This is a genomic window from Pseudomonas sp. 58 R 12, assembly GCF_900005865.1.
Classification (GTDB): Bacteria; Pseudomonadota; Gammaproteobacteria; order Pseudomonadales; family Pseudomonadaceae; genus Aquipseudomonas; species Aquipseudomonas tritici.
The window spans coordinates 56,428-114,098 of the sequence record NZ_CVTP01000013.1 but is presented as its reverse complement, the minus strand read 5'-3'; the positions used below and the strand labels follow the sequence as shown (position 1 = coordinate 114,098).

General features: G+C 61.6%; 46 protein-coding genes and 1 pseudogene (2 of these 47 only partly in view). 13 read left to right on the top strand and 34 right to left on the bottom strand.

The window, feature by feature from the left end; genetic code table 11:
• Positions 1–2,291 carry the final stretch of an NEL-type E3 ubiquitin ligase domain-containing protein gene (locus tag BFP95_RS06890; protein WP_065909665.1) on the top strand. 4,720 nt of this gene lie to the left of the window's left edge, so only the last 2,291 of its 7,011 coding nucleotides appear in the window; its start codon lies off the left edge, out of view; the stop codon is at positions 2,289–2,291.
• A 100-nt stretch (positions 2,292–2,391) separates the two neighbouring features.
• Here BFP95_RS06890 and ureC read toward each other — a convergent pair whose 3' ends face one another.
• From ureC to urtA, 11 genes are all read right to left on the bottom strand, one after another.
• Complete coding sequence (gene ureC, locus BFP95_RS06885; protein ID WP_065874314.1) at positions 2,392–4,092, bottom strand: urease subunit alpha; 1,701 nt, start codon at positions 4,090–4,092, stop codon at positions 2,392–2,394.
• A 136-nt stretch (positions 4,093–4,228) separates the two neighbouring features.
• On the bottom strand, positions 4,229–4,534 hold the full coding sequence (locus BFP95_RS06880) for an urease subunit beta (protein WP_065874313.1): 306 nt from the start codon (positions 4,532–4,534) through the stop codon (positions 4,229–4,231).
• Positions 4,531–5,064: a GNAT family N-acetyltransferase gene (locus tag BFP95_RS06875; RefSeq protein ID WP_065874312.1), complete on the bottom strand. Its 534-nt coding sequence runs from the start codon at positions 5,062–5,064 to the stop codon at positions 4,531–4,533. Before BFP95_RS06875 ends, BFP95_RS06880 begins: the two co-directional genes overlap by 4 nt.
• A gap of 5 nt (positions 5,065–5,069) precedes the next feature.
• On the bottom strand, positions 5,070–5,582 hold the full coding sequence (locus BFP95_RS06870) for a GNAT family N-acetyltransferase (protein ID WP_065879923.1): 513 nt from the start codon (positions 5,580–5,582) through the stop codon (positions 5,070–5,072).
• 10 nt (positions 5,583–5,592) lie between these two features.
• Entirely contained in the window at positions 5,593–5,895 is a 303-nt protein-coding gene (gene ureA, locus BFP95_RS06865) for an urease subunit gamma (RefSeq protein WP_003171437.1), read from the bottom strand.
• Positions 5,896–5,954: 59 nt separating this feature from the next.
• Complete coding sequence (locus tag BFP95_RS06860) at positions 5,955–6,794, bottom strand: urease accessory protein UreD (RefSeq protein ID WP_065874310.1); 840 nt, start codon at positions 6,792–6,794, stop codon at positions 5,955–5,957.
• A 30-nt stretch (positions 6,795–6,824) separates the two neighbouring features.
• Positions 6,825–7,523 (bottom strand): urea ABC transporter ATP-binding subunit UrtE, encoded by a 699-nt coding sequence (gene urtE / locus BFP95_RS06855; protein ID WP_049710245.1) that lies wholly within the window; start codon positions 7,521–7,523, stop codon positions 6,825–6,827.
• Between the two features lie 12 nt (positions 7,524–7,535).
• Positions 7,536–8,369 carry an urea ABC transporter ATP-binding protein UrtD gene (gene urtD / locus BFP95_RS06850; RefSeq protein WP_162490584.1) on the bottom strand — a complete coding sequence of 278 codons (834 nt, stop codon included), beginning with the start codon at positions 8,367–8,369 and terminating at the stop codon, positions 7,536–7,538.
• Complete coding sequence (gene urtC / locus BFP95_RS06845; protein ID WP_065874309.1) at positions 8,366–9,433, bottom strand: urea ABC transporter permease subunit UrtC; 1,068 nt, start codon at positions 9,431–9,433, stop codon at positions 8,366–8,368. Before urtC ends, urtD begins: the two co-directional genes overlap by 4 nt.
• Positions 9,433–10,935, bottom strand: coding sequence for an urea ABC transporter permease subunit UrtB (gene urtB, locus BFP95_RS06840; RefSeq protein WP_065879924.1), 1,503 nt, complete (start codon positions 10,933–10,935; stop codon positions 9,433–9,435). The genes urtC and urtB overlap by 1 nt, the downstream gene beginning before the upstream one ends.
• Before the next feature lie 142 nt (positions 10,936–11,077).
• The gene (urtA, locus tag BFP95_RS06835; protein ID WP_065874307.1) at positions 11,078–12,343 is read right to left on the bottom strand and encodes an urea ABC transporter substrate-binding protein; all 1,266 of its coding nucleotides are present in this window, start codon (positions 12,341–12,343) and stop codon (positions 11,078–11,080) included.
• A gap of 316 nt (positions 12,344–12,659) precedes the next feature.
• On the opposite strand from urtA, the gene BFP95_RS06830 reads away from it, so the two are divergent.
• Positions 12,660–17,267, top strand: coding sequence for a DUF4329 domain-containing protein (locus BFP95_RS06830; protein ID WP_065909663.1), 4,608 nt, complete (start codon positions 12,660–12,662; stop codon positions 17,265–17,267).
• Positions 17,268–17,285: 18 nt separating this feature from the next.
• Here the strand turns inward: BFP95_RS06830 and BFP95_RS06825 are convergent, their stop codons facing one another.
• The 9 genes from BFP95_RS06825 to BFP95_RS06785 all read right to left on the bottom strand — a co-directional run bounded on the left by BFP95_RS06825 (position 17,286) and on the right by BFP95_RS06785 (position 25,335).
• The gene (locus BFP95_RS06825; RefSeq protein WP_065909662.1) at positions 17,286–18,668 is read right to left on the bottom strand and encodes a PepSY-associated TM helix domain-containing protein; all 1,383 of its coding nucleotides are present in this window, start codon (positions 18,666–18,668) and stop codon (positions 17,286–17,288) included.
• A 115-nt stretch (positions 18,669–18,783) separates the two neighbouring features.
• Entirely contained in the window at positions 18,784–20,853 is a 2,070-nt protein-coding gene (locus tag BFP95_RS06820; RefSeq protein ID WP_065909660.1) for a TonB-dependent copper receptor, read from the bottom strand.
• A 93-nt stretch (positions 20,854–20,946) separates the two neighbouring features.
• The gene (locus BFP95_RS06815) at positions 20,947–21,336 is read right to left on the bottom strand and encodes a DUF2946 domain-containing protein (RefSeq protein WP_065909658.1); all 390 of its coding nucleotides are present in this window, start codon (positions 21,334–21,336) and stop codon (positions 20,947–20,949) included.
• Between the two features lie 11 nt (positions 21,337–21,347).
• Positions 21,348–21,830 carry a copper chaperone PCu(A)C gene (locus BFP95_RS06810; RefSeq protein ID WP_049710236.1) on the bottom strand — a complete coding sequence of 161 codons (483 nt, stop codon included), beginning with the start codon at positions 21,828–21,830 and terminating at the stop codon, positions 21,348–21,350.
• 47 nt (positions 21,831–21,877) lie between these two features.
• Positions 21,878–22,273 (bottom strand): DUF2946 domain-containing protein, encoded by a 396-nt coding sequence (locus BFP95_RS06805; protein WP_065874302.1) that lies wholly within the window; start codon positions 22,271–22,273, stop codon positions 21,878–21,880.
• A gap of 416 nt (positions 22,274–22,689) precedes the next feature.
• Positions 22,690–23,013 carry a helix-turn-helix domain-containing transcriptional regulator gene (locus BFP95_RS06800; protein ID WP_049710234.1) on the bottom strand — a complete coding sequence of 108 codons (324 nt, stop codon included), beginning with the start codon at positions 23,011–23,013 and terminating at the stop codon, positions 22,690–22,692.
• A 5-nt stretch (positions 23,014–23,018) separates the two neighbouring features.
• Positions 23,019–23,351: a type II toxin-antitoxin system RelE/ParE family toxin gene (locus BFP95_RS06795; protein WP_058423566.1), complete on the bottom strand. Its 333-nt coding sequence runs from the start codon at positions 23,349–23,351 to the stop codon at positions 23,019–23,021.
• 56 nt (positions 23,352–23,407) lie between these two features.
• Complete coding sequence (locus BFP95_RS06790) at positions 23,408–24,133, bottom strand: cobalt-precorrin-6A reductase (protein WP_065909656.1); 726 nt, start codon at positions 24,131–24,133, stop codon at positions 23,408–23,410.
• Complete coding sequence (locus BFP95_RS06785; protein WP_065909654.1) at positions 24,130–25,335, bottom strand: bifunctional cobalt-precorrin-7 (C(5))-methyltransferase/cobalt-precorrin-6B (C(15))-methyltransferase; 1,206 nt, start codon at positions 25,333–25,335, stop codon at positions 24,130–24,132. Before BFP95_RS06785 ends, BFP95_RS06790 begins: the two co-directional genes overlap by 4 nt.
• A 38-nt stretch (positions 25,336–25,373) precedes the next feature.
• On the opposite strand from BFP95_RS06785, the gene cobG reads away from it, so the two are divergent.
• From cobG to BFP95_RS06760, 5 genes are all read left to right on the top strand, one after another.
• On the top strand, positions 25,374–26,720 hold the full coding sequence (gene cobG / locus BFP95_RS06780) for a precorrin-3B synthase (RefSeq protein WP_065909652.1): 1,347 nt from the start codon (positions 25,374–25,376) through the stop codon (positions 26,718–26,720).
• The gene (locus tag BFP95_RS06775; RefSeq protein WP_065874298.1) at positions 26,713–27,339 is read left to right on the top strand and encodes a precorrin-8X methylmutase; all 627 of its coding nucleotides are present in this window, start codon (positions 26,713–26,715) and stop codon (positions 27,337–27,339) included. The genes cobG and BFP95_RS06775 overlap by 8 nt, the downstream gene beginning before the upstream one ends.
• On the top strand, positions 27,339–28,070 hold the full coding sequence (locus BFP95_RS06770) for a precorrin-2 C(20)-methyltransferase (protein WP_065879930.1): 732 nt from the start codon (positions 27,339–27,341) through the stop codon (positions 28,068–28,070). Before BFP95_RS06775 ends, BFP95_RS06770 begins: the two co-directional genes overlap by 1 nt.
• Positions 28,070–29,707 (top strand): precorrin-3B C(17)-methyltransferase, encoded by a 1,638-nt coding sequence (gene cobJ, locus BFP95_RS06765; protein ID WP_065909650.1) that lies wholly within the window; start codon positions 28,070–28,072, stop codon positions 29,705–29,707. The genes BFP95_RS06770 and cobJ overlap by 1 nt, the downstream gene beginning before the upstream one ends.
• 236 nt (positions 29,708–29,943) lie before the next feature.
• Positions 29,944–30,723, top strand: coding sequence for a hypothetical protein (locus BFP95_RS06760; RefSeq protein ID WP_065909648.1), 780 nt, complete (start codon positions 29,944–29,946; stop codon positions 30,721–30,723).
• On the opposite strand, the gene BFP95_RS06755 is transcribed toward BFP95_RS06760, so the two are convergent.
• From BFP95_RS06755 to purD, 3 genes are all read right to left on the bottom strand, one after another.
• Positions 30,720–31,316 (bottom strand): MarC family protein, encoded by a 597-nt coding sequence (locus BFP95_RS06755; RefSeq protein ID WP_065874294.1) that lies wholly within the window; start codon positions 31,314–31,316, stop codon positions 30,720–30,722. The two genes, BFP95_RS06760 and BFP95_RS06755, sit on opposite strands and share 4 nt — an antisense overlap.
• A gap of 165 nt (positions 31,317–31,481) precedes the next feature.
• The gene (locus tag BFP95_RS06750; RefSeq protein WP_065874293.1) at positions 31,482–34,253 is read right to left on the bottom strand and encodes a hybrid sensor histidine kinase/response regulator; all 2,772 of its coding nucleotides are present in this window, start codon (positions 34,251–34,253) and stop codon (positions 31,482–31,484) included.
• A 114-nt stretch (positions 34,254–34,367) separates the two neighbouring features.
• Positions 34,368–35,660 carry a phosphoribosylamine--glycine ligase gene (gene purD, locus BFP95_RS06745; protein WP_065874292.1) on the bottom strand — a complete coding sequence of 431 codons (1,293 nt, stop codon included), beginning with the start codon at positions 35,658–35,660 and terminating at the stop codon, positions 34,368–34,370.
• 21 nt (positions 35,661–35,681) lie between these two features.
• On the opposite strand from purD, the pseudogene BFP95_RS29970 reads away from it, so the two are divergent.
• Positions 35,682–35,795: pseudogene (locus BFP95_RS29970) on the top strand (outer membrane lipoprotein carrier protein LolA); the annotation flags it as partial.
• Between the two features lie 14 nt (positions 35,796–35,809).
• Here the strand turns inward: BFP95_RS29970 and purH are convergent.
• From purH to BFP95_RS06695, 10 genes are all read right to left on the bottom strand, one after another.
• A complete protein-coding gene (gene purH / locus BFP95_RS06740) occupies positions 35,810–37,417 on the bottom strand; it encodes a bifunctional phosphoribosylaminoimidazolecarboxamide formyltransferase/IMP cyclohydrolase (protein ID WP_065909646.1) in 1,608 nt (535 codons plus the stop codon).
• Between the two features lie 81 nt (positions 37,418–37,498).
• Complete coding sequence (gene fis / locus BFP95_RS06735) at positions 37,499–37,819, bottom strand: DNA-binding transcriptional regulator Fis (protein ID WP_003221275.1); 321 nt, start codon at positions 37,817–37,819, stop codon at positions 37,499–37,501.
• Complete coding sequence (gene dusB, locus BFP95_RS06730) at positions 37,816–38,829, bottom strand: tRNA dihydrouridine synthase DusB (RefSeq protein WP_065879933.1); 1,014 nt, start codon at positions 38,827–38,829, stop codon at positions 37,816–37,818. The genes fis and dusB overlap by 4 nt, the downstream gene beginning before the upstream one ends.
• 175 nt (positions 38,830–39,004) lie before the next feature.
• A complete protein-coding gene (locus BFP95_RS06725) occupies positions 39,005–40,264 on the bottom strand; it encodes a DUF3426 domain-containing protein (RefSeq protein WP_065879934.1) in 1,260 nt (419 codons plus the stop codon).
• A gap of 30 nt (positions 40,265–40,294) precedes the next feature.
• Positions 40,295–41,173 carry a 50S ribosomal protein L11 methyltransferase gene (gene prmA / locus BFP95_RS06720; protein ID WP_065874288.1) on the bottom strand — a complete coding sequence of 293 codons (879 nt, stop codon included), beginning with the start codon at positions 41,171–41,173 and terminating at the stop codon, positions 40,295–40,297.
• A gap of 298 nt (positions 41,174–41,471) precedes the next feature.
• Positions 41,472–42,833 (bottom strand): acetyl-CoA carboxylase biotin carboxylase subunit, encoded by a 1,362-nt coding sequence (gene accC, locus BFP95_RS06715; RefSeq protein ID WP_003188188.1) that lies wholly within the window; start codon positions 42,831–42,833, stop codon positions 41,472–41,474.
• Between the two features lie 17 nt (positions 42,834–42,850).
• The gene (gene accB, locus BFP95_RS06710; protein WP_065889044.1) at positions 42,851–43,312 is read right to left on the bottom strand and encodes an acetyl-CoA carboxylase biotin carboxyl carrier protein; all 462 of its coding nucleotides are present in this window, start codon (positions 43,310–43,312) and stop codon (positions 42,851–42,853) included.
• A 24-nt stretch (positions 43,313–43,336) separates the two neighbouring features.
• On the bottom strand, positions 43,337–43,792 hold the full coding sequence (aroQ, locus tag BFP95_RS06705; protein ID WP_012721999.1) for a type II 3-dehydroquinate dehydratase: 456 nt from the start codon (positions 43,790–43,792) through the stop codon (positions 43,337–43,339).
• A 316-nt stretch (positions 43,793–44,108) separates the two neighbouring features.
• The gene (locus tag BFP95_RS06700; protein ID WP_065874286.1) at positions 44,109–46,070 is read right to left on the bottom strand and encodes a methyl-accepting chemotaxis protein; all 1,962 of its coding nucleotides are present in this window, start codon (positions 46,068–46,070) and stop codon (positions 44,109–44,111) included.
• Positions 46,071–46,123: 53 nt separating this feature from the next.
• Entirely contained in the window at positions 46,124–47,794 is a 1,671-nt protein-coding gene (locus BFP95_RS06695) for a response regulator (protein WP_065874285.1), read from the bottom strand.
• Between the two features lie 299 nt (positions 47,795–48,093).
• Between BFP95_RS06695 and BFP95_RS06690 the strand changes: the two genes are divergently transcribed.
• From BFP95_RS06690 to speA, 4 genes are all read left to right on the top strand, one after another.
• Positions 48,094–49,161 (top strand): DUF2333 family protein, encoded by a 1,068-nt coding sequence (locus BFP95_RS06690; RefSeq protein ID WP_065874284.1) that lies wholly within the window; start codon positions 48,094–48,096, stop codon positions 49,159–49,161.
• A 2-nt stretch (positions 49,162–49,163) separates the two neighbouring features.
• Positions 49,164–49,700: an NUDIX hydrolase gene (locus BFP95_RS06685; RefSeq protein WP_065879936.1), complete on the top strand. Its 537-nt coding sequence runs from the start codon at positions 49,164–49,166 to the stop codon at positions 49,698–49,700.
• Between the two features lie 89 nt (positions 49,701–49,789).
• Positions 49,790–50,161, top strand: a complete 372-nt coding sequence (locus tag BFP95_RS06680; RefSeq protein WP_017849660.1) for a translation initiation factor Sui1 — start codon at positions 49,790–49,792, stop codon at positions 50,159–50,161.
• A 142-nt stretch (positions 50,162–50,303) separates the two neighbouring features.
• Positions 50,304–52,217: an arginine decarboxylase gene (speA, locus tag BFP95_RS06675; RefSeq protein ID WP_065874282.1), complete on the top strand. Its 1,914-nt coding sequence runs from the start codon at positions 50,304–50,306 to the stop codon at positions 52,215–52,217.
• Between the two features lie 127 nt (positions 52,218–52,344).
• Here the strand turns inward: speA and BFP95_RS06670 are convergent, their stop codons facing one another.
• On the bottom strand, positions 52,345–53,688 hold the full coding sequence (locus BFP95_RS06670; protein ID WP_065909645.1) for an MATE family efflux transporter: 1,344 nt from the start codon (positions 53,686–53,688) through the stop codon (positions 52,345–52,347).
• A gap of 192 nt (positions 53,689–53,880) precedes the next feature.
• Between BFP95_RS06670 and BFP95_RS06665 the strand changes: the two genes are divergently transcribed.
• Positions 53,881–57,671, top strand: the 5' portion of a protein-coding gene (locus BFP95_RS06665) for an alpha-2-macroglobulin family protein (RefSeq protein ID WP_065909642.1). 1,108 nt of this gene lie beyond the right edge of the window; 3,791 of the gene's 4,899 nt are visible here — the first part of the coding sequence; its start codon is at positions 53,881–53,883; its stop codon lies off the right edge, out of view.

The following is a 57,671-nucleotide window of genomic DNA, read 5'->3' as shown; positions in this document are numbered from 1 at the left end:
TGAGTCTGGACGCTACCGGCATTGACACCTGGCCCACCGGCCTGGGGGCGCAACCGGCGCTGGATAAGATCAACCTGCGCAGTAATAGGCTCACCAACATTCCCGACTCGGTGATCGCGCCACCGGACGATCAGTTGGCGCAATCGGCACGCCTCAACAACATCACCAATGTCACCGATAACGCCTTCACTGCCGAGACGTTGGCGCGCGTGAACACCTATAGCGAGCGCCTGCGCGAGGCTGGGATCACGCAAGGTAGTGACATCAACTTATTGGTGATGACCGCCAGGACCTCGGGCGCAAGTTTCCGTATGGCGCCGACCGTGGATGCACGGATCCAGCGTTGGACCCGTGGGCTGTCCGCCGAGCAAATCGCGGCGCGCCAGCAGCAGTGGCTGGCGTTGCGCGAGCAAGAAGGTTCGGATGGATTTTTCCAGATGCTCGACGACCTGATCAGGCCCGAGGGTGACGGCGATGAGCTGCAACAGCGGGTGTGGGAGGTGATCGATACCATCACCGAGAACACGGCTGAATCCCATGCACTGCGCCAGGAGATGTTCGACTGGGCCGGGCGCGCTGCGTGTTGTGATCGTGCGGCCTTGTCGTTCAGCAACCTGGAAATCAGGGCCATGGTGTATCGGGCACGCGCCTTGGCGACCGATGAAACCCAGGGGGCGGCGCTGATCAAGTTGTCCAGGGGCCTGTTGCGCCTGGACGAAGTGGAAAAAACCGCCCTGGCCGATATCGAGGCACGCAAGGCGCGCATCAACAACGCAAAGGGCTTGTCCGCCAGCCAGAAGCAACGCCAGATCGACCTGCTCGAAGAGGTGGAAATTCGACTGGCCTATCGCATGGGGCTCAAGGGGCCGGAGGCGCCCGGCGCCAAGCAACTGGACCTGCCTGGCCAGCCGCACATCGCACGGTTTACCAACATGGTCGGGGTCAGCCAGGCGACGCTAGATGCCACCTACGACCGGATCATCCAGCTCAACGAGTCGCCGCAGGAATTCCAGGCCTTGATGTCGCGGGAGTTCTGGCAGGACTACGTGACCCACAAATACCGTACGCAATTCGGTGCCCAGAGCCTGCCATACCAGGAACGTTTAGCGCAGCTGCGTGACAGGGTCGATGCGGGCACGCTGTCCGAGGGCAACTACGAGGCCCGGGCCAAGGACATGCAGGCGCAACTGGCGATCGAGGAAGCGAGCTTGATGGAGCGCCTGAGTCGCCAGGAAATCGCCGAATACCTGATGCCCCATGGCGAGATTCAAACCTTGGCCGAACCCTCGCTGGTGTTGCGGCTTTCCGAGGCCGAGAAGATCGAGTACGAGGGCAAGCCTTACTTCATCGCCAGTCTGCCTGATGCCGGTGATGGGCTGCACTATGTGTTGCGCGTCCAGGACCCGAAGAATCCGTTTGTATTGGTCAGCGCCGGTATCGTCGCCAAGCCGGACATAGCCGGTGCCTGGAAGCGCAGGGGCTTGTCGGGGGGAATGAAAGCGGACGTTCCCGACGACGAGTTCGAATTGGCTTCGGAATCAATGCAGGTCAAACCCTACACCCGTGCCGAGTTGGATTTCATGCGGCATGAAACCCACTTCATCAACCTGGACAACCGCCTGGGCACGTATAACCGTGCCAATAACGGCAAGTACCCTTTAAGGGATTACCAGGGCCGGCCGATTCGCATTCGAGGCTTGGAGAGTCGGGTTACAACCGCTGAGGGCCATCGCTATAGCTCGGCGCAAATCAAACCCTACATCCAATTCGAAGGCTATGAGCGCGTCGCGGCGCTGTATGACGAAAAGCTGCAATTGCGCACCTTTACCGCCGAGGATGTGAAGGTGCCCGGTGAACGGGGGTTGATCGGCCAGTCCATGGTGGTGGCGAATCGGCGAATTGCAAAAGGTGAAATCCTCGGGGTTTACGGGGGGACGATGCTCCCTCGTGGGCTCGTTGCGGACGCAAGCAGCACCTTTGGCATGGTCGTTGGCCACACCAAGGCACCGGAAGTCGAGCCGATCACGCTGGTGGGTGACAACATTATTTCCAGGATGAACACCCACTTTGAATACGACGCCGACGGCAAACCCATACGCCAGGCAGAAGGGGGATATAACGTCGAAGTGGTGCCTTTCCGGGCCGAAGCGGTGTATGCAACCAGCCGCTCCGGTGCCCGCGAGGCGTTTTCGTTGAATGCCGCGTTTGCGACCGAAGACATTCCGGCGGGCGTCGAACTGCGCTGGGATTATCAGTACACCGACGGCATGATAAAAAACCAATTCTCCTGAGCAGATGATGGGCAACGGTGAGTGTCACTCGCACATGTACGCCCTCGGCGAGGGGCGCATCAACACCCTGTGCTCCGTTATCCACCCGCTCATGGGGGGCTCAGAACAGGAAGTAACGCTGCGCCATCGGCAGCACCTCGGCCGGTTCGCACCACAGCAGTACGCCGTCGGCCTTGACCTGATAGGTCTGCGGGTCGACCTCGATGTCAGGCAAGTAATCGTTGTGGATCAGGTCGGTTTTCTGCACCGAGCGGCAACCCTTGACCACGGCGATCTGCTTTTTCAGGCCCAGGGCTTCGGGCAATCCGGCGTCCTGGGCGGCCTGGCTGATAAAGGTCAGGCTGGTAGCGTGCAGGGAGCTGCCGAAGCTGGCGAACATCGGGCGGTAGTGCACCGGTTGTGGTGTCGGGATCGAGGCGTTGGCGTCGCCCATCAGGCTGGAGGCAATCGCGCCGCCCTTGAGGATCAGTGTCGGCTTGACCCCGAAAAAAGCTGGGCGCCACAGCACCAGGTCGGCCCATTTGCCGACTTCGATAGACCCGACGATATGGCTCACGCCGTGGGTGATCGCCGGGTTGATGGTGTACTTGGCGATGTAGCGCTTGATGCGGAAATTGTCGTTGCCCGGGCCATCGCCAGGCAGGGCGCCGCGCTGGCGTTTCATCTTGTCGGCGGTCTGCCAGGTGCGCGTGATCACCTCGCCGACACGGCCCATGGCCTGGCTGTCGGAGCTGATCATCGAGAACGCGCCGAGGTCGTGCAGGATGTCTTCGGCGGCGATGGTTTCGCGGCGGATGCGGCTTTCCGCGAAGGCTACGTCTTCGGCAATGCTCGGGTCCAGGTGATGGCAGACCATCAGCATGTCCAGGTGTTCGTCGATGGTATTGCGTGTGAACGGCCGCGTCGGGTTGGTGGAGCTGGGGAGCACGTTGGCGAAGCCGCAGGCCTTGATGATATCCGGCGCGTGCCCCCCACCGGCACCCTCGGTGTGGTAGGTGTGGATGGTGCGGCCCTTGAGCGCGGCCAGGGTGGTTTCAACGAAGCCGGATTCGTTGAGGGTGTCGCTGTGGATCGCTACCTGCACGTCGTATTGGTCGGCGACGCTCAGGCAGTTGTCGATGCTCGCGGGTGTGGTGCCCCAGTCTTCGTGCAGCTTCAAACCGATGGCGCCGGCCTTGACCTGTTCGATCAACGGCTCCGGCAGGCTGGCGTTGCCCTTGCCGGTAAAACCGATGTTCATCGGGAACGAATCGCTGGCCTGGAGCATGCGCGCCAAGTGCCAGGGGCCGGAGGTGCAGGTGGTGGCGTTTGTGCCCGTGGCCGGCCCCGTGCCGCCGCCGATCATGGTGGTGACGCCGCTGGTCAGCGCTTCTTCGATCTGCTGCGGGCAGATGAAATGCACGTGGCTGTCGATGCCGCCGGCGGTGAGGATCATGCCCTCACCGGCGATCACTTCGGTACTGGCGCCGATGGCCATGGTCACGCCGGGCTGGATGTCCGGGTTGCCGGCTTTGCCGATGGCGTGGATGCGCCCGTTCTTCAGGCCGACATCGGCCTTGACGATGCCCCAGTGGTCGATGATCAGCGCGTTGGTGATCAGCGTGTCGACGACTTCATGGGCGAGTAATTGGCTTTGACCCTGACCGTCGCGGATGACCTTGCCGCCGCCGAATTTGACTTCTTCGCCGTAGACGGTGAAGTCCTGTTCGACTTCGAGAAACAGGTCAGTGTCGGCCAGGCGGACTTTGTCACCGACGGTGGGGCCGTACATGTCGGCGTAGGCTTGTCTGGAGATCTTCATGTGTCTGCCCTGAAATATTTGTGTTGAATGTGAAATAGCTATCGCAGGCAAGCCAGCTCCCACATGGGACTGTGTTCACACATTTGGATTTGTGAATACAGTCCCATGTGGGAGCTGGCTTGCCTGCGATGAGGCCCTAGAGATCACCCATAATGCGTCCGGCAAAACCGAACACCCGCCGCCCACCGCTCAAATCCACCAACTCGACCTCACGACTCTGCCCCGGCTCAAACCGCACCGCTGTCCCCGCCGGAATATTCAAACGCATGCCACGGCTCGCCGCACGGTCAAACGTCAGCGCGTCATTCGTCTCGAAAAAATGATAATGCGAGCCCACCTGGATCGGCCGATCGCCGCTGTTGGCTACGCCAAGGGTGACGGTACGGCGGCCGACGTTGAGTTCGATCTCGCCAGGCTGGATCTGATATTCGCCAGGAATCATGCAGGTTGCCCCAGGGTCTTGAAGTAGATAGCGGTCGGGCTGTAGCGCCCGTCCGGGCTTTGGCAGTAGTCGGGCAGTTCGCCGACCTTGGTGTAGCGCAGCGACTGGTAGAAGGCTTCGGCGCCGGAGCCAGCCTCGGTGTCCAGGTACAGCAGGCCACGTTTGTGCTGGCGCGCGGCGAGTTCCAGGGCGTTCATCAATTGCTGGCCCAGGCCATGGCGCCGAGCGCGGCTGTGCACCAGCAGTTTTTGCACCTCGGCGCGGTTCAGGCCGTTGGCCTTCTGGCACAGCGCCAACTGCACGCTGGCGATCACCTCTTCGTCGCGCACCACCACCCACAGCAGCAGGCTGGCGTCTTCAATACTCGCCTGCACGCCGTTCAGATAAGCACGCGCTTGAGCCTCATCGAAATCGGCCATGAAACCCACTGAAGCGCCATGCTTGACCGCGTCCAGCAACAGCTCGATCAAGCCCAGGCGGTAGTGGGCAAAACTTTCAGCATGGACTCGACGCAGTTGAGCAGCGTTCATCGGTGTCACTCCTGGGGCGGTTCTGCGCCCGGATTCAAGGCAAGCTGCATAAAGGTGAGGTCGAGCCAGCGGCCAAACTTGATCCCCACTCGCGGCATCTGCCCGGTGGTGATGAACCCCAGGCGTTCATGCAGGCGGATAGAGGCCTGGTTGCCACTTTCGATGGCGGCGACCATCACGTGTTTGCCGCAGGCGCGCGCGCGTTCGATCAGCGCTTCCATCAAGCGCGGGCCCAGGCCCTTGCCGCGTTGGTCGTTGCGCACGTACACCGAGTGTTCGACGCTGTAGCGGAAGCCCTCGAACGGGCGCCAGTCGCCAAACGCGGCGTAGCCCGTGACTTCGCCGTTTTCCACCGCCACCAGGATCGGATACCCCAAAGCCTGGCGCGCGCTGAACCAGGCCTGACGGTTGGCCAGGTCCACCGGTTGTTCGTTCCAGATCGCCGTCGTGTTCAGCACCGCATCGTTGTAGATGTCGCGGATCGCAGGCAGGTCCTGCTCGGTTGCATCACGAATCATGGCCGGCCTCTTACGCAATGGGTTGGTGGACGGTGACCAGCTTGGTGCCGTCGGGGAAGGTGGCTTCTACCTGGATATCCGGGATCATTTCCGGGATACCTTCCATCACCTGCTCGCGGCTGAGCAGGGTGGTGCCGTAGTGCATCAGGTCGGCCACGGTGCGGCCGTCGCGGGCGCCTTCCATCAAGGCGGCGGAGATGTAGGCGATGGTTTCCGGGTAGTTGAGCTTCACCCCGCGCGCCAGGCGACGCTCGGCTACCAAACCGGCGGTGAAGATCAGCAGTTTGTCTTTTTCCCGTGGGGTCAGGTCCATGGTTCAAGGTCTCTCTTAGACAGCATTCTTATCAACAATGGAGATCCAGTGTGGGATCTTCATGTGCTCCAGATTCTCGGTGATACCGCTTCCCTGCCTAATACGGCCGGGCGCAACACGCGCCATAAATCAATCAACCACCCCCGTGCCAGCAGCGCTTCGCTGGCCAAACAACGGGCCACCAGCAAGCCGGGCAATTGGGTGAGATCGCCACGCACCGCGTGGGGCAGGGCGCGGCAGGTTTCCAGTAATTCAGGGTCAATATCAGCGGTCAGCAACAGCGTGGCAAACACCGGTTGTCCGTCCAGGCCGATAGGTGAATCGAGCAAACCGTCGGCGCCCACAATGCGCTGGCGCTCATGCCAGAGCAACTGGCCGTCGCGGCGGATATCCAGGTGCGACTGGAAGTGGCCCAGGTCAAAACGCTCGCCACTGGCCGGGCGACCGAGGGCGACCACGTCCCAGTAGAACAGTCGCGCATCGCCTTGCAGCTCAATGCGCGTGGTGAGTTCGGCCTGGGCGGCGCTGAATACAATGGTTTCCTGGGGTAGCCATTCCAGCGTCGCGCCGGCTTCGACCCTGAGGTCGAGCTGCTGAAACGCCGGCCCGTTGGCGCGGTACCACTTGGCCGCGCCGGGGCTGGTCAACTGTGCCCAGGCACCGGCACCGACGTGGGCGCTGATGTCCAGGCGATCGCCACCGGCAATCCCGCCCGGCGGGTGCACGATGATGTGCTGGCACACCTCGGGGCCTTCGGCATACAGGTGTTTTTGCACGCGCAGCGGGCCGAGGTGGCGACGCATCACCGGGCGCGTGGTGTCGCCGAAACGCGCGTAGCCGAGTTCCAGCTCGGCGTGCCAGCTGGGGGTGAACAGGGCGGAAGTAAGGGGCAGGTTCATGTTGTGTGCTTATCGTCAGGACGCTACAGGTTAGATCGTAACCAGGCCGCGTACACCCTCGCTTTCCATATTTTCACCACGGCCCTGCTGCACGATTTCACCCCGGGACATCACCAGGTATTGATCGGCCAGTTCCGCGGCAAAGTCGTAGAACTGCTCGACCAGCAGGATTGCCATATCGCCACGCTCAGCGAGTTTCTTGATCACCGCGCCGATCTCCTTGATCACCGACGGCTGGATGCCTTCGGTGGGCTCATCGAGGATCAACAGGCGCGGACGGCTGGCCAGGGCCCGGCCGATGGCGAGCTGTTGTTGCTGGCCGCCGGACAGGTCACCGCCACGGCGATGCTTCATTTGCAGCAACACCGGGAACAATTCGTAGATGAAGGCGGGCACTTCCTTGGCTTCTGAGCCCGGAAAACGCGAGAGCCCCATCAGCAGGTTTTCTTCCACGGTCAGCCGACCAAAAATCTCCCGGCCCTGGGGCACGTAGGCAATCCCGGCATGCACGCGCTGATGCGGCTTGAACCCGGTGATGGCCTTGCCTTCCCAATTCACCACGCCTTCCTTGGAGGGCAGCAGACCCATCAGGCATTTGAGCAGGGTGGTCTTGCCTACGCCGTTACGGCCGAGCAGGCAGGTGACTTCGCCGACTTTCACATCAAAGGACAGCCCGCGCAGGATGTGGCTACCGCCGTAATACTGGTGCAACTTATCGACTTGCAGCATATTCAACTCTCCTCAGCGACCGAGATAGACCTCGATCACCCGCTCATTTTCCTGCACCTGCTCCAGCGACCCTTCGGCCAGCACGCTGCCTTGGTGCAACACGGTCACGTGGTCGGCAATCGAGCCGACAAACCCCATGTCATGTTCCACCACCATCAGCGAGTGCTTGCCCGCCAGGCGCTTGAACAGTTCGGCGGTGAATTCGGTTTCGGCGTCGGTCATGCCCGCTACCGGCTCGTCCAACAGCAGCAGTTGCGGGTCTTGCATCAGGAGCATGCCGATCTCCAGGAACTGCTTCTGGCCGTGGGACAGCAAGCCGGCCGGGCGCTGTGCCGAAGCGGTGAGACGAATGGTGTCGAGCACTTCATCGATACGGTCCTTCTGCTCACCGCTCAGGCGTGCGCGCAGGCTGGCCCACACCGATTTATCGGTCTTCTGCGCCAGCTCCAGGTTTTCAAACACGCTCAGGGCTTCGAATACCGTGGGCTTCTGGAACTTGCGCCCAATGCCAGCCTGGGCGATCTGCACTTCGCTCATACCGGTGAGGTCGAGGTTTTCGCCAAACCAGGCGGTGCCATGGCTGGGGCGAGTCTTGCCGGTGATCACGTCCATCAGCGTGGTCTTGCCCGCGCCGTTGGGGCCGATGATGCAGCGCAATTCGCCGACGCCGATGTACAGGTTCAAATCGTTGAGTGCCTTGAAGCCATCGAAGCTGACGCTGATGTCTTCCAGGGTCAGGATGGTGCCGTGGCGGGTGTTCAGGCCCTTGCCGGCGGCCTGGCCAATGCCGATGGCATCGCGGCCGCTGCCTGCGTCGAAAATAGGTTCAAGCATGACGTTCCTCATTTCTTCAGCAGACCGATAACGCCCTTGGGCAGGTACAGGGTGACGATGATGAACAGCGCCCCGAGGAAGAACAGCCAATATTCCGGGAAGGCCACGGTGAACCAGCTCTTCATGCCATTCACCACCCCTGCGCCCAGCAGCGGGCCGATCAACGTCCCTCGCCCGCCCAAGGCCACCCACACCGCCGCTTCAATCGAGTTGGTCGGCGACATTTCACTGGGGTTGATGATGCCCACTTGTGGCACATACAGCGCCCCGGCCAACCCACACAACACCGCGCTCAACACCCACACGAACAGCTTGAAGCCACGTGGGTCGTAGCCGCAGAACATCAGGCGGTTCTCGGCGTCGCGCAAGGCGGTCAGCACCCGACCGAACTTGCTCTTGGCCAGGCGCCAGCCGATGTACAGGCTCGCCACCAGCAGCAGCACCGTTGCCACAAACAACACTGCCCGCGTGCCCGGCTCGGTAATCCCAAAGCCGAGAATGCTGCGGAAATTGGTGAAGCCGTTGTTGCCGCCAAAACCAGTCTCGTTGCGGAAAAACAGGAGCATCCCGGCGAAGGTCAGGGCCTGGGTCATGATCGAGAAATACACGCCCTTGATCCGCGAGCGGAAGGCGAAGAAACCAAAGACCAGTGCCAGCAGACCAGGCGCCAGCACCACCAGGCACATGGCCCAGAGGAAGTGCTCGGTGCCGACCCAGTACCAGGGCAATTCCGTCCACGAGAGGAAGGTCATGAACGCCGGCAACTCATCGCCGGACGCCTGGCGCATCAAGTACATGCCCATCGCATAGCCGCCCAGGGCAAAGAACAAACCGTGGCCGAGAGACAACATACCGGCATAGCCCCACACCAGGTCCAGCGCGAGGGCGACGATGGCGTAGCAGAGGATCTTGCCCACCAGCGTCAGGGTGTAGGCCGACACATGCAGCGGGTTTTCCGGTGACAGCAAGGAACACAACGGCAGCGCCAGCAGCAGGATCAGGATCACTGCGCCGACGGCAATCGTCACCTTGGGGCCGGCCTTTTGCGCGGCCGTAAGCATCAATGGCTGGTTCATCAGTCGATCACCCGTCCTTTCAGTGCGAAGAGTCCCTGCGGGCGTTTCTGGATAAACAGAATGATCAGCGCGAGGATCAGGATTTTGCCGAGCACGGCACCGATCTGTGGTTCCAGAATCTTGTTGGCGATGCCCAGCCCGAAGGCGGCCATGACACTCCCGGCCAACTGGCCGACGCCGCCGAGCACCACGACGAGGAACGAGTCGATGATGTAGCTCTGGCCCAGGTCCGGGCCGACGTTGCCGATCTGACTCAGCGCCACACCGCCCAACCCGGCAATGCCGGAACCCAGGCCAAACGCGAGCATGTCCACGCGGCCTGTCGGTACGCCGCAGCACGCGGCCATGTTGCGGTTCTGGGTCACGGCACGCACGTTGAGGCCCAGGCGAGTCTTGTTCAGCAGCAGCCAGGTCAGCACCACCACGCACAATGCGAAAGCGATGATCACAATGCGGTTGTACGGCAGCACGAGGTTGGGCAGCACTTGAATCCCGCCCGACAGCCATTCGGGGTTGGACACTTCGACGTTCTGCGCGCCGAACACCAGGCGCACCAACTGGATCAGCATCAGGCTGATGCCCCAGGTGGCCAGCAGGGTTTCCAGCGGCCGACCGTACAGGTGACGAATCACCGTGCGCTCCAGCGCCATGCCGATGGCAGCGGTGACAAAAAACGCCACCGGCAGCGCGATCAGCGGGTAGAACTCAATGGCTTGCGGCACGTAGCGCTGCATCAGCATTTGCACCACATACGTGGAGTAGGCGCCGAGCATCAGCATCTCGCCGTGGGCCATATTGATCACGCCGAGCAGGCCGAAGGTGATCGCCAGGCCCAGGGCCGCCAGCAACAGAATCGAGCCCAGGGACATGCCGCTGAAGGCCTGGCCGAGGAGCTCGCCGACCATCAACTTGCGTTTGACCTGGGCCAGGCTGGTTTCGGCGGCGGTGTGCACGGCGGCATCGGTTTCGACGCCTGGTGCCAGCAGCGCCTCAAGGCGGGTGCGGGCCAGTGGGTCGCCGGTGTTGCCGAGTAAGCGCACAGCGGCAAGGCGCACCACGGGATCAGGGTCGACCAGTTGCAGATTGGCCAACGCCAGGCTGAGTGCCGTGTGCACGTCCTCATCTGTTTCGGCGGCGACCTGCTGGTCGAGGAATTTCAGCTGCGCAGGTTGCGCGCTTTTTTGCAGGGTTTGCGCGGCGGCGAGGCGCACCTTGGGGTCGGCGGCGAGCAGTTGCTGGCTGGCCCGTACGTTGTCGATCAAGCCGCGCAGACGGTTGTTCAGGCGGACGGTTTTGGTCTCGCCGTTGACGGTGAGTTGGCCTTGTTGCAAGGCGTCCACCAACTCGATACGCGCCGGGTCAGGCTGCGCAGCCCAGTCCTGCAGGAGCTTGGCTTGTTGGGTCGGGTTGGCAGACAGGAAGTCTTCGGCGTCGCTGGCGTGTGCGGCGAAAGGCAGCAACAGCAGGGTAGCCAGGATGAAGCGGTAGAAGGCAGTGGGCATATTCGTGGGCCTTGCTCGAACTAATGTGGGAGCCTGGCTTGCCTGCGATAGCGGTACATCAGACAAACCGAGTCGTCTGCATCGCAGGCAAGCCAGCTCCCACAGGGTGTGTGTCTGCACTCAAGTGCCGACACCCCTCGGATCAGTTGCTCTTCACGGCATAATCCGGCTTCTTGTCATTCCCCGGAATGTACGGGCTCCACGGCTGCGCCCGGATCGGTTCCTGGGTCTGCCACACCACCGAGAACTGCCCGTCAGCCTGGATCTCGCCGATCATCACTGGCTTGTGCAGGTGATGGTTGGTCTTGTCCATGGTCAGGGTGAAGCCGGACGGCGCAGCAAAGGTCTGCCCGGCCAGTGCTTCACGCACTTTGTCGACGTCGGTGGACTTGGCTTTTTCAGCCGCCTGCGCCCACATATGGATGCCCACGTAGGTGGCTTCCATCGGGTCGTTGGTCACGGCTTTGTCGGCGCCCGGCAGGTTGTGTTTCTTCGCGTAGGCTTTCCAGTCGGCGACAAATTTCTTGTTGACCGGGTTCTCCACCGACTGGAAGTAGTTCCAGGCAGCGAGGTTGCCCACCAGCGGCTTGGTGTCGATGCCGCGCAGTTCTTCTTCACCCACCGAGAACGCCACCACGGGTACGTCGGTGGCTTTCAAACCCTGGTTGGCCAGTTCCTTATAGAACGGCACGTTGGAGTCGCCGTTTACGGTGGAGATCACAGCGGTCTTGCCGCCCGCCGAGAATTTTTTGATGTTGGCCACGATGGTTTGGTAATCGGCATGGCCGAACGGGGTGTAGACCTCTTCGATATCTTTATCCGCTACGCCTTTGGAATGCAGGAACGAGCGCAGGATTTTATTGGTGGTGCGTGGGTACACGTAGTCGGTGCCCAGCAGGAAGAAGCGTTTGGCGCTGCCGCCTTCTTCGCTCATTAGGTATTCCACTGCCGGAATCGCCTGCTGGTTCGGCGCCGCACCGGTATAGAACACGTTTGGCGACATCTCTTCGCCCTCGTATTGAACCGGGTAGAACAGCAGGCCGTTGAGCTCTTCGAACACCGGCAATACCGATTTACGCGACACCGAGGTCCAGCAACCGAACACCACGGCGACCTTGTCCTGGGTCAGCAACTGTCGGCCTTTCTCGGCGAACAGCGGCCAGTTCGACGCCGGGTCGACGACCACAGGTTCGAGCATCTTTCCGTTTACCCCACCCTTGGCGTTGATCTCGTCGATGGTCATCAATGCCATGTCTTTGAGCGACGTTTCGGAGATCGCCATGGTGCCGGACAGCGAATGCAGGATGCCGACCTTGATGGTCTCGGCAGCCTGGATCGTCCAGGTCATGCCCATGGCGGCGATGGATGCCGAAAGAGTGAAAGCCTTGATCAAGCTGCGACGCTTCATGGTGCGATCTCCGTGACCGATATTTTTATGGGTGGCAGATGAGGGACGTTGCAGAGGTGATAGCAAGGGGTGTGCCGAAGTCGCAAAAGCCTTGAACAGATGGCGTGGCGGGGTAGCGCAAGGTTGCTAGCGCACCAATGTGGCTCCCGGTTGCAGCGGGTGGGCACGGGTCTGTGCCGTAATGGTGCGTGCTGCCAACGCCGGACAACGGTGAGCGCTGATCCCGCAGGCTACTTATCTACCGATTGAAAGACGCGCCCCGCCCTAAGAATGAGGGGCCGGGCGCTATGCCCAGGCATTCTTTCAAGGAGTTGAAATGGCTATCAGATTGTCACGTGAAGAACGCGCTGCGAGTTCGAACCGGGGGGCGGCCAAGCTGCCGCCGCTGAGCCCTGCGTTTGTGAATGAAGCGGACGCCGCCTACTGGGCACACCAGGCAATCGGCGACCGGCGCGATGTCGAGTACGGTGGGGTGATTGTGCGCAGTTCCGCCGGTGACTATTTCGCGACCCAGCCGGTGGCGGGGGCGGGTATGCAGTTTGATCTGCGCGCGGTATTGGGCATCAGCGCCGATGGCTACTATCTTCAGCCAGCGGGCTATACCTGTGTCGCCAGCTACCACTCACACCCTGCGCAGCATGAGTTGATTCTCCAAAGAAACGCCAGTTTTGATGAGCGCATGGCCAAAGCGTTTCTGGGTTTTTTGTCTAGCACGGACTTTTACCGGGATGTGCATGATCGCGACTTTTTCCCATCGTCCTACTTGTCCGGGCCGGATGGCTCGCTGATCCGCCATACCCCCTCCGGTACGCCGGCAGAATTCAGTTTTGCCTTGTGGGTGCAGGCTGGGAAGCCGCCCAATAGCCCGGTGGGGGTGTATGGCGGGTTTGATGAGTTCGTCAAAAAAATAGCCACGTTCGGCTCCTTGAGCTTGATTGTGCCCACCGCGTTGTGGGGCGGCTCCGTTGGCCGAGTACCGGCCGATTGGGTGGTATTCGAACCTTTTTCGTCGTCAGCGCTGACCGAGCAGCCACTGTTCACTGCCGTCTTTGCCCAGGCGCCGTTGGCGCTGGCGGCAGCGCTCTCTTCACCGTCGGCACAGCCTACGGAGCCGCGCGTTGGCGTTGTGCTCAAGCACATCAGCGAAGACCGTTTTATCGCGACCATCGCGTCGCCCAAGCGTGAGCCTTTGTTTGCGCTGGATGCATTGTTTCCAAAGGGGCCTGGCGGCGTGTTGGTGTTGCCTGCCCAGTATCGTCTGGAGGCCATTTACTTCAACGACTGGTACGAGAAGGATGCCGTGGCGGCGAAAGAGCGCTGGCTGGCCAGCGCGTTCTTTTCTCCTGCACAAGTGGTGGCCGCTATTCGTCAGGGGCAAAGTACGCTGGCCCTGCAAAACCCCAGCCGCGGTCTTGACCTCTACATGCGTGCCCATGACGACGCGTTGCTCAAGCTCAAGGTGCCGTCGACAGCACTGGTCACCGAGCTGTTCAAGCCAGATAGCGACGGCCTAATCAGTGACAACGGCGCCCGGGCTGCACTGGTCGCCGGTACGCTGACACCGCGCAACTATTTACGCAGGGTGATCCAAGCCACTGAGCTGTGGGTGGTGCAGGCGGGTAACTTATGGCGTGATGTTGGGCGCGTGGATACGCACTCGCCGCTGTTGGCCCCGAAGTATCCGCAGGCCTTTGGGCGCTCGTTTCTCAGCGCTCGTGATGCGGCTCTGCACGCCCATGAACAAATCGGCAGCCGACGCAGCCTCTATTACGGCGGGTATGTGCTCAAGGGGGCAGACGGCCGTTTCGTGGTCACGCCGCCCCTGCAAAGCATGGGACATCCGTTTTCGTCCACGCTGTTTTTTCCCGTGGGTGACCAAGGGGCGCTGATCCCGATGGAGGATTATGAGCTGCACGCACGCTACGGCTCGCATACGGCGCTGTCGATGGTCCATCCGAACTGGGTCATGCAACGTGGCTGGACGCAGGAAGAAGCGCTGATCAACCTGCAAGTGTTTTCCGATGACGAGATGTACTCGATCATCTCGGATGAACGGGTGGCCTACCTGTCCGGGGCGCAGGATTGTTTGTTGGAGTACGCGCCGACCAATTCGCCTCAGGAACAGTTGCTGCTGGCCAATATTGGCCCTCCGGCCGGGGAGAACCGACTCGGGCGGCGACTCGATCGCGGTGTGATCAGGCCGGCTGATTGGGTGCGGCGACTGGCGGTTGCAGGGGAGTTCAAAATCATCCAGGGCAACACGTTGTGGGGCCCACGTGGGGTTGTCTACAGTGATTGGTCGCCTAACTTCACCTATGCACCCAGGTTCGGACCACTCGATTACGTCCTCTATAGTGCGGTGTTCTCCAGTGGCGATGATGCTGCGCGTAACCTGCATGCGCGTTTGCAGGAACGCACAGTTCCCGAGCCGGCCTGCTATGCGTACATCCTTAAGCATAAAGACCTGCCGCAGTACATTGCGACCGAAGCGGTGGGCGCCGTCAACGCAGGTGCGCTGTTTGAGTTCAATCGCTTGTTCGCTCGCAACCTACGTAATGAACCGATATTGCCCGAGGGCTATGAGATGCACGCCTTGTTCCGGTCGCAGCATTGGTCGCCGCCGTGGCTGAAGGGGGCGAATGCGTGGTTGACGCAGTATTTTGTTACGCCGGAAGTGTTGCTGGTCGCGTTGACCGAAGGCCTGCGCGATAGAGCACAGAGTCTGCCGGTTTACTTTTCCAACCTTGACGGTGCGCTTTTGCGCTATCAGCCATCATTGATCGACGTGAAAGCCGGAGGCCTGGCGGACAACGTGCTGGGGATCGCAAGCACGCAGTTGGAGTCCGGCAAGAAAACGGCGTTGGAGTTTGTTCAGGAATGGATCGCCAAGGGCATGCTTTACGTGGTGCGCGGCAGTCAGCTCTGGGATAGGAGCGGGCAGGTCAAGCCGACGTGGAGTGGCTATGAAACGCTGACGCCTCGACGCCTGAGCCCGGCGTTTGCCTCACCGGATGATGCGGCACGCCATGCCGCGGTTGCGGTCGGCAGCAGGCAGCGCCGGACCTACGGTGGCGTCATCCTCAGGCTGACCAATGGCCTGTTTGTGGCGACTGAACCGTTGGTGGTCCCGGCTCAAGGCCCAACACTGGAGTGGATCTACCCTGACCCCGTGATTGCGACTGGGCTCTATCCAGGGGGCGCGACCCTTGCGGCTTTCTACCAGTCCCGGATGGAACAGGAGGTGCAGATACTGTTGTCGGCTTCTCAAAAAGTCCTTTATCAAAGCATGATCCCCACGGCGGTTTTGGGCAGGCTGCTGACCCGTGAAGCGCACGTTAAACGCCAGTATGTGTTCGGGCCAAATGGCACGATCCTCAGTTATCAGTTGACGGGCGATGTCGAGGAAGCGCTGTTGAGAAACAAGTTGGTCGCTACAACCCCTGGCGCTGGCGACTTGAGTGATAACCCCATCGAACGACAACTGCGCAGTGGAGCACTGCTACCGCAGGCATTTATCGATCAAGTGGCACGGGCCGGCAATTTGCGTGTGGTGGAAGGCAATGCAGTGTGGGGCAGTCCCAGACGGATACAAATCGGGTTTGTGCCGAATCAGTACCGCGCTGGCCCATTGGAGGTGCGCGATGCTGAAGCCGACTCACCGTGCGGCCCGATCTTTACCCGCGCACTCGATGCGGTTCGGCATGTCTACCGTAATTGGAACGCACAGGCTCAGGTTGCCGTCGGTTATGTGCTCAAGGCGTTTGGCAAGGAGCTGTACATGACGACCCTGCCGCTTGTCAGAGACCGTTATGACGATTTGAAACCGGTCTTTGTCAAGGGCCAACTACCCCAAGGCTATGTGTTGGCGGGTTTGTACTTGTGCGCGTCGACCGAAACCATCGCTGCCGCTGACGATGAAATGGCCCAGCACTTCTTTGCGCCGCCGGCCATCTCCAAAGCGTTGTCATTCATGACGACGCCACGCAACGGCGAGGCATTGCCGCTGTACCTGCTATGCGCTGACCGTGCACTGCTTTGGTATACCGTGCCCAAGAGCGCGCCCGTGTCCGAATGGGCAAGCAATGTGAGCCACGATTCGGCGCGACTGCGCGAGGGCTCGTTAACCGTACTCGACTATGTGCGCCGGCTGGCAGCCATGGGGGATTTGCGCATCCGGGTCACCAGTGAAATATGGGGGCGCAAGGAGCAGGTCACGACGCTATGGTGGCCCAAGCGGCCGCCGCATTCGTTCACTGCCGACCCCCATTTCCATTCATTCTGCGGGCCGTTGTTTTTTTATGCCGATGACGCAGCCCGTTACGCTCAGCGTTTGATCGCGCCCTTTGCCGGTAAAACGTACCTAGGCGCGGTGCTGATGCCTCCGAAAATGACCGGGTTTGTCGCGATCGATCCCGTGGAGGACAGCCCCGGTTTTGGTAACAGTACGCTGGAGTTGCTGTTCTGGACGGGGCATGCCGGGTTCGACGTACCGGCTGAGAATGTGCTGCGCAATTACAAAGTTGCGGCGGTGCATGCCTTCTACAAGTCCATCCCGTCGAAGCCCAATCTCAAGCCGCTTGACCTCGTCCTGTTACCTAATTTTATCTCCAGCGACGTACTGAACCGCTACCTGTCTGTGGTGCTGAGTAACCAGCCCGACGCCGAGCGTATTTACCTGTCCTGCCAGCATGGTGCCCTGCTCAAGTACATACCGGCGCTGACGGCGGCCGAGTCGACGATACTCAGTGCCCGGCCAGCGCCTTCCCCGAGTGCGCTGGTCAGTCGTTTGAGGCAACTGGGCAGCCTGTCGGTGCTGGTCACTGATACGTTCTGGAGAAAACGTGGGCCGTTGGGTGATGAATGGGCCGCGATAGATCCGGATGTAGGCGAGCCCTGGTATGGCCATCAAAAAGATGAGCTTTGATGACGGCGTTTGTGCGCTTCATCGTGAACCTGAGACCGATTGATGCTGGCCAAAAAAGCGTGACAGCACCAGGCGATCCAGCGCCCACACGACGATCAGCGATGCACCCACCAGCGGAAAAATGATCGCCAGCCCGAGCATGATCACCATCGCGGTTTTCCATCTCGGCAGGTCATGGCGTAACGGCGGAACCCCCAGGCCGCCCTGTGGCCGGCGCTTCCACCAGATCACTACACCGCTGACGGCACTGAGCAGGATCATCAGGCAGATCAGCAACACGATGATCTGGTTGACCGGGCCGAACATCTTGCCTTCGTGCAGCATCACGCCGGTTTCGGTGGCGCGGGCGACCAGGTTGTAGTGCTCCCAACGCACATCGGCGAGCACCTTGCCGGTGTACTGGTCCACATGCAGGGTGGCGTCGTTGCGCGGATCGTTGGCGAACACCGCAACGGTGAACACGCCTTCGGCGGTGGTGGGGAAGGTGATGCTGTAGCCGGGCTCGACCTTGCTCGCGGTGGCCAGGTCGACCACCTGTTGCAGGCGCAAGGTGGGCGCGGCCGGCGCGGAGTGCATCGCGCCGTGATTCATGTGCTCCGCGTGGTCGCCGGACATGGGCATAGGGGTGTTTTCCATGGCCCAGGGCACGGTCTGTTGCGTTGCGGTATTGAGTGCTCGCGCCTGCTGGTCGGACTGCGGCACGTTGTTCCACATGGCCGCCGGGAACCTGTTCCACAGGTCGGCGTATTGCTTGCCCCAGAAGCCGGTCCAGGTCATGCCGCTGAGCAGCATCACCAGCAACAGTGACGCGCCCCAGAAGCCGGTGACCGCATGCATGTCGCGCCAGAACACCCGGCCACGACTGCTGAACCGCGGCCACAAAACGCCTGCCGAAGACTTGCCGCGCGGCCACCACAGGTACAGGCCCGACACCACCAGCATCACGCCCCAACCGGCGGCGAGTTCCACCAGGCGGTCGCCGACGGTGCCGATCATCAGCTCGCCGTGCAGCGCGCGGGCGATGGCTTGCAGGTTGTATTTGGCGTCCTGCTCACCGAGCACGGTGCCGCGATACGGGTCGACGAAGATCGTTACTTCGTGGCCGCCGTTATGCATCACGAACTGCGCGCTGCTGGTGGCGTTGGCCGGCGGCAGGTATTTGCTGATGGCGCCCTGAGGGTAAGCGGCCTTGGCGCGTTGCAGTTGTTCGTCGGCGCTCAGGGCGTGTTCGGCGGCGGGTACGGTGAGCAGGTTGCCGTACATCAGCGGGTCGAGCTGGGGTTTGAACAGGTAGATGATGCCGGTGAGGGCCAGCAGCACCATGAAAGGCGCGACGAAGAGGCCGGCGTAGAAGTGCCAGCGCCAGGCCAGGTTGTAGAAGGAAATTTTTTGAGTGGTCATCAGGTGCTCCGCAAAGGCTTTAATTTTTGTCGTCAGGTATGCCGCTATCGCGGGCCAGCCCGCTCCCACAGGTGGATGCATTTCGCCTGTGGGAGCAGGCTTGCCTGCGATGCTTTTAGAAGCTCATGTCCACCTTGGTCCACAGGGTGCGACCAGGCTCCTTGATGGCCTGCGGGTCATTGGCCGGGTAGCCGAACCCGGCATTGCCGGCCAGGTTCAAGTGCTCGGCGTAGGCCTTGCCAAACAGGTTGTCGACGCCGCTGCTGACCTTGAAGTGCTTGTTGATGCGGTACGCCGCGTTCAACGAGAACACGCCAAAGCCGCCGCTCTTGTCGAAGTCCTTGCCGACCACGTTGCCCTTGTTCTGATCGATGCGGTTCTGCGCGGCGACCACGCGCCACAGGGCGCCGGCACTCCAGTTGTCCTCGCTGTAGGTGAGGCCCAGGCGTGCGTCCAACGGCGGCATTTGCGGCAGCGCCTTGCCGTCGCTGCTGTTCTTGCCCCAGGCGTAGGCGAGGGTGGCGTCGGCCTTCCAATGGCGCGTCAGTTTGTACGCCGCGCCCAGTTCACCGCCCATGATGCGGGCGTCGACGTTGCGCGCCTGGGAGGTGGTGCCCATCATCCCTGGCCTGTAGTCGAACAGGATGAAGTCCTGCACCCGGCCGATGTAGCCCGAGGCCCAGGCTTCAAGCGCCTCGGCTTTGTATTGCGCGCCGAAGTCGAGCTGGGTGGTTTTCTCTGGCTTTACGCCGTCAAAGGCATTCACCGAACCCGCCGCGCCGGTGTTGGGGGAAAACAGCTCCCAGTAATCCGGGAAACGCTCCGAGTGGCCCAGGCCCGCGTAGAGGGTGGTAGGGCTGTCGGCCAGGTCGTGTTCATAGCGCATAAAGCCGGACGGCAGGGTATCGGCGCGGGTGTCGTCGGCGGTCGGGTTGGCGCGAGTGTTCATGCCGGAGCCGGTGGTTTGCCGGAAGTCCTTGGCCGAGGCACGATCCAGGCGTGCGCCAGTGATCAGGCGATCGCGGTCGGCGGCGTACCACGTGAGTTCGCCGAACACGCCGTAGTTGTGGAAGTTGGCGTCCTTGACCTTGGGGAGATCCTTGTAGGTGTCGATGCCCATGCTGCTGCGCTGGCGGTGTTCGTTGGTCTGCGCGTCCAGGCCGCTGATCAGTTGCACATCGGCCCAGCGCCAGGTGGCCTTGATCCGCGCGCCGAGGGTACGCCGGTCGACGTTGGAGGCCATCGGCCCGGCCATCATGCCGGTGCCCGACGGTGTGCGCAGGCTGTAGTTGTCCATCACGTGGTCAGCGTAGTTGTAGTAGACCTGGGCCTCGACCTTATCCAGCACGTCGCCGATGTTGGATTTTTCGAAACGCAGCCCCAGGCTTTCGCGCAGGAACTGCGAACCGTCCATACCGCGCCCGGCGTAGCGTGCCTCGCCATCGCCACGGCCGGCGGTGAGTTCCAGCAGGGTGTCGGCGTCGGGGGTGAAACCGACGGCTACATCACCGTTCCACTTGTCGTAGCGCGAGGCGACGGTGTCGTTGTTGCTGTCCTTGTAGTCATCGGCATGCGCCTGGTTGCCAATTACCCGTACATAGCCCAGCGGCCCACCGGCGGCGGCATCGATGACCTTGTCGAAGCGTCCGTTGGAACCGGCCAGCACACTGGCGTTGAGGCGCGTGCCCAACTCGCCGAACTGCTCCGGCTCGCGCTCGAACAACACGGTGCCAGCGGATGCGCCGGGGCCCCAGAGCACGGTTTGCGGGCCTTTGATCACGGTGAGCTTGTCGTAGGTTTCCGGCGAGATGTACGAGGTGGGCGCATCCATACGGCCGGGGCAGGCGCCGAGCATCATGCTGCCATTGGTGAGGATATTCAGGCGTGAGCCGAACATCCCGCGCAGCACCGGGTCGCCGTTGGTGCCGCCGTTGCGCACCAGCGCAAAGCCCGGGATGGTCTTGAGGTAGTCACCGCCGTCACTGGCGGGCACCGGTTGACGCGGGTCCTTGGGGTTGGTGACCACGGTCAGCGGCGAGCTGGGGGCGATCGCGGTGATGACGGTGGGGGTGAGCTCGTGCTCGGCGTGCTCATCGGCATGCGCCTGTGGAACCAGAAGAGCGCCGCATAGAACGGCGAACACAGGAGTGCTTCCCAAACGGGTGTCAGCAGAAAACCTGGACATGACAAATTCCATCAATCAATCGTAAACAACACGGCCAGCAGCCTGCGGCTGTCTGTCTAAAGTCGGCCGGGGTGAAGTAACGGTGCTAAGTGCTTACGAGGCGATGGGCGGCGCGCGACTGCGGGCGCCGGGGAAGATGCTCTGCCGGGCGTGGCCCAGGCGCGTGGCGGCGGTGAGGGCGTTGGCAGGTGCCGGGCTGCTTAGGGTGAACGTTGAAATGCCGCCAGGCAGGGCGGGGCAGCTGTAGAGCAGGTCGCAATAGCCGCACTTGGACCAGAGGGCGTGGTGTTCGTCAGCGGCCTTTTTGTGATGGGAATCGCCATGGTCCATCGGCATTTCCATCGACATGCCGGCGTGATGATCCATCGGCATCGCTTGGGAAATCAGCGGACCGATAAAGATCATCAGCATGGCGAACAGGCTGATCCAACTGCCGCGCATTACGCGGTGGCGTGGAGACAGCCTGGCGCGAGGGGCGCCCATCTGGAGTCTGCCTATTGGGCGTGTTTATGCTCGTGTGTGGCCATTGGCGGCACCTTCTGCACCGACACTTCCACCTCGACCTTGCCGGCCTTTTCGAAGGTGAGGGTCAGCGGGAATTGCTTGCCGTCGGCCAACAGGCTGCGGTCTTTGAGGCCGAGCAGCATCACGTGATACGCCATCGGCGCAAAGGTCAGCTCGCCTTTTGCAGGTACGGCGACGCTGGGCACCTGCTGCATCTTCATCAGGTCGCCCTGCATCACATGCTCATGCAGCTCGGCCTTGTCGGCCACTGGCGTCTCGACGCTGAGCAGACGGTCCGGGGTAGCACCGGTGTTATGAATCACGAAGTACGCCGCAACAGTCGGCGCGTTGGGCGGCAATTCCTGGGACCAGGGATCGCTGACCAACAGGTCGCCGGCCTTGTAGTCATCGGCATTGGCAGCACTGAACACCGGCAGCAACAACGCAGCCAGAAGCAGGGAAGATTTGAGCATGGCAGTTCTCCAGAACGGTTCTAAACGCAGTTCACTTGCGAAGAAGATCAGACCGTTGGAGAGGCACGGGGGTTGAGGCTCGGCCATTGCTGGCGCGGGGTAGGGTTTTGCAGTGGGGGCTGCGGCAGGTTTTGCACCGCCTCGAACCGCGTGACATACAACTGCGGCACATGCCCCGGCAACGCCACCAACGGCGCGGAGCCTGAGCAACACCAGCAATGCTGCATGGTGGAGTGATCGTCCTGTTGTGGCGCCGGAATTTCCAGCGTGCCCAGGGCAATGGTCTTCAGGCTGGCGCCATTGGAGGAACAGAAACTGCCCCAGAGCAGTCTCTTGACCGGATCATCGGCTTGCTGCATCGCACTGGCCATCGGCATGGCAAAGGCGTTGAACAGCACTGCAAGGCAGGCGATCCAGGCGATTGCAAAGCGTTGACGGGCCATGGCGGACAATCCGTAGGGTTAAACGATCAGGGGGGTATTTAGCCTGATCGGTGGGGATAAGTAAAAAGGGTGGGTGTGGTTTGGTGTCGCAGTGACTGGTTACAGGATAGACGGGAACCACGGATTGCCAATTTTTGCAGATTGGGCGCGATGCTCAAGGTGCTGCGCAAACCTGTGGGAGCTTGCTTGCCTGCGATGGCATCGGGATCTGCGCATTTTTTAATGGCTTAAGAGCAATTTGTAGTGAGCGGGCTTGTCCCGCGCTGGGCTGCGAAGCGGCCCTAAAACCTGGCATCGCGTGTTACCTGAAAAGCGCGGTGGCCTTATTGGGGCCGCTTCGCAGCCCAGCGCGGGACAAGCCCGCTCACTACATTGTGTCGACAGCGTCGACACAATGGGTGACGTAGGGCCGCAAATTATGCAGTGGGAACTCCGTGGACCTGCATATCAACACCCAGGGCTTTTCTAATCACCGCAAAAATTGCCGCGAGGTTATCCATGCTTGGATTGCCACTGGCCGACAGCATTCGGTGCAGGCTTTTACTCGGTTTGGCCGTTTCTTTCGCAAGGCCTTCAAAGCCTACTGTGGCGTTGACCAGATCACGCAGAATGACACGTGAAACTTCCGGCTCACCATTTAGAAACAACGTAGCAGCCTCATCAAGGAGAGCCTGGGCAAATTCAGGGTCGCGCTGAGCACGTTCGGCGATGGTGTGTTTGTAGCTGCGGGTGAGCGCCATGTCGGTTACCTCTGTTGTTTCAATTTCTTGTCACGCTGATGTTCATTGATCAGCGACTTCACGACTTTGATATCGCGCTTTTGACTGGACTTGTCGCCACCACCGAAAAGGATGATTAGTCGGTGGGCTTCTTGTATCAGATAGATTCGCAGGCCTGGTCCCCAGTCGATGCGGTATTCGCCCAACCCATCGAACCACTTGATGTTGCTGGTGTTGCCCATTTCAAGTCGAACCAAAGCGGTGGAAACTCTGGTGGCTGCCGGCACACTCAAGGATGAAAACCACTCATCGAACGGGCTGGACTGGTTATCGCGTCGGTATTCTTCAATCTCAATCATTAGCCGTCCTGAAGGTAACAAATAGGTTACTAATCAAGCAAGCGAGCGATCCTGACTTACCGAATGAAATTTGCCAACGCGATGAGTGTTTCATCAGGCGACGAGAGTTCCCGATCTACTTGAGCCAACACGGGCCGCTTCAACACCAACACCGGTACTCCGCGCTCCCGCGCCACCTCCAACTTCGGCTCGGTTGCGCTGCTGCCGCTGTTCTTGCTGATCAACACATCGATCTGCCGTCTTTCAAATAGCGCCCGTTCGTCTTCAATCAGAAACGGTCCGCGTGCGCCGATCACTTCACACCGCTCATTCCCCGGATACACATCCAGCGCACGCAACGTCCAGAACTGCTCCGGCGGGATTTCGTCGAGATGCTGCAACGGCTCACGCCCCAGCGTGAACAATGGGCGTTTGAAGGGTTTGAGCGCTTCGATCAACGAGGTCCAATCACCCACCTCGCGCCAATCATCCCCCGCCTGCGGCTGCCATGCCGGTCGGCGTAACGCCCAGCACGGCACATGGCTTAACTGCGCAGCCTCGGCGGCATTGCGGCTGATCTGCGCCGCATACGGATGAGTCGCATCGAGAATCAAGCTAATCGCCTCATCCCGAACAAACTGCGCCAAACCCTCAGCGCCACCGTAACCGCCGACCCGCACTTGGCAGGTCAGATCAGTAGGCACGCGGCCAACGCCGGCCAAGCTGTAGATATGCTCCGGCCCCAAGGTCCGTGCGATAGCCAGCGCTTCAGTCACGCCGCCCAGCAGCAGGATGCGCTTCATAGCGGCTTGACCACTTCCAGCAAGGTGATCGGCAACGCCTGGCGCCAGGTATCGAATTCCCCCAGCGGCTGAGCCTGCGCCACATGGATGCGCGTCAGTTCGCCGCCGTGCTGCGCGCGCCAAGCCGTCAGGGTCATTTCACTTTGCAGGGTCACTGCGTTGGCGACCAATCGCCCCCCAGGCCGCAGGTGTTGCCAGCAGGTGTCGAGCACGCCTTCGCGAGTAACGCCGCCGCCGATGAAGATCGCGTCCGGTGCTTCCAGGCCGAGAAGCGCATCGGGCGCCTTGCCGCGAACCAGTTGCAAGCCAGGCACGCCAAGGGCGTCGCGGTTGTGTTCGATCAGGCCTTGGCGGCCCGCATCGCCTTCAATCGCCACTGCACGGCAGCTCGGATGAGCGCGCATCCATTCAATCCCAATGGAGCCGCTGCCCGCGCCCACATCCCACAGCAGTTCGCCGGGCATCGGGGCGAGGCGGGCGAGGGTCATGGCGCGCACGTCGCGTTTGGTCAGTTGGCCGTCATGTTTGAACGCCGAATCCGGCAGGCCGGCGAGGCGCGACAGGCGCGCAGTATTCGCGTCGGCCAGGCAGTCGATGGCGACCAGATTCAAATCAGCGACCAAGCTGTGTTCCCACGCCTGCGCCAGCCCGTCGAGACGCCGCTCATCCGTGCCGCCCAAGTGTTCAAACACGCTCAACCGGCTCGGCCCGAACCCGGACTCAGCCAGCAACGAGGCAATCAACGCAGGGCTGCGACCGTCATTACTCAACACCAACAATCGCACACCACTGGCCAGATGCGCATTCAGCGCCGCCAACGGCCGCGCCACCACGGATAACGTCACCACCTCCTGCAACGGCCAGCCCAGCCGCGCCGCCGCCAGGGACACCGACGAAGGCGCCGGCAATATCAGCAACTCATCCACCGCCACCTGTCGCGCCAAACTCGCCCCCACGCCATAGAACATCGGATCGCCACTCGCCAGCACACACACCGGCTCCCCGCGCCGCGCCAGCACCGGCTCCAGCGAAAACGGGCTCGGCCACACCTGGCGCTCGCCACGAATACACACCGGCAACAGGTCCAACTGGCGCTGACCTCCTATAATCCGCGTGGCGCGCAACAGGGCATGCCGGGCATTCCTGCCCAGCCCCTTGAAGCCGTCTTCACCGATGCCTACAACCGTCAGCCAGGGCGACATATGAATTCCTTGAACGACATCCGACGGGCAGGCTTTTCATGCCGCCGGACAAAGCAGGCATAATACCGCGCCTTTACCCGCGAACCGGTAGCCCCGTGAACCAGACGCCCGCTGTGAATACCTTGCGCCCCTCGGCTTGTCCGGGGTTGCTGCGTATTGTCCAGGCGCTGGACGGTGGCATTTGCCGGATCAAATTGGCCGGTGGTTCGATCACCGCAGTGCAGGCCCATGCGGTGGCGGACGCGGCCCAGGCCTATGCCGGTGGGGTGATTGAGGCGACCAACCGCGCCAACCTGCAGATTCGCGGGATCGGTGCCGAAGAGCACGCCTTGATCGCCATGCTGCTGGCCGCAGGCCTAGGCCCCAGCAACGCCGCTGGCGACGATGTGCGCAACCTGATGCTCAGCCCCAGCGCCGGTATCGACCCGCAGATGCTGTTCGACACCCGCCCGCTGGCCGATCAGATCCTCGCCACCCTGCAAAACCACCCACGTTTCCATGAGCTGTCGGCAAAGTTCGCTGTGCAGTTGGATGGCGGTGAAGCGCTGGGGATGCTCGAACATCATCATGATCTGTGGCTTTCGGCGTTTGTACGCGATGGTGAGACGCTCCTCGCATTCGGCCTGGCCGGTTGCCCTGGGCTGGATGCACCGTTGGCGGCTGTGCCATTGGAGCAGGGCCATGCGCTGGTGGTGGCGGTGCTGGAGGCGTTTCTTGACCTCGCCACTCCGGAACAAACCCGCATGCGTCATCTGCCTGTGGATAACCTGCTGAGCCGCTTGCACCTGAAGCTACTGCCGGTCGACGGCTTCAATCGCCCGCCCAGTGGTGCTTTGCTGCACCTTGGGACTTATCCACAGACGCAAAAAAATCAGTTCTATGTCGCTGCCATCGCACCCTTGGGTCGCCTGGATTCGGCGATGCTTGCGGGCGTCGCACAACTCGCCAGCGAGTACGGCGACGGCACCTTGCGTTTCACCCCTTGGCAGGGCGTGCTGCTGCCCAACGTCGAAAAGCCTCACGCCGTGACCGAGCGCCTAGCGCAGCTGGGCTTCCTCTGCTCAGTTGACCAACCCCTGGCGCGCATGACTGCCTGCACCGGTTCCAGGGGCTGCGGCAAAGCGCTGGCCGACACCAAGGCTGATGCGGTGCAACTCGCCGCGCTGAAACCCGATCACGACGTGCACCTGTCCGGCTGCCCACGTTCCTGCGCCGCCGCACACGTTGCGCCGGTGACATTGCTGGCCGTGAGCCCCGGCCACTACGACCTCTATTTCCGCGAAGCAGCCCATCCCGGTTTCGGCCGGTTGCACGCGCGCAACCTTTCTATTGAAGCGACGGGCGCCTTGCTGCGCGCTCGCCCACGGAGCAACACCGATGATTGATTACATCCGCGATGGTCAGGAGATCTATCGCAACTCCTTCGCCATTATTCGCGCGGAAGCCAAGTTGGACCGCATCCCGGCCGACCTGGAAAAACTCGCGGTGCGCGTGATTCATGCCTGCGGCATGGTCGATGCCATCGACGGCCTGCAGTTCTCCGAAGGCGCAGGCAAGGCCGGGCGCGATGCGTTGGCCGCTGGCGCGCCGATTCTGTGTGATGCGCGGATGGTGTCCGAAGGCGTGACCCGCACACGCCTGCCGGCTAACAATCAAGTGATCTGCACCCTGCGTGACGACAGCGTGCCGGAGCTGGCACGGGCGTTGGGCAACACCCGTTCCGCTGCCGCCCTGGAACTCTGGCGCCCGCACCTGGAAGGCAGCGTGGTGGTGATCGGCAACGCGCCGACCGCGTTGTTCTACCTGCTGGAGATGCTTGATGCTGGCGCACCAAAACCGGCGTTGATCCTCGGCTTCCCGGTCGGCTTTGTGGGCGCCGCCGAATCCAAGGCGATGCTGGCCGCCGACAGCCGCGGCGTGCCATTCGTGATCATGCAAGGCCGCCTGGGCGGCAGCGCGATGGCCGCCGCAGCGGTGAATGCCCTGGCCACGGAGGTCGAATAATGCAGGCACGCGGACGCTTGATCGGCTTGGGCGTTGGCCCCGGTGATCCCGAACTGATCACCCTCAAGGCGCTGCGCCTGCTGCGCGAATCGCCTGTTGTGGCGTACTTCGTGGCCAAGGGCAAGAAGGGCAACGCCTTCGGCATCATCGAAGATCACCTGGTGCCGCAGCAGACCCTGATGCCGCTGGTGTACCCGGTGACCACCGAAGCGCTGCCGGCGCCGATGTCCTACGAGCAAGTAATCAGCGATTTCTACGACGCCGCCAGTGTCGACGTCGCCGCGCATTTGGACGCTGGCCGCGATGTGGCGGTGATCTGCGAAGGCGACCCGTTCTTCTACGGCTCCTACATGTACCTGCACGACCGCCTCGCCGAACGCTACGAAGCGCAAGTCATCCCAGGCGTGTGCTCGATGCTAGGTGGCGCCTCGGTGCTGGGTGCGCCGTTGGTGTATCGCAACCAGAGCCTGTCGGTGTTGTCAGGCGTGTTGCCACATGAGGACCTCAAGCGGCGCCTGGCGGATGCCGACGCGGCGGTGATCATGAAGCTGGGCCGTAACTTCCCCAAAGTGCGCCAGGTGCTCGAAGAACTCGGCCTGGCCGGGCGTGCGCTCTATGTGGAACGCGCGACCATGGCCAACCAGAAAATCGTGCCGCTGGATCAGGTGGAACCGATGTCGTCGCCGTATTTCTCGCTGATCATCGTGCCTGGCGAACGGTGGCAAGGTTGATGCGCCCGGCGATTGTCATCCTGGGGCAGGGCAGCCTGGCGACTGCGCGCCAGATCCAGCAGGTTTACCCAGGCGCGGTGATCCACGGCTTGGCCGGACGTGTTGAAGGGGCTGACCAGGCCTACAGCGAGTTCGGCGCGACCCTGCGCCAGCTCTATCAACACGGCACGCCGCTGATTGCCCTGTGCGCCGCCGGCATCGTCATACGCACCCTGGCGCCGTTGCTGCTGGAGAAAGGCGAAGAACCCGCCGTGCTGGCCGTGGCCGAAGACGGCAGCGCAGTGGTGCCGTTGCTCGGTGGCCTTGGCGGTGTGAATGTCATGGCGCGCGAAATCGCCGCTGCCTTGAACGTTGCCGCTGCAATCACCACCAGTGGCGAGCTGCGTTTTGGCACCTGCCTGCTTAATCCACCGATGGGTTATGAGCTGGCTGATCTGGAGCTGGGCAAGCGGTTTGTCTCGGACTTGCTGGCCGGCGAAAGCGTGCGCATCGAAGGCGCGGCGCCGTGGCTGGAGCAGGCCAACTTGCCTCAGGATCAACAGGCGCGCCTGGCGATTCATGTGGGCAGCGCCGAGCGCACGCCTGCGGCCAATGAATTGTTGATCTACCCGAAGAATGTATGTGTTACGTGCAAACCAGGCGTGCAATTGGCTGAGCGTGTGCGCACGGCCTTGCATAAGGCGGGTATCGCCGTGCAATCCCTGGCCTGCTTGCTGGCCAGTGATACGCAAATGGCCGAAGCATCGTTGCATGAAGCGGCTCTGGAACTCGGCGTACCGCTGCGGTTTGCCAGTGTTACCCAGGACGCCGACATCCTCATCAACGTTGCCGAGCAACCCCTGGACCTGGCGCAAGTCGGTCGCCCCCGTGGCCGACTGGCCGTGATCGGCCTGGGCCCCGGCGCTGCCGAATTGATGGTGCCCGCGGTGAAAGCCGAACTGGCGCGTTGCACCGACGTGCTCGGCTACGAAACCTACGTGCGCATGGCCGGGCCGTTTCGCGACGATCAGGTGCAGCACTGCACTGACAACCGCGAAGAAATGCAGCGCGCCCGTCACGCCTTCGAGCTGGCCGCGCAGGGCCGGTCGGTGGTGGTGGTGTCGTCCGGCGACCCAGGCGTGTTTGCCATGGCTGCCGCCGTGATCGAGGCCTTGCACGAGTCCAGCGACCCGGCCTGGCATCAGGTCGACCTGCAAATCCTGCCCGGCGTCTCGGCCTCCCTGGCCACTGCGGCCCAGGCCGGTGCACCGTTGGGCCATGACTTCTGCGTGATGTCGCTGTCGGACAACCTCAAGCCCTGGTCGATCATCGAGAAGCGCCTGGACCTGGCGTCCCAGGCCGATCTCGCCCTGGCGTTCTACAACCCGATTTCCCGTTCGCGCCCGTGGCAACTGGGGCGTGCCCTGGAAATCGTCGCGCTGCATCGCACGCCGCACACACCGGTGGTGCTGGGCCGCGATATTGGCCGTCCGGGGCAGACCTTGCGTGTCACCACGTTGGGGCAACTGACGCCGGACCAGGTGGACATGCGCACCATGGTGCTGATCGGCTCGTCCACCACCTGCACATTCCCCCGTGCCAGTGGCGGTGAATGGGTATACACACCGCGCTGGTATGGCGAGAAACCTGCCTGCTGAAAACGGCCTGCAGGTTGCCGGAAAGCTCCGAATGATCCAGGGATATTCCTGGCGTTGTTCGGGGCTTTTTCTTTTTTTTGCGACGAAGTCTGGAGGCTCACCCGTTACGCCACGCGATTGCTGGGCGCGGTAGTTTTACGTGGCGCGCCAAGGGATGTTTGTCGTCTGGTAAGCCCGTTGGTGGGTGGACTAGGGTGGACATAAGCCCCGAGTTGGGGTGCTTGTGGAGAGTCAAAATGGAGCGACATCACAGAAGGATCAACAGTAAACAAAGGCGCAAATTGATTGCCGCCTACAAACTGCCGGGAGCGCCAGGAGCGCTGAAGGCGTTGCCGATGGACACTGAGGACGATTTCAACGCGGCGGTGGTCAACAACAGCGTGATTTCGTTTGCCGATGGCCTGTCGGGCTTGAACCGGGAATACATTCGAAAGAGCTATCTGCTGGCCAGCAGCTACGTCAGCGATGTGTTGAAAATCCAGCGCGGTACCGAGGGCTGGTACGAGGAATTTATCAAGGTGATGGTCGGTTTGGGCTGGCTGCCGGTACGCAGCCGTTTCGAGCGGGTCTCACGTTCGGGCAAGGGGCTGACCGTGCAGTTGGCGGTGTTGAATATCATCGCCGCCATGCTGGCGTCGACGTCATTGTCGGCAGCGTTGCTCACGGCTTTGCCTAAATTGGCCGCCGATGCATTGGAGGCATTGAAGCAGGCGCCTGCGAATTTCGAGCTGTTCAAACGCAACAGCGCGGTACACCAGGGCGGTGATTTCGGCCTGGCGTCCTGTGCCGAAACAGAGGGTGAATTGATGATGGTGCTGGTGACCTACAGCACTCACAGCGTGAGTAAACAGGTAGGGCTGCCATTCCTGGAGTGGGACAGTTCCTCGTTCGAGGCCTTCAGCGGGCAGACGTGCCTGGTGCTGAATACCTCGGTGGTCAACGAAAAGACTATCCAATTGATGCGCGAGAGCGCGGGTGACAAGGTGCAACTGGCGATCGCCAAGTACCGGATCTAGGGCACCAGGTAGCCGCGCACCCCGGTAAAGATGATTTGCGCGGCCAAGGCGCACACAAACAATCCCATCAACCGACTGACAATCTGCAAGCCCTGGTCACCGAGGATGCGTTCGATACGGTTGGACAGGTAAAGCACCACGCCGACCGTGAGGCTGGCCAGGGCGATGCTGACGATGGCGGTGAGCTTGTCATCCCAGTGCGGCTGGCTCACACCCATCACCAACAGTGCGCCAATGGTGCCGGGGCCGACGGTGAGGGGAATGGTCAGCGGTACGATGGTCACGTCCTGCTGCACGTTGTCGGTCTGCACAGCCGATTTGCCTTGGGCCATGCCCAGGGCCGAGATAAACAGCACACTGCCGGCGCCGATGCGGAAGGCGTCGACGGTGATGCCGAACACGCTGAAAATCACTCGGCCGAACAGGTAGAGCAACACGCTCGAGACCAGGGTCGCCAGCGCCACTTTCCAGGCCAGGCGCCGCCGCTCTTTGCTGGAGTAGCCGCGAGTGAGGCTGATAAAGCAGGACAGCACGAAGAACGGGCTGTAAAGCACCAGCATTTTCAGGTAGACGCTGAATAACACGTGGAGCATGTGAGTGGCTCGCGGCAGAGAAAGAGTTGGGGAAGTCTATCAGGCGACAGAGACCAAATGTGGGAGCGGGCTTGCTCGCGAATGCGGTGTGTCAGTCAATGCATCTTTAACTGATCCACCGCATTCGCGAGCAAGCCCGCTCCCACATGGGGACTGTCTTTCAAGTCAGGAGGGCGCGTGCTCCGGGCGCTGCTGACGCTGCGCCACCCAGAACTCCACCAGCTCGCGCAACTGCGACAACTCCACCGGCTTGGCCATATGCCCGTCCATACCGGCCTGGCGTGCGCGCTCTTTATGTTCCGAAAGGATATGCGCCGTCAGCGCCACCACCGGTGTGCGAATACGCTGGTGGCTGACTTCCCACGCACGCAGTTGCTGAGTCGCCGAGAAGCCATCGAGGATCGGCATTTCACAGTCCATCAACACCAGGTCATAACGCTGGGCTTTCATCGCCTCCAGCGCTTCTTCGCCGTTGCTGGCGGTGTCCGGGTTGAGGTTGAGCTTACCGAGCATGCCACGGATCACTTTAGTCGAAATGCTGTTGTCTTCGGCCACCAGGATGCGGAAATCGCTGGGTACGGTGACGGCGGCTGGCGTGCTGAGCACCGCGCGCGGTTGCACGTTGCCCTTGCTGCGCTGGGTCAGTTCATCCGCCAAGGTAGTCTTGAGTGTGTAACCGGCGACGGGCTTGGCGAGGATGCGTTTGATCCCGCAGTTGCGCGCGATGATCTTGCTCGGCGCATTGCTGATGCCAGTGAGCATGATCAGCAGGATGTCGTGGTTCAGGCTTGGGTCTTCCTTGATCTTCGCCGCCAGTTGCATGCCGGTCATGCCGGGCATGTTCTGGTCCAGCAGCACCACGTCGAAGTAGTCACGCAGGTGCGCCTTGGTGCGCAGTAACGCCAGGGCTTCCTTGCCCGATGGCACGGCGCTGACGTTAAGGCCCCAGGCCGAGCATTGCTGCACCAGCACTTTGCGGCAGGTGTCGTTGTCGTCCACCACCAGCACCCGCGCGCCCTTGAGCGGGCCGTCGAGGTCGGAGGTCGGGTGTTCCAGGCGTTCCGGGTCCAGCGGCAAGGTCAGCCACAGGGTGCTGCCCTGATGGCTGCCGCTCTTGATGCCGAACTCGCCGTTCATCAGCAGGATCAACTGGCGGGCGATAACCAGGCCCAAGTGGCCGTTCAAGCGGGTGGCCGAGAAGAAATTCTTGCTGTGCAGTTCGCTGTGCAGCAGGGCGTCGCGCTCGGCCGCTTCCATCGGCAGGCCGCTGTCCTGAACGGCAATGCGCAGGCGTGGCTTGGTGCTGCGGTCGTCCAGGGCAACCACGATCAGCACTTCGCCTTCGTCGGTTTTTTGCAGGGCATTTTCCAGCAGGCTCAACATGGCCTGACGCAGGCGCGTCGGGTCGCCGCTGATCACGCGGGGCACCTGGGGCTGGATAAAACTGATCAGTTCGACGTTCTGCTGTTCGGCCTTGGCGCGGAAGATGCTCAGGCAATCTTCGATCAGCGCATTGAGGTCGAACTGCACGTCGTCCAGTTCTATCTGGCCGGACTCCAGCTTGGAGATGTCGAGGATTTCGTTGATCAGGGTAAGCAGTTCATTACCTGCGCTGTGGATGGTTTGCACGTAGTCGCGCTGTTTCACCGACAGCGGCGTGCCGAGCAGCAGCTCGGTCATGCCGAGCACGCCGTTCATGGGGGTACGGATTTCGTGGCTGATCTTGGCCAGGAACTCGGCCTTGGCGGCGATCTCGGCATTGCTCGCTGCCAGGTCGCGACTGAGGCTGAAACGTGCCTCGACAATCGCGCGCTGGCGTTCGCCCAACGCCAGGCTCATCAACAAGCCGCTGAGGCAGATGAACGCCAGCAGCGTGACGATCAGGCCCTGGGGCGAAATCATCGTCAGGCCAAGCAGCGCCGGCAGGATGATCAGCGTACCGATGTTGAATACCACCATTGCCGCCACGAACAAGCGTGCCGGGCGGTAGCCTTTCTGCCAGTGACAGGCCGAGATAAACAGCATGCTCAAGCCAGCCAGGGCCACCAGCGCGTACGTGATGATGTTCAGCGGCAGGGTGTTGACGAACAACAGCAGCAGGCCGCACAGCACGATGACCAGGATGTCGGCCATCAACAGCTTGTTCAGTGGATGTGGGCCCAGAGGCATGAAGAAACGGTAGGCAAACATCAGCCCGCAGGGCGCGGTCAGCAGCAACGCCAGGTAGGCGCCCGGTGTCTGGATCGCATGCCAGTTCGGCAGCCATGGGCCCACCAGGTTCAGCAATAGCGCCAGGCTGAGCATCAACAGCGCTTCGCAGGCCGCCAGCCACAGGCTGCTGCGTGAGCGGTGGTAGGCGAAGCGCGTGAGGTTGTGCAGGATCAGCATCAGCAGGCAGCCGAACAATAGGCCGTAGATCAGCGTCTGGGTCTGGTCGGCGGCGGCGAGCACAGCCGGTTCCAGGGTGATATACGGGCGCAGTTCGTGCTCCGAGACCAGGCGCAGGTAGACCTCTAACGGTTTCTGGCTCTGGGGCATCGGCAGCATGAAGTCGCTGCTGGGCAACGGCCGCTCAGTCTGGGGCTGGCGCGTGCCGGTGCTCTGTTGTTCCACCAGGGTATCGCCGTCCAGTACATAGAGGCTCAGGTGGGACAAATCCGGGGCAAATACCCGCAACACTTGCTCGTGTTTGCCGGGTTGCAACTTAAACCGTATCCACAGCGCGCCGTTCGGTTCCGCGGCGCTGATGCGGTCCAGTTCGATGGGGCTGAATTGATTGGTGTAGCGTGAAGAGCGGATGTCGCTCAACTGCAGGTCGGCCTGTTCATCAAGCAATACTGCCCAGCCACTGCCTTGCGCGGCAGCCTGGGCCGGGAACAGGCAGAGCAGCGTCAGCAGGCTGACAGTAAAACCTATGGCGATCCTGAGCCAGCGCACGGCGAAATCCCTTCGTAGGTTGATGCACGGGGTAACTATGCGCGGGGAGGCCCGTATACGGCAAGGGCCAGAGGCCCTTGCCTAGCCGAACGGATAGCTACTGACGTCGGCGGCTTAGCTGTTTTCGCCACGTTCGCGGGCGATGGCGCGGTAGCCGATGTCTTTGCGGTAGAAGCAGCCTTTCCAATCGATTTTCGCGGCCAGCTTGTACGCTTGCTGCTGCGCGGCGTCGACACTGGCGCCCATGGCGGTGGCGCACAACACACGGCCACCGGCGGTCACGACCTGGCCATCCTTCAGCGCGGTGCCCGCATGGAACACCTTGCCTTCCAGCGTCGCGGCAGCGTCGAGGCCTTCGATGACGTCGCCCTTGGCGTAGTCGGCAGGGTAACCACCGGCCGCCAGCACAATGCCAACGCTCGGACGTGGGTCCCACTGCGCTTCAACCTTGTCCAAGGCCTGTGCCAGGGCGGCTTCCACCAGCAGCACCAGGCTCGATTGCAGGCGCAGCATCACTGGTTGGGTTTCCGGGTCGCCAAAGCGGCAGTTGAACTCGATGACTTTCGGGTTACCGGCTTTGTCGATCATCAAACCGGCGTACAGGAAACCGGTGTACACATTGCCCTCATCGGCCATGCCGCGCACGGTCGGCCAGATCACCAGGTCCATCACGCGCTTGTGCACGTCGGCGGTGACGACCGGGGCAGGGGAGTAGGCACCCATGCCGCCGGTGTTCGGGCCGCTGTCGCCGTCGCCGACGCGTTTATGGTCCTGGCTGGTGGCCATCGGCAATACGTTCTTGCCGTCGACCATCACGATAAAGCTGGCTTCTTCGCCGTCGAGGAACTCCTCGATCACCACGCGGGAACCTGCGTCACCGAAAGCGTTGCCGGCGAGCATATCGCGCACGGCGTCTTCGGCTTCTTGCAGGGTCATGGCGACGATCACGCCTTTGCCGGCGGCCAGGCCGTCGGCCTTGATCACGATGGGCGCACCTTTTTCACGCAGGTAAGCCAGGGCCGGCTCGATCTCGGTGAAGTTCTGGTAGTCGGCGGTCGGGATCTTGTGGCGCGCCAGGAAATCCTTGGTGAACGCCTTGGAACCTTCCAGCTGGGCAGCGCCGGCGGTTGGGCCGAAGCAGTCCAGGTTGCGGCTGCGGAACAGGTCCACCACGCCGGCAACCAATGGGACTTCCGGACCGACGATGGTCAGGGACACATTCTTTTCAGCAAAGTCGGCCAGTTGTTCAAGGGCGAGCACGTCGATAGCAACGTTCTCGCACTTGGCTTCAATGGCGGTGCCGGCGTTGCCGGGTGCAACGAAAACTTTCTGGACGCGCGGGTCTTGGGCAACTTTCCAGGCCAGGGCGTGTTCACGGCCACCGCTGCCAATGATCAAAACATTCATTTCAAAAACCTCTGGGAAACGCTGTGCTTCACTGTAGGAGCGAGCTTGCTCGCGAAGATCGTCAACGATAACGGGGGAAACCTGACACCCCGTGGCGCTCTCGGGCTTTTCGCGAGCAAGCTCGCTCCTACAGTCGAAAGCAGTGGTGTTTAGTGACGGAAGTGGCGCATGCCGGTGAATACCATGGCAATGCCGGCTTCATCAGCAGCGGCGATCACCTCGGCATCACGCATCGAACCGCCCGGTTGGATCACGGCGGTCACGCCGGCTTTCGCGGCATTGTCCAAGCCATCACGGAACGGGAAGAACGCATCGGAAGCCATTACCGAACCCACGACCTGCAAACCGGCGTGTTCAGCCTTGATCGCGGCGATACGCGCCGAGTTCACGCGGCTCATCTGGCCGGCACCGACACCGATGGTCTGGCGGTTCTTGGCGTAGACGATGGCGTTGGATTTAACGTACTTGGCCACTTTCCAGGCGAAGATCAGGTCGTTGATCTCTTGCTCGGTCGGTGCGCGCTTGGTCACCACTTTCAGGTCTTCGCTGCCGATCATGCCGATGTCGCGGCTCTGTACCAGCAAGCCGCCGTTGACGCGCTTGTAGTCCCAGGCAGCGGCGCGGTCAGCCGACCACTCGCCGCACGCCAGCAGGCGCACATTGGCCTTGGCGGCGACGATGGCGCGGGCTTCTTCGCTGACGCTTGGCGCGATGATCACTTCAACGAACTGACGCTCGACGATCGCCTTGGCGGTCTCGGCATCCAGCTCCCGGTTGAAGGCGATGATGCCGCCGAACGCCGATTCGGTGTCAGTGGCGTAGGCCAGTTCGTAGGCCTGGCGGATACCGCCTTCTGCGTCCGGGCTCACGGCCACGCCGCACGGGTTGGCGTGCTTGACGATGACGCAGGCCGGCTTGACGAAGCTTTTCACGCATTCCAGCGCGGCGTCGGTGTCGGCCACGTTGTTGTAGGACAGCTCTTTACCTTGCAGTTGGGTCGCGGTGGCGATGCCGACTTCGGCCGGTTTTGCCTCAACGTAGAACGCCGCGCTCTGGTGCGGGTTCTCGCCGTAGCGCATTTCCTGGGCCTTGATGAACTGGCTGTTGAAGGTGCGCGGGAACTGGCTGCGGCCTTCGGTGCTCAGGGTCTCGGCCGTTTGGTTAACGGTGCCCATGTAGTTGGCGATCATGCCGTCGTAGGCGGCGGTGTGTTCGAACGCCTTGAGCATCAGGTCGAAACGCTGGGCGTAGGTCAGGCCACCGGCTTTCAGGCTTTCGAGCACGTTGACGTAATCGCTGGCGTTAACCACGATGGCCACGTCTTTGTGGTTCTTGGCCGCCGAGCGAACCATGGTTGGGCCGCCGATATCGATGTTTTCGATAGCGGTCGGCAGGTCGCAGCCCGGCTTGTTGATGGTGGCTTCGAACGGGTAGAGGTTAACGGCCACCAGGTCGATCGGCTTGATGCCGTGTTCGGTCATGATCGCGTCGTCGATGCCGCGACGGCCGAGGATGCCGCCGTGGATTTTCGGGTGCAGGGTCTTGACCCGGCCGTCCATCATTTCTGCGAAACCGGTGTAGTCCGCCACTTCCACTGCGGCCACGCCGTTGTCCTGCAGCAGTTTGAAGGTCCCGCCCGTGGAGAGGATTTCCACACCCAGGGCTTCCAGCTCCCGGGCAAATTCGAGGATCCCGGTCTTGTCGGAAACACTGATCAAGGCGCGGCGGATCGGCAGGCGGGTAGTCTGGTCGGTCATTTCAATTTCCATCAAAAGCAAAGGAGTCAGCAAAAAAGGCGACCGGTTTTACGCGGGCGCCTTTCTGGTTTGATTGAATGCTTACAGCAAATCGTATTGCTTGAGCTTTTTGCGCAAGGTGCCACGGTTGAGGCCCAGCAGCTCACTGGCTTTGGTCTGGTTGCCCTTGACGTAGTTCATCACGCTTTCGAGCAAGGGCGCCTCGACTTCGGAGAGCACCAGGTTGTACACGTCCGTGACGGAAGCGCCCTCAAGGTGGGCGAAATAATTGTGCAGCGCCTTCTCGACACTCCCGCGAAGGGTTTGGCCTTCTTCGCTCGGCGTGTTGAGGTGCTGTTTCAAATTGACGTTGTCGCTCACGGGTGCTGTTCCACTCACTAAAGTCTCGGTCATCATCGTCATGCGGCCACCCCCTTTGCATCCCCTGTTCCCAGGCTGTTGTCACGTTCGGCGAAGAACTCACGAACGGTGGCGACCTGTGCCTGCGTTTCATCCAAACGATTGAACTGGGCGCGAAACTCCTTGGCGCCCGGCAAGGTTGCGAGATACCAGCCGACATGCTTGCGAGCAATGCGCACGCCCATCACGTCTCCGTAGAAAACGTGCAGGGCATTCAAATGCTCTAGCAGAATACGTTCCACCTCGACCAACCCTGGCGCCGGTAACATTTCGCCGGTACGCAGGAAATGCTCGATCTCACGAAAAATCCACGGCCGCCCCTGGGCGGCCCGGCCAATCAACAAACCATCGGCGCCGGTTGCGTGCAGTACGCGCCGGGCTTTCTCGGCTGAGTCGATGTCGCCATTGGCAAACACCGGCATCGACACCGCCTGCTTGATCGCAGCAATGGTGTCGTACTCGGCTTCACCGGTGTAAAGGTCGGCGCGGGTGCGGCCATGCACCGCCAGCGCTGTAATGCCTGCCTGTTCGGCGATCTTCGCCACCACCAGGCCGTTCTTGTTCTCCCGGTCCCAACCGGTGCGAATCTTCAGGGTGACCGGCACATCCACTGCGGCGACAACGGCCTGCAGGATCTCGGCAACCAACTGCTCATCTTTCAACAGGGCGGAACCGGCGGCCTTGTTGCAGACCTTCTTGGCCGGGCAGCCCATGTTGATATCGATGATCTGCGCCCCCAACTCCACGTTGGCCCGGGCCGCATCCGCCAGCATTTGCGCATCACCGCCGGCGATCTGTACCGAGCGGGGCTCGGGATCACCTTCGTGGATCATGCGCATCCGCGATTTGCGGGTGTTCCACAAGCTCATGTCGCTGGTGACCATTTCCGAGACTACTAGACCCGCGCCCAAACGCTTGCACAGCTGACGAAAGGGCTGGTCGGTGACGCCCGCCATCGGGGCGAGAATCAAGCCGTTCTGCAATGTGTATGGGCCGATGCGTACCGCCGACATAGGACTTCCCTGTTGTGGGGCCGGATCATTAGAGTTCGAAAAAGGGTTGGCATGATACCCGCTCTCGATGACTGGATAAAGGCTGAATTGGATAAAATCTGAACAGTTATTTTCTTATCGCCACCGGTTTGGTTGCCGATGGTCCAGCCATTCAATCCGCGAGGCGGGCCTTGATTTACTCGGGCGAGTGAAAGCTCAGGCTGTAATTCACCGCTTTATTGCCCGGATCGAGGATGTCCAGGGAGATGTGGATCGGGACCTGTGATGGCATTTCGCTAACGCCGGCCAGTTCGCCGCTGAGGTATTCGGCGGGTTTGAAGCGACGACTGGCAATCAGGCCGCCGTTCAAGTCGGCAAAACGCAGCTCCAACAGCGGGAAGGGCTGGGAGAAGGTCGCGCGGTTATAGATGATCGCGTCCACTACCAGCGCCCCGGCGAAGTCCGGGTGGCTGCGCACCACCAGGTTGCTGCTCTTGATATGGGCAATATCGACCCGTGACGGCACGGTGCAGCCCAGTGTAGGGCACAGTTCCTGGAACCAGGGGCGATAGGCGTCCTGGCGGGCCAGCTCGTCGAATTGGTAGGCGATGTACTGGCCTGCGAGACCGGCGGCGGCGATCAGTACCAGCAACAGCCAGATCAGGCGACGGCCCAGGCTGGCCGGACGCTTTTGCGCGTAGAGGTGCAGCGGGTCGTCTTCGAGATCCAGCAGTTGGTCGTCGTGCACATTCGTTTCGGCGCGCGGGCGCTTGCGCCGGGGTTTGGGGCGTTCTTCGGGTTCAACGTCATCGGCCGACTGGGTCAATGGCGTGAATGGCGGATCGGTGTCGTCATCTTCTGGCGTTGAACGCAGTGGCGGTTCATCGTCGATATCGTCGGTGTGGAACGACATGGACGGTTCGGTGCGCTGCTTGGTCGCAGGTGCGTTCGTCGGCTCGGGTTCGGCTTCAGTGCTTTGGGCACGCTCTTCAGGCGGTTCGCTGAACAGGCTGGCGGCCCATTTTTCTTCTTCGGCTTTAACCGTGTCGCGGCTGGCGCTGAAGGATTCTTCTTTTTGGCGACGCTCGGCGCCGGGCTGGCGACGTTCTGCACCCGCCGGCAGCGTGTGCTGAATCTCGCGACGTTCCAGCTTGGCCAGCTCTTCGTCCAAGTCAAGGTTGTCCAGGTCCAGCTCTTCGGCGGTCCACTGCTTCTGGCTGATTGCCCGCGGTGCCTCAAGTGTGATCTCTGGAACAGGCTCGGCAGCAGGCAGATCAGGCAGATCAGGCTGCGGCGCCGGCACTTGGCCACGCTGCTCCAGCAACTGGCGAGCTGCATTGAACACTTGCAGGCACGAGCCGCAGCGCACCACGCCGCGGGCCACGCTCAATTGGGCGTGGTTGACGCGAAAGCGCGCTTGGCAATGCGGGCACTGGGTGACGAAACTGTCGGTCATGCGGCCATCCGATTCAGGCAAGCGCTCATTCTAGCGCCGACGACCGCTGATGCGTACCCAGCCATCACGGTTAGCGATGGGGTCCAGCTCGAAATCCTGCGCGTAGGCAGCGGCGACGTCTTCGCCTTGCTCTGCGAGGATGCCCGACAGCGCCAAACGGCCGCCCGGCTTGACCAGGCTGGACAGCTGCGGCGCCAGGGACACCAGCGGCCCGGCGAGAATGTTCGCCACGAGCACATCGGCCTGCACCTGGGGCAATTGCTCTGGCAGGTAGAGTGGGAATTTGCTTTCAGGAATGTTGTTGCGTCCGGCGTTATCGCGGGAGGCTTCCAGGGCCTGTACGTCGATATCGGTGCCCACGGCTTCCTTTGCGCCGAGCAGCAGGGCGGCAATTGCCAGGATGCCCGAGCCGCAGCCGAAGTCCAGCACGTGGCTGTCGGTCAGGTCCTGGCCGTCCAGCCATTCCAGGCACAGGGCGGTGGTCGGGTGGGTGCCGGTGCCGAACGCGAGGCCCGGGTCCAGCAGCAGGTTGACGGCATCCGGCTCAGGCGCGGCGTGCCAGCTTGGCACGATCCACAGGCGCTGGCCGAAACGCATCGGCTGGAAGTTGTCCATCCAGCTGCGTTCCCAGTCCTGGTCTTCGATCACTTCGCTGTGATGCTCCGGCAATGGGCCGCCGGTGAGCAATTCCATGTGGGCCAGCACGGCGGCAGCGTCGGTGCCGTCTTCGAACAGGGCCAGCAAATGGGTGTGGGACCACAGCGGGGTGGTGTTGAGTTCAGGTTCGAAGATCGGTTGGTCTTCGGCGTCCATGAAGGTGACCGAGACAGCGCCCACTTCGAGGAACGCGTCTTCATAGGTTTCGGCTTGTTCTGGGCTGATGGCGAGACGGACTTGCAGCCAAGGCATGGCGGGCACCTTTGAAAAAATGAGTGTGCAGCGGGGTTGGGCTGCGAAAGGGCGCAAGTTTACGCGAGCGGAGGGCAGAAGACGACTGTGCCGACGATATGCGGTGCAGGGGATACACACACAACAAAATGTGGGAGCGGGCTTGCTCGCGAAGGCGGTGTATCAGTCATCACATGTATGACTTGACACACCGCCTTCGCGAGCAAGCCCGCTCCCACAGGGGATGGTGTTTTTCCACAGAAACCGGGGGAGTAGAAACAACAAAGCCGCCCGAAGGCGGCTTTGTTGGGTGGAGCACTTACTGGTTGGCCAGCTTGTGTTCCAGGTAGTGAATGTTCACACCACCCTCGCAGAAGCCTTCATCACGAACCAGGTCCCGGTGCAGCGGGATATTGGTCTTGATGCCGTCGACCACGATTTCGTCCAGGGCATTGCGCATACGGGCCATGGCCTCGTCGCGGGTGGCGCCCCAGGTGATCAGCTTGCCGATCAGCGAGTCGTAGTTGGACGGAACCTTGTAGCCGCTGTACAGGTGCGAATCGACGCGAACGCCGTTGCCGCCTGGCGCATGGAAGTGCTTGACCAGGCCTGGACTCGGGATAAAGGTTTTCGGGTCTTCGGCGTTGATCCGGCACTCCAGGGAGTGGCCGTGCATCTTCACGTCGTCCTGGGTAAAGGACAACACGTTGCCAGCGGCGATGCTCAGCATCTCCTTGACGATGTCGATACCGGTGACCATCTCCGAAACCGGGTGCTCTACCTGCACACGAGTGTTCATCTCGATGAAGTAGAAACGGCCGTTCTCGTAGAGGAACTCAAAGGTACCGGCGCCACGGTAGTTGATGTCGATGCACGCCTTGACGCAACGAGCCAGTACTTCCTGGCGCGCTTTTTCGTCCAGGCCGGGTGCCGGTGCTTCTTCCAACACCTTCTGGTGACGACGTTGCAGCGAGCAATCGCGATCGCCGAGATGGATGGCGTGGCCTTGGCCGTCGGACAATACTTGCACTTCCACGTGACGTGGGTTTGTCAGGTACTTTTCCAAGTAGACCATCGGGTTGCCGAACCAGGCGCCCGCTTCGGAGCGCGTCTGCTTGGCGGCTTCGATCAGGTCTTCTTCCTTGTGCACCACACGCATGCCGCGACCACCACCGCCACCGGCGGCCTTGATGATCACTGGGTAGCCGACTTCGCGACCAATGCGCAGAGCGGTTTCTTCGTCTTCCGGCAGCGGGCCGTCGGAGCCAGGAACGGTGGGCACGCCGGCCGCGATCATAGCGTCCTTGGCCGACACCTTGTCGCCCATCAGGCGAATGGTTTCGGCTTTCGGGCCGATGAAGGCGAACCCGGATTTTTCCACCTGTTCGGCGAAATCGGCGTTTTCCGCAAGGAAACCGTAGCCCGGGTGGATGCCATCAGCGCCGGTCACTTCTGCCGCGGCGATGATGTTCGAGACTTTCAGGTACGAGTTCGTGGCCAGTGGCGGGCCGATGCAGATGCTTTCGTCCGCCAGTTTCACGTGCATCAATTCGGTATCGGCCGTCGAGTAAACAGCGACGGTCTTGATGCCCTCTTCCTTACAGGCGCGCAGGATACGCAGCGCGATCTCGCCGCGGTTAGCGATCAGGACTTTTTGCAGTTTCTTCGCAGGTTTCAACATCGAAGGCGCTCCGCGGTTCAAACGATGGTGAACAGCGGCTGGTCGTACTCAACCGGCTGACCGTTTTCTACCAGGATGGATTCGATGACGCCGGCTTTCTCAGCGGTGATGTGGTTCATCATCTTCATCGCTTCAACGATGCAGATGGTGTCGCCCACTTTCACCGTCTTGCCGACTTCAACGAAGGCTGGCGAAGTCGGTGCCGGGGTACGGTAGAACGTACCGACCATTGGCGACTTGACCACGAAACCGTTCAGCACAGGCGCTGCGGGTGCTGCAGGTGCAGCGACAGCAGGTGCGGCGGCCGGAGCAGCAGCGGCCGGAGCCGGCGCTTGCATCTGTGGCGCGTAGAACTGTTGGGCCGGAGTCTTGCTGTGACGGCTGATCCGTACGGACTCTTCGCCTTCCTTGATTTCCAGCTCGTCGATACCGGATTCTTCCAGCAGCTCGATCAGTTTCTTAACTTTACGGATATCCATGAATCATCAACTCCCAAGGGTCGGTCAGGGGCGCTTGGCCGGTTGTTCAAGCTGTTCCAGGGCGGCCTCCAGGGCCAGTCGGTAACCGCTGGCGCCAAGGCCGCAGATCACTCCTACCGCTACGTCGGAGAAGTAAGAGTGATGGCGGAAAGGTTCACGTTTGTGCACGTTCGACAGATGCACTTCGATGAATGGGATGCTCACCGCCAGCAGCGCGTCACGTAATGCAACGCTTGTGTGCGTAAAAGCGGCGGGATTGATCAGGATAAAGTCCACGCCTTCGCCGCGCGCGGCATGGATGCGATCAATCAATTCGTACTCGGCATTGCTTTGCAGGTAGAGCAGATGGTGGCCGGCTTCACGCGCCCTGCGCTCAAGATCGAGGTTGATCTGATCCAGGGTAACTGCCCCGTAGACGCCCGGTTCACGGGTGCCGAGCAGGTTCAGGTTGGGTCCGTGAAGAACCAGTAAGGTCGCCATCGGCTGTTCCTTGTTATTGATGTGAGTACGGCAGAACCCGGCGACTATGCCGCAAAGCCTTTGTGACTGTCCAGTTCTATGCAGTAGGCAGCACGATTAGCGAGGATAGCGCAAAGTATGTGACCAAGTCGTAGGATCTGGTCATTGGTGGTACGTCTTCGAAGTTGATGGAGATTCAATGTGGGCGCTGGCTTGCCTGCGATGGCGGTGTGTCAGTACCGGATGTGTTAACTGGCCCACCGCTATCGCAGGCAAGCCAGCTCCTACAGCTTTGATCTGCGCATAGCTCGTGAGCTTGATGAGGGGGGAGATCGGATTAGACGCGGAACGCCTGCACCGCAGTGTTGAGCTGCCCACCGAGCACCAGCAGATGCTCACCCTGGCTGCGCCCCTGACCAATGCGCAGCAAGTTATCCTCACCCAGCTGATGAATCCGCTCACTGTTATCGCGAATCTCACTCACGGCCCCACTCTGCTGCGCCGTCACATCGGCAATGCGCACGGCCGTGTCGGAAATGGTCTGGATCGCGCCGACGATCTCATCCAGCGCACCGTCCGCCGCCTGGGCCTGTTGGGCGGTGGCTTCTGCGTGTTCGACCTGGGCGCGCATGCCTTGCACGGATTGGTGGGCGGCGCTTTGCAGGCCCGCAATCAGGGTCTGGATCTCCGCCGTGGCGCCAGCGGTGCGTTGGGCCAGGGAGCGGACTTCGTCGGCGACCACGGCAAAACCACGTCCGGCTTCACCGGCACGGGCAGCCTCGATGGCAGCGTTGAGGGCCAGCAGATTGGTCTGCTCGGCAATCGCGCGAATCACGGTGAGCACGCCGCCGATGGTGGCGGATTCTTCGGCGAGTTTTTCGATCATCTGCGCGTTTTGCTGCACTTCGCCCACCAGGGCGTGCAGCCCGGTCAGGCTCAGGCCGATCACGCGTTGGCCTTGCTCTACCGCCTGGCCGGCACTGCGACTGGCGCCCGCGGCCTGGCTGGCATCGCCGGCGACTTGCTGGATGGTCGCTTCCAGTTCCCCCAGCGAATCGCGGATCTGCGCGGTATCCCCAGCCTGGCGTTTGGCACCGTCGTGCAGGCCGCTGCTCAGTTCGGCCAATGCCCGACTGCTGCCGGCGACTTCCTCGGCATTGCCGCGAATAGTGCCCACCAAGTCCACCAGATAGGCACGCAGGCGGTTCAGCGAGGCTTCGATATCGTGCAGCTCACGGTTGGTCTTGCCCAGGGCAATCGGCTGGCTGAAGTCGCCCTCGGCCCAAGTCGACAGGGCCGGCGCGAGGTTGGTCAGCACGCGTGCCAGGCGCCGTTGCAAGGTGTCGATCAACAACGCGATCAGCAGGATCAGGCCGATCATCACCCCTTGCATCAGGCGAACTTCGCCCTGGATCGTGCCGTGCTGCGCGCGCACCACCGGCTCCAGGCCGGCGATGGCTTCCTGCACGGCCTTGATTTTCAGGTGGGTAGCGGCGGCCAGTCCGGCGCGTTGCTGGATCTGTTCGCGGGTGCGCTTGAGTTCGGCAGGGTAGCGGGTCAATAAGCTGTTGAGTTCGCGCTTGAGGTCGACGCCGGTGTCTTGGGCCTCGGTTTTCTCAGTGTTTTCCAGGCCCATCAGCGCGGAAAAATCATCCGCGCTGGATTCGGCGCTGGCCTTTACGCCCAACAGCGGCAGTTGTTCCAGCACATCCGCCTGGCTGCGGATATTGCCGACTTCGCGCTCCACATCATCAGCCAGTTCCGCGCGCCCGCTGCTCACCAGTTTGTCGCGGGCCAGGGACAGTTTGGCCAGATGCTGGGACGCCGCCAGCAGTGGCGGCAGGTAACGTGCGGCCTCTGCAGAATTGACGCCGATGGCGTACTGGCCCAGTTGCTCCAGGTTCGCGCCGAGTTCGCGCTCGGCTTGCAGCAGCAGGGCCTGTGGGTCACCCGCTAATTTGCCGGCGGCGAGCAGGTCAGTCTTGCTGAAGGCATCCAGGTCCACCAGGCTGGGGCGCAGGCTTTGCGCCAGGTCGGCGGGCAGTTGATCCAGGTCTTGCAACAGGCTTTCCAGGCTCTGGCTGGCGCTGCTCAGGCGCAGCGCGTCGCCGCTGGCCAGGTAGTCGTCAATATTGCGCGCGGCCTGGTTCTGAAAAGCCTGCGACAGGCCCAAGTAGCGCTCCATCAGCAAATACGGCCGTTCCAGAGCGCGCTGCGACCACCACAGCGTCGCCCCGAGCGCCAGGCACACGGCCACAAGAAGGAGGGTGTTGAGATTGGTCAGCAGCTTCAGGCGCATGCGTGGTTTCAACCGACAGCAAAAGATAAGTGCCTGAAGTTATTGCGTTTCCATTACAGCGTTATGACCGAATCGGTGAATTCAGGTGAAAAGATGGCACTTTGCTTTGATGTGCGCGCCGCTTGCACGCGGTTACGCCCGGCATGCTTGGCACGGTACAGCGCTTCATCGGCCTGGGCGGCCATCATCAGGCTGTCGGAACCGTCGCACAGTTCCACCAGCCCGGCGCTGAAGGTGCACCACAAATCCTCGGGCTGGGCCGGGTAGTGGATTTCCGCAAAGCGCCCACGGATATCATCCAGGACCTTGCAGGCCGATTCCAGGTCGGTGTCAGGCATCACGATGGCGAATTCTTCGCCGCCGTAGCGCCCGATATAGTCAGTCTTGCGCAGTCGCTGCTTGAGAAACAGCGCCAGGCTCTTGATCACGCGGTCGCCCATGGGGTGGCCGTGGCTGTCATTGACCCGCTTGAAGTGGTCGATATCGAGCATGGCAAAGCTCAACGGCTTGTTCTCGCGGCGTGCGCGAAAGCTGCAGTCTTCGAGCAATTGCAGGATGTGGGTGTGGTTGTACAGCCCGGTCAGGCTGTCGCGCACCATCCGCGCCTTGAGGTTGCGCGCACGGGCCGCGCGGTTGCGCACGGTGGTGATCAGGTGGCGCGGCTTGATCGGCTTGGTGAGGAAGTCGTCGCCGCCTTCGCTCATGGCGTCCAGTTGCTTGTCCAGATCGTCTTCGGCCGACAGGTAGATGATCGGCACGCTGACGTAACGGTCGTTATGGCGGATGACCTTGGCCAGTTCGGTACCGGTACAGGCGGGCATGTACATGTCGAGGATGATCAGGTCCGGCTGGAAATCCGCCAGCTCGGCCATGGCCTGGATCGGTTCGATCAGCGTGCGGGTGACGATGCCGGCGCTGTTGAGCAGCCGCTCGGTGTGCAGCGCCTGGGCCCGCGAGTCATCGATGATCAGCACTTTATACGGCTCGTACTGGGCGACGCAGGTCAGTACTTCGATTTTTTCCAGCAGGCTGGAGGCTTCCAGGGTGCCGGTGAGGAATTCCTGGCCCCCGGCGCGCACGGCGGCCAAGCGAGTTGGCGTATCGGTTTCGTGGAGGCTGAAAAACAGCAGCGGCAACTTGTGCTCCAGGCCCTCCTGGGCTTCGGCGGCGAGCTTGAGCCCCAGCCCTGTGCCGCAGAAATCCACATCCATCACAATCGCCGAAGGCAAGCGTTCGGCCATCGACGCGCGAAATGCCGCCACACTGTCGAGGGATTGGGCGCTCATGCCAAAGAATTCCAGTTGCTTGGCCAGGCGCTCGGCGCGATCGTGATCGGCCAGCATCACGTAGATCGGCTTGCGCATCGGCGGCAGAAAGGTGTGTTCGAACTGGTCGCCCTGGCGCAGGCCGGTGCGGGACAGGCGCTGCATCAAGCGGTTGAGTTCGGTGATCAGTTGGCTGCTCAGGCGGCCACGGTTGTCGTCCACTGCTTTGAGTGATTCGCCGATATGCCGCGCCAACTGGCCGTGCTCGGGTTGTTCGAAGCGCTCGGCAAAGCGCAGCAGGCGCAAATTGGCTTCGCTGAGTTCGGAGAGGTCGGCGCCGGACCATTCGCTGCGTTGCAGGCGCTGCCAGATCTCAAGAATTTGACGTGCCTGATGAATTACCCGCTGGGCAAAATGCTGCTTGAGACGCTCACGGCTGGGGTCTTCTGGCTCGGTCATATCCTGACTACTAGTTAGGGTGCATGCTGAGGTCGAGTGGTGGCTCTATGCTAGCACCATCTTTCCGATGGGATGAGTGTCTTGCGTCAATAAACTGCTCTTCCTTGTTATTCAGTTGCTGACCCGGTGGTCGCGCAGCGGAAAAAGCGTGCATCCTTTATAGTCGAACTCTCCCTGTGCGCCAGTTTGGCGAAAAGCCCCGCATGGGCGGGCACGATGGGGTAGGGTTGTGGTCGGAGTGTTTGAACGCACGCCATCAATTCAAGTGCATGAACTCAAGTGATTGAAAGGATATCGCCATGCTGGACTGGAAAAACCGTGCAGGCAGTGCCAAAGGCCCTGCGCCTGAGCCCAAGTCGGCCAACCGCAGCTACTTCCGTACGCTGCTGATGAGTCGGGCATTGCTGAGCGTCCTCGGCCTGTACCTGTTGGTCACCGGCGCGCTCGGCTGGTACTGGAGCGAAGAGCCGGCGCTGTTTCCGGTCCAGCAAAATGCGCAGATTGCCGCCGAAAAAGACGGCAAGCAGATGGTGGTAGGGTTCACTACCGTCGAAACCCTCAAGACCGTGGTCGGCACCTTGCTGAACAAGCCGGGTGGCTACATTTCCAATGACCGCTTCCCGCCGGGTCTGTGGATGGACAACATGCCGAGTTGGGAATATGGCGTGCTGGTGCAGGTGCGCGACCTGACGCGCGCCCTGCGTAAGGACTTCGCCCGTTCCCAGTCGCAGTCGGCCGAAGACGCTGATTTGGCCAAGGCCGAGCCACGCTTCAACTTCGACAACAAAAGCTGGGTGCTGCCGTCCAGTGAGTCGGAGTACCAAGAAGGCATCAACTCCCTGAGCCGCTATGAAGCACGTCTGTCCGACCCGAATCAGCGCGGTGCGCTGTTCTATGCCCGCGCCGACAACCTGAACAACTGGCTGGGCGACGTCGCCACCCGTTTGGGTTCGCTGTCGCAACGCCTGTCGGCCAGTGTGGGTCGGGTGAAATTGAACACCGCTCTGAAAACCGAGGCGCTGGCGCCGGGTGAAGTACCGCAGGTCGATGAAGAAGTGGTGGAAACCCCATGGATGCAGATCGATAACGTGTTCTACGAGGCTCGCGGTCAAGCTTGGGCCCTGTCCCACCTGCTGCGCGCCATCGAAGTCGACTTCGCCGACGTGCTGGCCAAGAAAAACGCCACCGTCAGCGTGCGCCAGATCATCCGTGAGCTGGAAGCCTCGCAGGAGCCGGTTTGGAGTCCTATGATCCTTAATGGCAGTGGCTTCGGCATACTGGCGAACCACTCGCTCGTCATGGCCAACTACATTTCCCGGGCCAACGCTGCAGTGATCGACTTGCGTCAGCTCCTCAACCAGGGTTGATGATGGACGCTCCTCAAAAGGAGGCCGCGCACCGCGCGGCTTCCGATGCTGAACTGATCTGCTGGGTCGACGAGCAGGACAACCTGCTCGGCACCCTTGTCAGGTCCGACCTGCGCCAGCGTGGCCTGATCGGCCGGTGCACCTTTATCTTCCTGTTTAACGCCCGTGGTGAGCTGTGTGTGCATCGACGCACCCTGAGCAAAGCCATGTATCCCGGTTTCTGGGACACGGCAGCGGGTGGGATGGTGGCGGCGGGCGAGTCCTACGCCTTATCGGCGGCCCGCGAGTTGGAGGAGGAATTGGGCGTCAGCGGTGTGGAGCTGACCGAACACGATCATTTCTACTTCGAAGACGGTGACAGCAAACTCTGGTGCAAATCCTACTCCGCTGTCTGGGACGGGCCGCTGCGCCTGCAGCCCGAAGAGGTCATGGAAGCGCGCTTTTTACCGATTGAAGCAGTCCTGCAGGAGGCTGAACAAAAGCCTTACTGCCCGGACGCCCAGGAAGGCTTGCGACGCTATCTGGCGTCACGTCGCTAAAGTTGCATGAAATGGCGCCATTTGGCCCTTAGCAAGTGGGCTTTTTGTCGTTACACTGCGCCACTTTTCATCCCCCAAGAGGATTGCCGGTGGCCAAAAAAGCCGCATCCTTCGCCGCCCTGGGCGGCCTGGTATTTTCCACCGACGCAGGTCGACACTGCCCGGACTGTCGCCAGCCCGTGGACGCGTGTACCTGTAAACAGACCCTGATCCCCGAAGGCGACGGTATTGCCCGCGTGCGACGCGAGAGCAAGGGCCGTGGCGGCAAGACGGTGACCACCATCACCGGCGTGCCGCTGGCAGAAGACGCGCTGAAGGAACTCGCCACCACGCTGAAGAAGCGCTGCGGCACCGGCGGCGCGTTGAAAGACGGCGTCATCGAGATCCAGGGCGATCACGTCGAATTGCTGTTGGCCGAGCTGATCAAGCTCGGGTACAAGGCCAAGAAGTCCGGCGGCTGAAAGCCTCTTCCCGACCTGTGTCTAAACTCTGTCCTGCGAATGAGGTCTACCTCCCTCACAGGCAAATCGTCATTTTCATTCTTTAGACTGCGCCAGCCTCTGCGAGAGGTGGCGCCTTCGCCTTCATTTATAGGGGACTTCGATGTCCGTACGACGCACACGCAAAGACGATGGCAGCCAATGGACAGTTGCGGACAGCCGCAGTGTTTACGGGATCCGCCATTGGGGGGCCGGGTATTTCGCGATCAATGAAGCCGGTCGCGTTGAAGTCCGTCCGAACGGCCCGAACAGCACGCCCGTCGACCTGTACGAGCAAGTCGACGAATTGCGTAAAAGCGGCCTGTCGCTGCCGTTGCTGGTGCGCTTCCCCGACATTCTGCAAGACCGTGTACGCCAGCTGACCGGCGCCTTCGATTCGAACATCGAGCGCCTGGAATACCAGAGCAAGTACACCGCGCTGTACCCGATCAAGGTGAACCAGCAGGAAGCGGTGATCGAGAACATCATCGCCACCCAGAATGTGTCCATCGGCCTGGAAGCCGGCTCCAAGCCTGAGCTGCTGGCCGTACTGGCCCTGGCGCCGAAGGGCGGCACCATCGTCTGCAACGGTTACAAAGACCGTGAGTTCATCCGCCTCGCGCTGATGGGCCAAAAGCTCGGCCACAACGTGTTCATCGTGATCGAGAAAGAATCCGAAGTTGAGCTGGTGATCGAAGAGGCCGCCAGCCTCAAGGTCAAGCCACAGGTCGGCCTGCGCGTGCGCTTGTCGTCCCTGGCGTCGAGCAAGTGGGCAGACACCGGTGGCGAGAAGTCCAAGTTCGGTTTGTCGGCGGCGCAACTGCTGTCTGTGGTCGAGCGCTTCCGCGCGGCGGGCCTGGACCAGGGCATTCGCCTGCTGCACTTCCACATGGGCTCGCAGATCGCCAACCTGGCCGACTACCAGCACGGGTTCAAGGAGGCCATTCGTTACTACGGCGAACTGCGCAACCTCGGCTTGCCGGTGGACCACATCGACGTGGGCGGTGGTCTGGGCGTGGACTACGACGGTACGCACTCGCGTAACGCCAGCTCGATCAACTACGACATGGACGACTACGCCGGCGTGGTCGTGGGCATGCTCAAGGAATTCTGCGATGCGCAGAGCCTGCCGCACCCGAACATCTTCTCTGAAAGCGGCCGCTCCCTGACCGCTCACCACGCCATGCTGGTGGTGCAGGTCACCGACGTCGAGAAACACAACGACGAAATCCCGACCATCGAAAACAAAGAAAGCCTGCCGGAAACCGTGCAATGGCTGGTGGACCTGCTCGGCCCGACCGACATCGAGATGGTCACCGAGACCTACTGGCGCGCCACTCACTACATGAGCGACGTGGCCACCCAGTACGCCGACGGCAAGCTGACCCTGGCCGAAAAAGCCCTGGCCGAGCAGTGCTACTTCGCCGTGTGCCGTCGCCTGCACAACTCGTTGAAAGCCCGCCAGCGCTCACACCGCCAAGTGCTGGACGAACTCAACGACAAGCTGGCCGACAAGTACATCTGCAACTTCTCGGTGTTCCAGAGCCTGCCGGACACCTGGGCCATCGGCCAGGTATTGCCGATCCTGCCGCTGCATCGCCTCGACGAAGAGCCGCTGCGCCGTGCCGTGCTACAAGACCTGACCTGCGACTCCGACGGCAAGATCAAGCAGTACGTCGATGAGCAGAGCATCGAGACCAGCCTGCCGGTTCACGCCTTGAACGAAGGTGAGGACTACTTGCTGGGGATCTTCCTGGTGGGCGCTTACCAGGAAATCCTCGGTGACATGCACAACCTGTTTGGTGACACCGATTCGGTGAACATCTACCAGCGTGAAGATGGGTCGGTGTACAGCGCGGGTATCGAGACCCACGACACAATCGAAGACATGCTGCGGTATGTGCACTTGTCGCCGGAAGAGTTGATGACGCATTACCGCGACAAGTGTGCAAGTGCGAAGATCAGTGCGTCGGAGCGTACTCAGTTCCTGGATGCGTTGCGCTTGGGGCTGACGCGGTCTTCGTACTTGTCCTCGTAATCTGAGCTGACATCAATCTAATGTGGGAGCGGGCTTGCTCGCGAAAGCGGAGTGTCAGTCACCGAAAATGTTGACTGACCCACCGCTTTCGCGAGCAAGCCCGCTCCCACATTTGGATCTCATTTCTTCAGTTGCTACCTAGCCATAACCCCCGCCGATTTAAACGCCAGGCAATCGCCCACAGCGTCAGGCTGCGCACCGCCATAAACATCAGGAAGGTTATCCACAGCCCGTGGTTGCCCAAGCCTTGCAACATCCATGCGACAGGTAATGTCAGCAATACCGTCAACAGCATCCCATTGCGCATCTCCCGCGCGCGCGTAGCGCCGATAAACAAACCATCCAGCAAGTAACTCCACACCGCAATCAACGGCAATACCGCGAGGTAAGGCAGGTAGATGTCGGCGGTTTCGCGTACGCTGGGAATATCGGTCTGCATGGCGATAAACAAGTGGCCAGCGACGGTGAATAGCAGCGCGAAACCGACGCTGGCGATCAGCGACCAGCCGCCGGCCACTACCAGCGAACGGCGCAGCGCTGGGCGGTCATGGGCGCCGATGGCGTGGCCGCACAGGGCCTCGACGGCGTGAGCCAACCCATCCAGGGCGTGGGCGGTCAGCAACAGGCCGTTGAGCAGCAGCGCGTTGGCGGCCACGGTAGCGTCGCCCAGGCGGGCGCCTTGTACGGTGATCATGAAAAACACCGATTGCAGCGCGAGGCTGCGGATGAAGATGTCGCGGTTGACCGCCAATAGCGGGCGCCAGCTTTCCCACAGCTTCAGTGCCGCCCAGGCGATGTGACCGGGGTAGGCGCGCAGGGCTTTTTGCGTCAGCGCGAGGCCCAGCAGGGCGCCGGTCCATTCGGCAATGACCGAGGCGCGGGCGGAGCCGACCACCCCCCAATCCAGGCCCAGTACGAACCACAGGTTGAGGGCGATGTTGACCAGGTTGGTGGTCAGCAGAATCGCCAGCGGCGCGCGGGCGTTTTGTGTGCCGAGGAACCAGCCGACCAGCGCGTAGCTGGCCAGCGCGGCGGGCAGGCCGAAGATGCGGGTGTGGAAGAAATCCTGCGTCAGTTGATTGAGCTCGGGGGAGGGCTGCATCCACTCCAGCGCCAGATGGCTCAGCGGGATGCCCACGGTGCCGAGCAGCATCGCCAGGCCCAGTGCCAACAGCAAACCTTGCAGCAGGATTTGCCGCAGCGCTGCCCCATCATTGCGCCCGGCAGCTTGGGCGGCGAAACCGGTGGAGCCCATGCGCAGGAAACCCATGGCCCAGGCAAGGAAGGTATACAGGCTGGCGCCGACGGCCACGGCACCCAGTTGGTGGGCGTGGGGCAAGTGGCCGATGACCATGCTGTCGACCAGCGCTACGAGCGGCACCGAGATGTTCGACAGGATCATCGGCGCAGCCAGGGCCCAGACGCGGCGGTGGGTGGGGCGGTGGCGCCAGTCGGTGAGCAGGGTGGTCATGAGGGCTCCTTTGGGGAGGGGTATTGTAACTGTCCCTCCATGACACCGCGGAACCAATGTGGGATTTGGCTTGGTCTGGAAGGCCCTTAGAACCAAACCATCCTCCCGTCGGTCAATGTGACCAGCACCTCATCGGCCCCACTCGGGCTGATATATAGTGAGTCCTTCGGTCCCTCCCACTACGAGTGCCTCATGCTTAACAAAGGATTGTTCCTGGCCTGCGCGCTGGCCCTGCTGAGCGCCTGCGATTCTTCCGATAAACCGACTGCCCCGACCGCGCCTGCGGCGGCAACGGTTGTACCCAAGCCGGCTAAAGCGGCGGTGGATGTGGCGGCGCTGAAGCAACGCTACGCCGGGCGTGAGTTGAGCGTGGTGGACGTGTCTGAAGTGCAGCTCGATGGGGCCAGTACCTTGTCGGTGAGCTTTTCCATTCCGCTGGACCCCGATCAGAAATTCGCTGACAAATTGCACTTGGTGGACAGCAAGTCCGGCAAGGTCGATGGCGCCTGGGAAATCTCCGACAACCTCATGGAGCTGCGCCTTCGCCACCTGGAGCCACAGCGCAAACTGGTGCTCACGGTGGATGCCGGGGTGAAGGCGGTCAACGACAAAACGCTCGCCGCCGAGTACATCGCCCGTCTGGAAACCCGCGACCTGCAAGCCACTGTCGGCTTCGCCAGCCGTGGCACCTTGTTGCCGACGCGCCTGGCAGAAGGCCTGCCGGTGATTGCGCTGAACGTCGACAAGATCGACGTCGAGTTCTTCCGCATCAAGCCCGAGTCCTTGCCGTCATTCCTGGCGCAGTGGGGGCGTAATACCAGCCTGCAAAGTTATGAGTCCCGCGAACTGCTGCCGCTGGCCGACCTGGTCTACGGTGGCCGTTTCGACTTGAACCCGGCGCGCAACACTCGCGAAACCCTTTTACTGCCGATCGCCGGCCTCAAGCAACTGCAGCAGCCGGGCGTGTACCTGGCGGTGATGCGTGCGTCGGGCACCTACAACTATTCGCAACCGGCCACGCTGTTCACCTTGAGTGACATTGGCCTGTCGGTGCACCGCTACGCCAACCGATTGGATGTGTTTACCCAGGCGCTGGAAGGCGGCAAGGCACTGGATGGGGTTGACCTTGAAGTACTCGACGCCGAGGGCCGTGTGTTGGGCCAGGGCAAGACCGAGAAGGGCGGCCACGCTGAATTGCCGCTGCCGAAAAAGGCCCAGGTGCTCCTGGCCAAGCAGGGTGAACAGACCAGTCTGTTGCGCCTCGACAGCGCTGCACTGGACCTGGCCGAATTCGACATTGGCGGCCAGCCTTCCCACCCCTTGCAGTTCTTTGTGTTCGGCCCGCGTGATCTGTATCGCCCCGGTGAAACGGTACTGCTCAATGCACTGTTGCGGGACAAGGACGGCAATGCCGTCAAACCGCAGCCGGTGAGCGTCGAAGTGCGTCGCCCGGACGAGCAGGTGAGCCGCAAATTCGTCTGGGATGCGGATGCCTCCGGTCTTTATCAATACCAGCTGCAACTGGCCGGCGAAGCGCCGACTGGGCGCTGGCAGCTGGTATTCGACCTGGGCGATGGCAAACCGCAGTTGTATGAGTTCCTCGTTGAAGACTTCTTGCCCGAGCGCCTGGCGCTGGAACTCAAGGGCAGCGACACCGCGCTGAGCCCCGCGGACAACCCGGTCATTCAGGTTAACGGCCGTTACCTGTACGGTGCGCCAGCATCGGGCAACCGCGTCAGTGGTCAGGTTTATGTGCGCCCGTTGCGCGAAGCGGTCAAGTCATTGCCGGGCTACCAGTTCGGCTCTGTTACCGAAGAAGAGTTGAGCCAGGATTTCGAACTGGATGAAAGCGTGCTCGACGCCAAGGGCCAGGAAGCGCTGACCCTGGAAAGCAAGTGGGCCGACGCGAAGTCGCCGTTGCAATTGATCGTGCAAGCCAGCCTGCAAGAGTCCGGCGGGCGCCCGATCACGCGGCGTCTGGTGCAGCCGATCTGGCCCGCCGAGCAGCTTCCGGGCCTGCGTGGGTTGTTTGACGGCACCGAAACCAATGGCGATGGCCCGGCGGAATTTGAAGTACTGCTGGCCAATCAGGATGGGCAGAAACTCGCCGCGCAAAACCTCAAGGTACGCCTGGTGCGCGAGCGCCGTGACTACTACTGGAACTACTCCGAGAACGATGGCTGGAGCTATCACTTCAACGAGAAATTCCTCAACCTTGACGAGCAGACCCTGACTATCAAGGCTGGCGACACCGCCAAGGTCAGCTTCCAGGTGGAGTGGGGCCCGTACCGCGTCGAGGTCGAAGACCCGCAGACGGGGTTGGTCAGCAGCTTGCGCTTCTGGGCCGGCTACCAGGCCCAGGACAATACCGAAGGCGGTGCTGTGCGCCCCGATCAGGTCAAGCTGGCGCTGGACAAACCCGCGTATGGCGATGGTGACACCGCCAATGTCACCGTCACGCCACCGGCAGCCGGTAAAGGCTACCTGCTGGTGGAGTCCGCCGAAGGGCCGCTGTGGTGGCAGGAAATCGACGTGCCTGCCGAGGGCAAAAGCTTCGCCGTGAAGCTCGACCCGAAATGGTCGCGGCATGACTTGTACGTGAGTGCCCTGGTGATTCGCCCAGGCGAGCGTAAAGCCAATATCACCCCCAAACGTGCAGTGGGCCTGCTGCACCTGCCGCTGGATCGCACCCAGCGCAAACTGGGCGTGACCCTCACTGCGCCGGAAAAAATGCGCCCCAAACAACCGCTGGCGGTGAAGATCTCGGCTAAAAATGCCGATGGCAGCGTGCCGAAACAGGTGCACGTACTGGTGGCGGCGGTGGACGTGGGCATCCTCAACATCACCGAATACCCGACGCCGGACCCGTATTCCAGCCTGTTCGGCCGCAAGGCGTATGGCGTGGACCAGTTCGATATCTACGGCCAGTTGATCGAGGCCGGCCAGGGTCGCCTGGCCAGCCTGGCGTTTGGTGGTGATGCGGCGCTGGCCAAGGGCGGCAAACGCCCGGATACCAGTGTGACCATCGTCGCCCTGCAAAGCGCGCCGGTGACGTTGAATGAGCAGGGCGAAGGCGAAGTCAGCGTCAATATTCCCGACTTCAATGGCGAACTGCGCCTGATGGCCCAGGCCTGGAGCGATGACCGCTATGGCATGGCCGAAGCCAAGACAGTGATTGCCGCGCCGCTGATTGCCGAACTGTCGGCGCCACGCTTCCTGGCCGGTGGTGACCAGACAACGTTAGCGCTGGACCTGTCCAACCTGTCGGGCAAGGCGCAGAAGCTTGATGTGCAACTGACTGCCGAGGGGCAGTTGGAATTGGTCAACAGCGGCGCGCAAACCGTCGAGCTGACACAAGGCCAACGCACCACCTTGCGCATCCCCGTAAAAGCCTGGGGCGGGTTGGGGCAGGGCAAGGTCAAGGTGACCGTGAATGGGCTGGACTTGCCAGGTGAGCACCTGCCGCCGTTCACTCGTGAATGGACCTTGGGCGTGCGGCCGGCCTATCCGGCACTGCTGAAGCATTATCGCGCGGTAATCAAGGATCAGCCGTGGAGCCTGCCCCCGGGTACCCTGGATCAATTCGATACCTCGGGGCGCCAGGCCCTGCTGAGCCTGTCGAGCCGGCCGCCGTTGAACCTCGGTGCGCAGATCAGTGCACTCAAGGCTTACCCTTACGGTTGCCTCGAACAGACGGCAAGCGGCCTGTACCCATCGCTGTATGCGGACGATGCGTTGCTCAAGCGCCTGTCGATAAAGGGCGAGTCGGACAGCGAGCGCAAACGCAAGATCGAGCTGGGCATTGAACGTTTGCTGGGCATGCAGCGCTACAACGGCAGCTTTGGTTTGTGGGGCGCCGATGGTGAAGAAGAATATTGGCTGACGGCCTATGTCACCGACTTCCTGTTGCGCGCCCGAGATCAGGGTTTTGCGGTACCGCCTGAAGCCTTGAAAAAGGCCAGCGAGCGCCTGCTGCGTTATGT

Excerpts from the sequence above, each read along its gene's own strand:
- BFP95_RS06825 (WP_065909662.1), bottom strand. The coding sequence starts at position 18,668 with ATGACCACTCAAAAAATTTCCTTCTACAACCTGGCCTGGCGCTGGCAC.
- urtD (WP_162490584.1), bottom strand. The coding sequence starts at position 8,369 with ATGAGGAACGTCATGCTTGAACCTATTTTCGACGCAGGCAGCGGCCGC.
- speA (WP_065874282.1), top strand. The coding sequence starts at position 50,304 with ATGTCCGTACGACGCACACGCAAAGACGATGGCAGCCAATGGACAGTT.
- urtA (WP_065874307.1), bottom strand. The coding sequence starts at position 12,343 with ATGAAGCGTCGCAGCTTGATCAAGGCTTTCACTCTTTCGGCATCCATC.
- prmA (WP_065874288.1), bottom strand. The coding sequence starts at position 41,173 with ATGCCTTGGCTGCAAGTCCGTCTCGCCATCAGCCCAGAACAAGCCGAA.
- aroQ (WP_012721999.1), bottom strand. The coding sequence starts at position 43,792 with ATGGCGACCTTACTGGTTCTTCACGGACCCAACCTGAACCTGCTCGGC.
- cobG (WP_065909652.1), top strand. The coding sequence starts at position 25,374 with ATGCCGCCGGACAAAGCAGGCATAATACCGCGCCTTTACCCGCGAACC.
- cobJ (WP_065909650.1), top strand. The coding sequence starts at position 28,070 with ATGCGCCCGGCGATTGTCATCCTGGGGCAGGGCAGCCTGGCGACTGCG.
- BFP95_RS06755 (WP_065874294.1), bottom strand. The coding sequence starts at position 31,316 with ATGCTCCACGTGTTATTCAGCGTCTACCTGAAAATGCTGGTGCTTTAC.
- BFP95_RS06670 (WP_065909645.1), bottom strand. The coding sequence starts at position 53,688 with ATGACCACCCTGCTCACCGACTGGCGCCACCGCCCCACCCACCGCCGC.
- BFP95_RS06880 (WP_065874313.1), bottom strand. The coding sequence starts at position 4,534 with ATGATTCCTGGCGAATATCAGATCCAGCCTGGCGAGATCGAACTCAAC.
- BFP95_RS06870 (WP_065879923.1), bottom strand. The coding sequence starts at position 5,582 with ATGATTCGTGATGCAACCGAGCAGGACCTGCCTGCGATCCGCGACATC.
- accB (WP_065889044.1), bottom strand. The coding sequence starts at position 43,312 with ATGGATATCCGTAAAGTTAAGAAACTGATCGAGCTGCTGGAAGAATCC.
- BFP95_RS06685 (WP_065879936.1), top strand. The coding sequence starts at position 49,164 with ATGGACGCTCCTCAAAAGGAGGCCGCGCACCGCGCGGCTTCCGATGCT.
- purD (WP_065874292.1), bottom strand. The coding sequence starts at position 35,660 with ATGAATGTTTTGATCATTGGCAGCGGTGGCCGTGAACACGCCCTGGCC.
- BFP95_RS06775 (WP_065874298.1), top strand. The coding sequence starts at position 26,713 with ATGATTGATTACATCCGCGATGGTCAGGAGATCTATCGCAACTCCTTC.
- BFP95_RS06725 (WP_065879934.1), bottom strand. The coding sequence starts at position 40,264 with ATGACCGACAGTTTCGTCACCCAGTGCCCGCATTGCCAAGCGCGCTTT.
- BFP95_RS06815 (WP_065909658.1), bottom strand. The coding sequence starts at position 21,336 with ATGGGCGCCCCTCGCGCCAGGCTGTCTCCACGCCACCGCGTAATGCGC.
- BFP95_RS06700 (WP_065874286.1), bottom strand. The coding sequence starts at position 46,070 with ATGCGCCTGAAGCTGCTGACCAATCTCAACACCCTCCTTCTTGTGGCC.
- urtC (WP_065874309.1), bottom strand. The coding sequence starts at position 9,433 with ATGAACCAGCCATTGATGCTTACGGCCGCGCAAAAGGCCGGCCCCAAG.
- BFP95_RS06790 (WP_065909656.1), bottom strand. The coding sequence starts at position 24,133 with ATGAAGCGCATCCTGCTGCTGGGCGGCGTGACTGAAGCGCTGGCTATC.
- urtB (WP_065879924.1), bottom strand. The coding sequence starts at position 10,935 with ATGCCCACTGCCTTCTACCGCTTCATCCTGGCTACCCTGCTGTTGCTG.
- dusB (WP_065879933.1), bottom strand. The coding sequence starts at position 38,829 with ATGTCGGCGGTACGCATCGGCCCATACACATTGCAGAACGGCTTGATT.
- BFP95_RS06830 (WP_065909663.1), top strand. The coding sequence starts at position 12,660 with ATGGCTATCAGATTGTCACGTGAAGAACGCGCTGCGAGTTCGAACCGG.
- BFP95_RS06800 (WP_049710234.1), bottom strand. The coding sequence starts at position 23,013 with ATGGCGCTCACCCGCAGCTACAAACACACCATCGCCGAACGTGCTCAG.
- BFP95_RS06805 (WP_065874302.1), bottom strand. The coding sequence starts at position 22,273 with ATGGCCCGTCAACGCTTTGCAATCGCCTGGATCGCCTGCCTTGCAGTG.
- ureA (WP_003171437.1), bottom strand. The coding sequence starts at position 5,895 with ATGGACCTGACCCCACGGGAAAAAGACAAACTGCTGATCTTCACCGCC.
- BFP95_RS06760 (WP_065909648.1), top strand. The coding sequence starts at position 29,944 with ATGGAGCGACATCACAGAAGGATCAACAGTAAACAAAGGCGCAAATTG.
- BFP95_RS06860 (WP_065874310.1), bottom strand. The coding sequence starts at position 6,794 with ATGAACCTGCCCCTTACTTCCGCCCTGTTCACCCCCAGCTGGCACGCC.
- ureC (WP_065874314.1), bottom strand. The coding sequence starts at position 4,092 with ATGAAGATCTCCAGACAAGCCTACGCCGACATGTACGGCCCCACCGTC.
- fis (WP_003221275.1), bottom strand. The coding sequence starts at position 37,819 with ATGACGATGATGACCGAGACTTTAGTGAGTGGAACAGCACCCGTGAGC.
- BFP95_RS06690 (WP_065874284.1), top strand. The coding sequence starts at position 48,094 with ATGCTGGACTGGAAAAACCGTGCAGGCAGTGCCAAAGGCCCTGCGCCT.
- BFP95_RS06820 (WP_065909660.1), bottom strand. The coding sequence starts at position 20,853 with ATGTCCAGGTTTTCTGCTGACACCCGTTTGGGAAGCACTCCTGTGTTC.
- BFP95_RS06695 (WP_065874285.1), bottom strand. The coding sequence starts at position 47,794 with ATGACCGAGCCAGAAGACCCCAGCCGTGAGCGTCTCAAGCAGCATTTT.
- accC (WP_003188188.1), bottom strand. The coding sequence starts at position 42,833 with ATGTTGAAACCTGCGAAGAAACTGCAAAAAGTCCTGATCGCTAACCGC.
- urtE (WP_049710245.1), bottom strand. The coding sequence starts at position 7,523 with ATGCTGCAAGTCGATAAGTTGCACCAGTATTACGGCGGTAGCCACATC.
- BFP95_RS06875 (WP_065874312.1), bottom strand. The coding sequence starts at position 5,064 with ATGAACGCTGCTCAACTGCGTCGAGTCCATGCTGAAAGTTTTGCCCAC.
- purH (WP_065909646.1), bottom strand. The coding sequence starts at position 37,417 with ATGACCGACCAGACTACCCGCCTGCCGATCCGCCGCGCCTTGATCAGT.
- BFP95_RS06810 (WP_049710236.1), bottom strand. The coding sequence starts at position 21,830 with ATGCTCAAATCTTCCCTGCTTCTGGCTGCGTTGTTGCTGCCGGTGTTC.
- BFP95_RS06785 (WP_065909654.1), bottom strand. The coding sequence starts at position 25,335 with ATGTCGCCCTGGCTGACGGTTGTAGGCATCGGTGAAGACGGCTTCAAG.
- BFP95_RS06795 (WP_058423566.1), bottom strand. The coding sequence starts at position 23,351 with ATGATTGAGATTGAAGAATACCGACGCGATAACCAGTCCAGCCCGTTC.
- BFP95_RS06770 (WP_065879930.1), top strand. The coding sequence starts at position 27,339 with ATGCAGGCACGCGGACGCTTGATCGGCTTGGGCGTTGGCCCCGGTGAT.